Source organism: Halomonas sp. 5021, from assembly GCF_036663435.1.
In the GTDB taxonomy this organism is placed as follows: Bacteria; Pseudomonadota; Gammaproteobacteria; order Pseudomonadales; family Halomonadaceae; genus Vreelandella; species Vreelandella janggokensis.
In genome coordinates, this window is the sequence record NZ_JAXOVU010000003.1 from 287,096 (window position 1) to 344,766 (window position 57,671).

The 57,671-nt window shown below is 57.1% G+C and carries 49 protein-coding genes, 1 tRNA gene and 1 pseudogene (1 of these 51 cut by a window edge); 29 read left to right on the forward strand and 22 right to left on the reverse strand.

The window, feature by feature from the left end:
• Nucleotides 1-62 precede the first annotated feature (62 nt).
• The 5 genes from R3F64_RS08190 to R3F64_RS08210 all read right to left on the reverse strand — a co-directional run bounded on the left by R3F64_RS08190 (nt 63) and on the right by R3F64_RS08210 (nt 6,078).
• Nucleotides 63-1,469, reverse strand: coding sequence for a sigma-54-dependent transcriptional regulator (locus R3F64_RS08190; protein ID WP_268901983.1), 1,407 nt, complete (start codon nt 1,467-1,469; stop codon nt 63-65).
• 5 nt (nt 1,470-1,474) lie between these two features.
• Entirely contained in the window at nt 1,475-2,920 is a 1,446-nt protein-coding gene (locus R3F64_RS08195; protein WP_268901984.1) for a sensor histidine kinase, read from the reverse strand.
• A 41-nt stretch (nt 2,921-2,961) separates the two neighbouring features.
• A complete protein-coding gene (locus tag R3F64_RS08200) occupies nt 2,962-4,122 on the reverse strand; it encodes a PQQ-dependent sugar dehydrogenase (protein WP_332610800.1) in 1,161 nt (386 codons plus the stop codon).
• Nucleotides 4,123-4,209: 87 nt separating this feature from the next.
• Nucleotides 4,210-5,088, reverse strand: a complete 879-nt coding sequence (locus tag R3F64_RS08205) for an AEC family transporter (RefSeq protein ID WP_085917253.1) — start codon at nt 5,086-5,088, stop codon at nt 4,210-4,212.
• Between the two features lie 75 nt (nt 5,089-5,163).
• Nucleotides 5,164-6,078, reverse strand: coding sequence for a LysR family transcriptional regulator (locus R3F64_RS08210; RefSeq protein WP_264823567.1), 915 nt, complete (start codon nt 6,076-6,078; stop codon nt 5,164-5,166).
• Nucleotides 6,079-6,285: 207 nt separating this feature from the next.
• Here R3F64_RS08210 and R3F64_RS08215 point away from each other — a divergent pair, with 207 nt between their 5' ends.
• Entirely contained in the window at nt 6,286-8,274 is a 1,989-nt protein-coding gene (locus R3F64_RS08215; RefSeq protein ID WP_332610803.1) for a ligand-gated channel protein, read from the forward strand.
• Between the two features lie 93 nt (nt 8,275-8,367).
• On the opposite strand, the gene R3F64_RS08220 is transcribed toward R3F64_RS08215, so the two are convergent.
• Nucleotides 8,368-9,069, reverse strand: coding sequence for a sulfite exporter TauE/SafE family protein (locus R3F64_RS08220; RefSeq protein WP_332610805.1), 702 nt, complete (start codon nt 9,067-9,069; stop codon nt 8,368-8,370).
• A gap of 263 nt (nt 9,070-9,332) precedes the next feature.
• Here R3F64_RS08220 and R3F64_RS08225 point away from each other — a divergent pair, with 263 nt between their 5' ends.
• The 5 genes and pseudogenes from R3F64_RS08225 to R3F64_RS08245 all read left to right on the forward strand — a co-directional run bounded on the left by R3F64_RS08225 (nt 9,333) and on the right by R3F64_RS08245 (nt 15,141).
• The gene (locus tag R3F64_RS08225) at nt 9,333-10,259 is read left to right on the forward strand and encodes an iron-siderophore ABC transporter substrate-binding protein (RefSeq protein WP_332610807.1); all 927 of its coding nucleotides are present in this window, start codon (nt 9,333-9,335) and stop codon (nt 10,257-10,259) included.
• A 32-nt stretch (nt 10,260-10,291) separates the two neighbouring features.
• Nucleotides 10,292-11,260 (forward strand): annotated as a pseudogene (locus R3F64_RS08230) (FecCD family ABC transporter permease).
• A gap of 58 nt (nt 11,261-11,318) precedes the next feature.
• The gene (locus R3F64_RS08235; protein ID WP_332610902.1) at nt 11,319-12,395 is read left to right on the forward strand and encodes a FecCD family ABC transporter permease; all 1,077 of its coding nucleotides are present in this window, start codon (nt 11,319-11,321) and stop codon (nt 12,393-12,395) included.
• Complete coding sequence (locus R3F64_RS08240; protein ID WP_332610809.1) at nt 12,392-13,195, forward strand: ABC transporter ATP-binding protein; 804 nt, start codon at nt 12,392-12,394, stop codon at nt 13,193-13,195. The genes R3F64_RS08235 and R3F64_RS08240 overlap by 4 nt, the downstream gene beginning before the upstream one ends.
• Before the next feature lie 170 nt (nt 13,196-13,365).
• Nucleotides 13,366-15,141, forward strand: coding sequence for an ABC transporter ATP-binding protein (locus R3F64_RS08245; protein WP_332610811.1), 1,776 nt, complete (start codon nt 13,366-13,368; stop codon nt 15,139-15,141).
• Here R3F64_RS08245 and R3F64_RS08250 read toward each other — a convergent pair.
• Nucleotides 15,138-15,713, reverse strand: coding sequence for a hypothetical protein (locus R3F64_RS08250; protein WP_264823559.1), 576 nt, complete (start codon nt 15,711-15,713; stop codon nt 15,138-15,140). The genes R3F64_RS08245 and R3F64_RS08250 overlap by 4 nt on opposite strands.
• A gap of 144 nt (nt 15,714-15,857) precedes the next feature.
• On the opposite strand from R3F64_RS08250, the gene R3F64_RS08255 reads away from it, so the two are divergent.
• The 6 genes from R3F64_RS08255 (at nt 15,858) to R3F64_RS08275 (ending at nt 20,900) form a co-directional block, all read left to right on the forward strand.
• Nucleotides 15,858-15,934 (forward strand) — tRNA-Ile (locus R3F64_RS08255).
• Nucleotides 15,935-16,151: 217 nt separating this feature from the next.
• The gene (locus R3F64_RS08260) at nt 16,152-18,536 is read left to right on the forward strand and encodes a DNA/RNA helicase domain-containing protein (protein ID WP_332610813.1); all 2,385 of its coding nucleotides are present in this window, start codon (nt 16,152-16,154) and stop codon (nt 18,534-18,536) included.
• Between the two features lie 103 nt (nt 18,537-18,639).
• Nucleotides 18,640-18,996, forward strand: coding sequence for a nucleotide pyrophosphohydrolase (locus R3F64_RS08265; protein WP_332610815.1), 357 nt, complete (start codon nt 18,640-18,642; stop codon nt 18,994-18,996).
• Nucleotides 18,997-19,214: 218 nt separating this feature from the next.
• The gene (locus R3F64_RS08270; RefSeq protein ID WP_332610817.1) at nt 19,215-19,991 is read left to right on the forward strand and encodes a type IV toxin-antitoxin system AbiEi family antitoxin domain-containing protein; all 777 of its coding nucleotides are present in this window, start codon (nt 19,215-19,217) and stop codon (nt 19,989-19,991) included.
• Nucleotides 19,981-20,133: a nucleotidyl transferase AbiEii/AbiGii toxin family protein gene (locus R3F64_RS19400; protein WP_442908820.1), complete on the forward strand. Its 153-nt coding sequence runs from the start codon at nt 19,981-19,983 to the stop codon at nt 20,131-20,133. The genes R3F64_RS08270 and R3F64_RS19400 overlap by 11 nt, the downstream gene beginning before the upstream one ends.
• A 32-nt stretch (nt 20,134-20,165) precedes the next feature.
• Nucleotides 20,166-20,900, forward strand: a complete 735-nt coding sequence (locus R3F64_RS08275) for a nucleotidyl transferase AbiEii/AbiGii toxin family protein (protein ID WP_442908822.1) — start codon at nt 20,166-20,168, stop codon at nt 20,898-20,900.
• Nucleotides 20,901-21,159: 259 nt separating this feature from the next.
• On the opposite strand, the gene R3F64_RS08280 is transcribed toward R3F64_RS08275, so the two are convergent.
• Nucleotides 21,160-21,870 (reverse strand): Crp/Fnr family transcriptional regulator, encoded by a 711-nt coding sequence (locus R3F64_RS08280; protein WP_332610819.1) that lies wholly within the window; start codon nt 21,868-21,870, stop codon nt 21,160-21,162.
• Nucleotides 21,871-22,072: 202 nt separating this feature from the next.
• A complete protein-coding gene (locus tag R3F64_RS08285; RefSeq protein WP_332610821.1) occupies nt 22,073-22,792 on the reverse strand; it encodes a Crp/Fnr family transcriptional regulator in 720 nt (239 codons plus the stop codon).
• Nucleotides 22,793-23,464: 672 nt separating this feature from the next.
• Between R3F64_RS08285 and R3F64_RS08290 the strand changes: the two genes are divergently transcribed.
• From R3F64_RS08290 to R3F64_RS08320, 7 genes are all read left to right on the forward strand, one after another.
• Nucleotides 23,465-25,297, forward strand: a complete 1,833-nt coding sequence (locus tag R3F64_RS08290; protein ID WP_309780635.1) for a putative bifunctional diguanylate cyclase/phosphodiesterase — start codon at nt 23,465-23,467, stop codon at nt 25,295-25,297.
• Between the two features lie 90 nt (nt 25,298-25,387).
• Nucleotides 25,388-27,565, forward strand: coding sequence for a TonB-dependent siderophore receptor (locus R3F64_RS08295; RefSeq protein ID WP_332610825.1), 2,178 nt, complete (start codon nt 25,388-25,390; stop codon nt 27,563-27,565).
• 556 nt (nt 27,566-28,121) lie between these two features.
• Nucleotides 28,122-28,745, forward strand: coding sequence for a TetR/AcrR family transcriptional regulator (locus tag R3F64_RS08300; protein WP_085917273.1), 624 nt, complete (start codon nt 28,122-28,124; stop codon nt 28,743-28,745).
• A gap of 81 nt (nt 28,746-28,826) precedes the next feature.
• Nucleotides 28,827-30,038: an MFS transporter gene (locus tag R3F64_RS08305; RefSeq protein ID WP_159177190.1), complete on the forward strand. Its 1,212-nt coding sequence runs from the start codon at nt 28,827-28,829 to the stop codon at nt 30,036-30,038.
• 16 nt (nt 30,039-30,054) lie between these two features.
• Entirely contained in the window at nt 30,055-30,933 is an 879-nt protein-coding gene (locus tag R3F64_RS08310) for a DMT family transporter (RefSeq protein WP_176243739.1), read from the forward strand.
• A gap of 25 nt (nt 30,934-30,958) precedes the next feature.
• Nucleotides 30,959-31,096 carry a hypothetical protein gene (locus R3F64_RS08315; RefSeq protein ID WP_332610833.1) on the forward strand — a complete coding sequence of 46 codons (138 nt, stop codon included), beginning with the start codon at nt 30,959-30,961 and terminating at the stop codon, nt 31,094-31,096.
• Nucleotides 31,097-31,861 (forward strand): 2OG-Fe dioxygenase family protein, encoded by a 765-nt coding sequence (locus R3F64_RS08320; RefSeq protein ID WP_332610904.1) that lies wholly within the window; start codon nt 31,097-31,099, stop codon nt 31,859-31,861.
• A gap of 212 nt (nt 31,862-32,073) precedes the next feature.
• On the opposite strand, the gene R3F64_RS08325 is transcribed toward R3F64_RS08320, so the two are convergent.
• A complete protein-coding gene (locus R3F64_RS08325; RefSeq protein ID WP_332610835.1) occupies nt 32,074-32,916 on the reverse strand; it encodes an ABC transporter ATP-binding protein in 843 nt (280 codons plus the stop codon).
• A gap of 268 nt (nt 32,917-33,184) precedes the next feature.
• Here R3F64_RS08325 and R3F64_RS08330 point away from each other — a divergent pair, with 268 nt between their 5' ends.
• Nucleotides 33,185-35,323, forward strand: a complete 2,139-nt coding sequence (locus tag R3F64_RS08330) for a TonB-dependent receptor (RefSeq protein WP_264823546.1) — start codon at nt 33,185-33,187, stop codon at nt 35,321-35,323.
• Between the two features lie 77 nt (nt 35,324-35,400).
• On the opposite strand, the gene R3F64_RS08335 is transcribed toward R3F64_RS08330, so the two are convergent.
• From R3F64_RS08335 to R3F64_RS08345, 3 genes are read right to left on the reverse strand one after another with little or no spacing between them, the layout of a single operon-like run.
• The gene (locus R3F64_RS08335) at nt 35,401-36,447 is read right to left on the reverse strand and encodes a FecCD family ABC transporter permease (protein ID WP_332610906.1); all 1,047 of its coding nucleotides are present in this window, start codon (nt 36,445-36,447) and stop codon (nt 35,401-35,403) included.
• Nucleotides 36,447-37,448 (reverse strand): FecCD family ABC transporter permease, encoded by a 1,002-nt coding sequence (locus R3F64_RS08340; protein WP_332610838.1) that lies wholly within the window; start codon nt 37,446-37,448, stop codon nt 36,447-36,449. The genes R3F64_RS08335 and R3F64_RS08340 overlap by 1 nt, the downstream gene beginning before the upstream one ends.
• Nucleotides 37,442-38,437: an ABC transporter substrate-binding protein gene (locus R3F64_RS08345; protein ID WP_332610840.1), complete on the reverse strand. Its 996-nt coding sequence runs from the start codon at nt 38,435-38,437 to the stop codon at nt 37,442-37,444. Before R3F64_RS08345 ends, R3F64_RS08340 begins: the two co-directional genes overlap by 7 nt.
• 192 nt (nt 38,438-38,629) lie before the next feature.
• Here R3F64_RS08345 and R3F64_RS08350 point away from each other — a divergent pair, with 192 nt between their 5' ends.
• Nucleotides 38,630-39,496, forward strand: coding sequence for a putative RNA methyltransferase (locus tag R3F64_RS08350; RefSeq protein WP_332610908.1), 867 nt, complete (start codon nt 38,630-38,632; stop codon nt 39,494-39,496).
• A 94-nt stretch (nt 39,497-39,590) separates the two neighbouring features.
• Here R3F64_RS08350 and R3F64_RS08355 read toward each other — a convergent pair whose 3' ends face one another.
• Together R3F64_RS08355 and R3F64_RS08360 are read right to left on the reverse strand one after the other, a co-directional pair.
• Entirely contained in the window at nt 39,591-39,797 is a 207-nt protein-coding gene (locus R3F64_RS08355) for a cold-shock protein (protein ID WP_027336479.1), read from the reverse strand.
• 221 nt (nt 39,798-40,018) lie between these two features.
• The gene (locus tag R3F64_RS08360) at nt 40,019-40,234 is read right to left on the reverse strand and encodes a TIGR02450 family Trp-rich protein (protein WP_092826803.1); all 216 of its coding nucleotides are present in this window, start codon (nt 40,232-40,234) and stop codon (nt 40,019-40,021) included.
• 118 nt (nt 40,235-40,352) lie between these two features.
• Between R3F64_RS08360 and R3F64_RS08365 the strand changes: the two genes are divergently transcribed.
• Nucleotides 40,353-41,618 carry a dicarboxylate/amino acid:cation symporter gene (locus tag R3F64_RS08365; RefSeq protein WP_332610845.1) on the forward strand — a complete coding sequence of 422 codons (1,266 nt, stop codon included), beginning with the start codon at nt 40,353-40,355 and terminating at the stop codon, nt 41,616-41,618.
• A 31-nt stretch (nt 41,619-41,649) separates the two neighbouring features.
• Nucleotides 41,650-42,132, forward strand: coding sequence for a nucleoside deaminase (locus R3F64_RS08370; RefSeq protein ID WP_085918249.1), 483 nt, complete (start codon nt 41,650-41,652; stop codon nt 42,130-42,132).
• Between the two features lie 56 nt (nt 42,133-42,188).
• Here the strand turns inward: R3F64_RS08370 and R3F64_RS08375 are convergent, their stop codons facing one another.
• A complete protein-coding gene (locus tag R3F64_RS08375) occupies nt 42,189-42,362 on the reverse strand; it encodes a YqaE/Pmp3 family membrane protein (protein ID WP_009722289.1) in 174 nt (57 codons plus the stop codon).
• 296 nt (nt 42,363-42,658) lie between these two features.
• On the opposite strand from R3F64_RS08375, the gene R3F64_RS08380 reads away from it, so the two are divergent.
• Nucleotides 42,659-44,617, forward strand: a complete 1,959-nt coding sequence (locus R3F64_RS08380; protein ID WP_332610848.1) for a TonB-dependent receptor family protein — start codon at nt 42,659-42,661, stop codon at nt 44,615-44,617.
• 77 nt (nt 44,618-44,694) lie between these two features.
• On the opposite strand, the gene R3F64_RS08385 is transcribed toward R3F64_RS08380, so the two are convergent.
• The 3 genes from R3F64_RS08385 to R3F64_RS08395 form a co-directional block, all read right to left on the reverse strand.
• Nucleotides 44,695-47,217, reverse strand: a complete 2,523-nt coding sequence (locus R3F64_RS08385) for a membrane-bound PQQ-dependent dehydrogenase, glucose/quinate/shikimate family (protein ID WP_332610850.1) — start codon at nt 47,215-47,217, stop codon at nt 44,695-44,697.
• A 221-nt stretch (nt 47,218-47,438) separates the two neighbouring features.
• Nucleotides 47,439-48,440, reverse strand: coding sequence for an NADP-dependent oxidoreductase (locus R3F64_RS08390; RefSeq protein ID WP_085918246.1), 1,002 nt, complete (start codon nt 48,438-48,440; stop codon nt 47,439-47,441).
• A 205-nt stretch (nt 48,441-48,645) separates the two neighbouring features.
• Nucleotides 48,646-49,032 (reverse strand): septal ring lytic transglycosylase RlpA family protein, encoded by a 387-nt coding sequence (locus R3F64_RS08395; protein ID WP_085918245.1) that lies wholly within the window; start codon nt 49,030-49,032, stop codon nt 48,646-48,648.
• 316 nt (nt 49,033-49,348) lie between these two features.
• Here R3F64_RS08395 and R3F64_RS08400 point away from each other — a divergent pair, with 316 nt between their 5' ends.
• Nucleotides 49,349-50,464: a hypothetical protein gene (locus R3F64_RS08400; RefSeq protein WP_332610853.1), complete on the forward strand. Its 1,116-nt coding sequence runs from the start codon at nt 49,349-49,351 to the stop codon at nt 50,462-50,464.
• 100 nt (nt 50,465-50,564) lie between these two features.
• Here R3F64_RS08400 and R3F64_RS08405 read toward each other — a convergent pair whose 3' ends face one another.
• The gene (locus tag R3F64_RS08405; protein WP_264823538.1) at nt 50,565-51,443 is read right to left on the reverse strand and encodes a DMT family transporter; all 879 of its coding nucleotides are present in this window, start codon (nt 51,441-51,443) and stop codon (nt 50,565-50,567) included.
• Nucleotides 51,444-51,547: 104 nt separating this feature from the next.
• Between R3F64_RS08405 and R3F64_RS08410 the strand changes: the two genes are divergently transcribed.
• Nucleotides 51,548-52,426: a LysR substrate-binding domain-containing protein gene (locus tag R3F64_RS08410; protein WP_085918242.1), complete on the forward strand. Its 879-nt coding sequence runs from the start codon at nt 51,548-51,550 to the stop codon at nt 52,424-52,426.
• 105 nt (nt 52,427-52,531) lie between these two features.
• A complete protein-coding gene (locus tag R3F64_RS08415; RefSeq protein ID WP_085918241.1) occupies nt 52,532-53,089 on the forward strand; it encodes a cytochrome b in 558 nt (185 codons plus the stop codon).
• 10 nt (nt 53,090-53,099) lie between these two features.
• Here the strand turns inward: R3F64_RS08415 and R3F64_RS08420 are convergent, their stop codons facing one another.
• Both R3F64_RS08420 and R3F64_RS08425 read right to left on the reverse strand, forming a co-directional pair.
• Entirely contained in the window at nt 53,100-54,896 is a 1,797-nt protein-coding gene (locus R3F64_RS08420; RefSeq protein WP_332610859.1) for a sensor domain-containing diguanylate cyclase, read from the reverse strand.
• 287 nt (nt 54,897-55,183) lie between these two features.
• Complete coding sequence (locus R3F64_RS08425; RefSeq protein ID WP_268902026.1) at nt 55,184-56,053, reverse strand: LysR family transcriptional regulator ArgP; 870 nt, start codon at nt 56,051-56,053, stop codon at nt 55,184-55,186.
• 195 nt (nt 56,054-56,248) lie between these two features.
• On the opposite strand from R3F64_RS08425, the gene R3F64_RS08430 reads away from it, so the two are divergent.
• Together R3F64_RS08430 and R3F64_RS08435 are read left to right on the forward strand one after the other, a co-directional pair.
• Entirely contained in the window at nt 56,249-57,544 is a 1,296-nt protein-coding gene (locus tag R3F64_RS08430; protein WP_332610862.1) for an imelysin family protein, read from the forward strand.
• Nucleotides 57,545-57,637: 93 nt separating this feature from the next.
• On the forward strand, nt 57,638-57,671 hold the beginning of the coding sequence (locus R3F64_RS08435; protein ID WP_442908821.1) for a di-heme oxidoreductase family protein. 1,400 nt of this gene lie beyond the right edge of the window; the window shows 34 of its 1,434 coding nt (coding positions 1-34); it begins with the start codon at nt 57,638-57,640; its stop codon lies beyond the right edge, outside the window.

The following is a 57,671-nucleotide window of genomic DNA, read 5'->3' on the forward strand; positions in this document are numbered from 1 at the left end:
ACGGTTTATCATCCTTTCAGCCCCCGCGCCCGCGGGGGTTTTTTTTAGCTGTCTGTTGTTATTCATGACTCTTCGCTATCTTCCAGGCGACGGTAAAGGGTGCGGCGGGCGATGCCCAGCACTTCTGCGGTGCGCCGTTTGTTGCCGCCTGTCGCTTCCAATACCTTGCGGATATAACGCTTCTCCACTTCTTCCAGGCTGGGCCAGGGAGCCGCTGTTGCCGTTGGCATTCTGGGTGTGGGTAGCACTTCACCGGTAACCGTCGCGGTCGTCTGGGCTGCATCCTGAGAGATGTGTTCGCGCAGTCGTTCAGGCAGATGCTGATGGTGTAGCGTGCCATCTTCACTGAGCGTAACGGCGCGCATAATCGCATTTTCAAGCTCGCGCACGTTACCTGGGTAAGGGTAGTGGAGCAGGCAATGGAGCGCATTGGGTTCGATTTGCTCAATCTGTTTTTGCTGCGCATCGGCATGCTTGTCGATCAGCGTGAATACCAGATGTTCAATGTCGGGACCACGTTCCCGCAGAGGGGGAATGCGTAACGAGAAGGTTTCCAACCGGTAGAATAGATCGCTTCGAAAGTTGGCCTGCTCGATTTCCTTTTCCAGATGCCGGTGTGTGGCGGCAATGATCCGTACATCGACCGGTTCTTCGCGCTCGCCGCCAACGGGGCGGACGGTTTTTTCCTGCAGCGCGCGGAGCAGTTTTGCCTGGAGATTGATCGGCATTTCACCGATTTCATCCAGGAAGAGACTGCCTCCCTGAGCACTGTGAAACAGGCCCTGTCGCGCCTCGTTGGCACCGGTAAAGGCCCCTTTAACGTGACCAAAAAACTCACTTTCCATCAGTTCAGCGGGAATGCTGGCGCAATTGACCGCCACAAAAGGCGCATCGTGACGCCAGCTTTCCTGGTGAATCGCCTGGGCCAAAAGTTCCTTGCCGGTGCCGCTTTCTCCCAGCAGTAGGATGGGGGCATCGCTTTTTGCCAAGCGTGAGGCATCATTAAAAAGCGCCCGCATCGCGTCGCTTTGGCCCACAATGCCGTGAAAATGGCTAGTATCAGTGGCGTGGGACACCGCCAGGCGCTGGCGTTCCAGCACGCGAAATACCGATTCACGTACGGCGTCAAGATCCAGCGGCTTGGTCAGGAAATCGTCGGCCCCGAGCTTGAGCGCTTCAACGGCCTGATCGATAGTTCCAAAGGCCGTAATCACAATAATGCCCAGCTCACTGCCCTGGTGACGTAGCTGTTGAAGCAATTGAATGCCGCTCATACCGGGCAGGCGGACATCGGTAATAATCAGAGATACGGCCGTATGGCTTAGCTGGGCGATGGCGTCCTCGGCGCTGGAAACACCATGGGTAGTGTAACCCGCGTCCTGTAGCTCTTCTTCCAGCAGCTCGCGTATAGCGCTGTCATCTTCCACTACCAACAAAGGTAAAAAATGTTCCGGATGCTTCACAGACATGGCCCTCATGCAGGTGTGGTGTCGTAAAGAGGCAGCGTGATTTCAAAACCGGCGCCGCCTAAGGGGCTGTTGAATACGCCGATTGTGCCGCCATGGTCATTAATAATTCGGTGTACCATCGAAAGGCCTAACCCGCTGCCCTGGCCAACGGGTTTAGTGGTAAAGAAAGGATCAAATACCTGCTGATGGTGTGAGGTGGGGATACCAGGGCCGTCATCCTCAACCCATAAATGAAGTTCGTGTTGCTGCTGCTCGGCACGGACACGGATGTGGCGAACGCCTTTGGCCTGGGCCGCATTGCGCAACAGGTTGGTAATTACCTGAATAATTTGCTGCCCGTTGGCCAGCAATGTTGGCGTTGGGCGGGGCAGGTGGGTTTCCAGATGCACCCCACGCGGCTCCAGTTCGTCTTCCACGAGGGCGCTGGCATTGTGCACCAATTCGTCGAGGGGCTGTTGGTCTTTTTCAACGTTATGCTGGCGGCCCAGTTCCATCAACTGACGGACAATCTCAACGATCCGCTCCACCTCGCCACGAATACGGCTCAACCGGGCACGCTCGTCGTCGCCGATGACGTCACGCCGAGCCAGCCGCTGGGCCTGACCGTTGATCACGGTCAGTGGTGCGCCGATTTCATGAGCAACGCCTGCCGCCAGGACGCCCAACTCGGCAAGTTTCTTCGATTTACGCAGTCGTTTTTCGAGCTCGATTTCGCGCTGTTGTCGATCTTCGATGTCGTGATCTTTCTCGGCCATGGCATCCAGCATGCCGTTAAGCCCTGACGCCAGCCGACGGTACTCCGCTGGCCCTTCAATGTTGGCGCGCTGACTACGATCACCTTCCTCGACGCGCTGCATGACCATCAGCAAACGATTCAAGGGCCGTTCGATATACTGACGAAAACCCCACCAGATACTCAGCACAATGCCCGCGGCACCGAACACAAAGACCAGACCGGCCACGATGCTGAGAAACCCGGTATAGTTTTCGATGCCGGTATTTAAACGGTTGACCTGCAGTACGCCACTTATCTCACCATCGGGTGTGCGCAGGGGCTTGAGGGCCGAGTAGTAGGTCCAGCCTTCAAACTGTCGGTAGTCACCGTAAAGTTCGTCGTCCGCGATCACCTGCTGGATCTCCTCGCGGCTAAACAACTCGCGGCCGAGCCCCAGGCCGTAGACTTCCCGTCCATCGGTATCGAACACATAGGCCCCGTAGATGCGATGAAAAGAGAAAGCGGCCTCCAGGGCTTCCTCAAGCGACGCATCACTTTCCCGGGCAACGGCGTAGCCAAGCGTTGTACTTAGCGCATGGGTGATCATGTCGACTTCATTCTGCAGCTTTGAGCGAACGTTATCTTCCATGGATTTGATCGCCACCAGGCTGAATACCACTAAGACAATGAATAGCGGGACGATGACGGTCAGAATGATCAGATTTCGTAAACGCATGCGTTAACCGGGGTTATGAAACGTCAATAGGTGATTGGCCGTTAGTCGGCGGGGCGTAAGCGATAAAGCCCACCATTGGCGGCATCTGTCAGCAGGTAAATAGCCTCGTCAGGCCCCTGATGCACGTCGCGGATGCGACCAATCTCGCCATCAAGAATAATTTCGTGGCTAGCGACTTGATTATCTTCGATATGCAGCCTGACCAGCTGTTCACTGCTCAGACCGCCCGCCAATAGCTGGCCTTGCCAATCGCCAAAGGCACGACTGGTGACTTCTGCCAGCCCCGACGGCGCAAACCGGCCTTCAAATACGTACACCGGGTCAACCATACCGGGTTTGGATGTTTCGCCGATCGGTTCGTTGGTTGCATAGTCATTGCCCCGGCTGACCTCGGGCCAGCCGTAGTTTTCACCCGCCATCAGACGATTCAGCTCATCGCCGGTTCTGGGACCATGTTCCGTGGCCCAGGCCTCGCCATCCTGTCGGACCACCATGCCTTGAATGTTGCGGTTGCCCTGGGTATAGATTTCATCAAGCGTGGACGCATCGCCCACAAAGGGATTGTCGTCGGGTGCGTCGCCGGTGTCGGCCAGGCGCAGTGTAGAGCCTGCGTGATCGTCATCGGCCTGGGCACGGGTCGGCTCTTGACCGCGATCGCCAATGCTCATCAGCAGGGTGCCGTCCGGCAGCCAGGCAATGCGTGAGCCGTAATGGCGCCCTGGTGAGGAAGCGCGATCTTGAGCAAACAGATGTTCGACATCACCGAGCTGATCACCTTGCCACTTGACACGGGAAAGCGCGCTGCGACTGCCGCCCTCTGCGGGTTCGCTCCAGGTGAAGTAGATCCAATCGTGATCGTCATCGCCAAATTGTGGATGCAGAGCAATATCCAGCAGGCCACCCTGGCCGCGCTGGCTTACCTCGGGTAATCCATCGAGGGCACGTGGTTCGCCACCGTCGGCATCAATGACATTAAGTTGTCCCGACCGCTCGCTGACCAGAAAACGACCGTCCGGGAGTACGGCTACCGACCACGGGTTTTCTAGACCACCGGCGACCTTTTCGATCGAAAAAGCCAATTGGTCAGTCTCAACGCGTTCCTCAATCATTTCGGCGGCGCTGACAGGGGCACTGGCGAATAACCCAAAAAGAACAGCGGTCAACCAGCGCTGACGGAATACATAGGCAGATAAGCGGCGCATTGGGGCTCTCCCAAAAGGTGGCAGATATTAGGCGCGTTTAGCAGAGACGCTTTTGGGGCCGAGAGGTTCCCTGTTGACGTCCTCAGCTCACGGCATCAGCCAGATGAGTAACAGCGGGAGATAAATCAATGCCAGCAGGGTGGAACAAAACACCAGGCTTGCCACATAGGCGGGTTCACGCTGAGAACGTTGGGCAAACAGGTAGTTAAATACCGCGACCGGCATGCTCATTTGCAGCACCAAAATCCCCTGGGCCAATGGGGGAAGCCCCATCAGGTCGGCAATCAGCCAGGCTGCCGTTGCGGCGAGCGGAATGCGGACCAGACTGAAACCGAGGCCCGAACGTAGGTTTTTGACCTTAATGCTGGCCAGTGACACGCCAAGGGTGATCAGCATCAGCGGCACGGTAAAGCCCGACATCAAATCCACGCTGTTCGCCAACCAGAGCGGCAGTTCGGAGTCCGTCAGCAATAGCGCCATGGCAATGGCGATCGCGTAGACCGTTGGCGTCTTGGCGAGTGATTTAAGCGGATTCCCCCGGCTGGCCAGCATGGTACCCACGGTAAATTGAAACAGGGACACCGTGACCATCACGGTAATACCGTACACAAAACCGGCACTGCCAAAGGCGTAAAGCACTACCGGTAGCCCCATGTTGCCGGTATTGGGGTACATCATGGGGGACAACAATACACGCCAGTCGCGGCGCAATAATTTGGCGACAAAAAACGTTGCCCCGGCCATGCAGATGATGACCAGCGCGGTTGAGAGCATGGTGCGGCCAAAGGTACTGGCATCTATTTCCGCCCCGGCGAGCGATGCAAGCACCAGCGAGGGGGTCCCAATATTGAAAACCAGTCGGGTCACAAAATCGACCGGATAGGGGTGGCCCAGTCGTACCCAGGTAAACCCCAGGCCAGCGCCCGCCAGCACAGGGGCCATTACCGCAAATAGTTCCGCCAGCATGGCGCGTCCTTGGCAATGAATGGCCGACTATTGTGAATAGGTAGCGGACTAACTGGCAAGTCGTTAAAGCAAAACCTAAGCCGCGGCCTCGTTGTGCTGCCATTGGCGGGGCAGTGTCTGGCGCAAAAATGCCAGCAGCGCCTTTACGCGCCTGGGCTGGTAGCCATAGGCGTAGAGCAGCGTGATAGGCAGCGGCGCTGGCTGCCAATTGGGCAGGCAGGGCGTCAGTTCACCGGGATGGTGGGCCTCGCGTTTGTCGGCCAGCCAGTGAGGCAGCAGGCCGATCCCCTTGCCGTGGGCGATGGCATCCAGGTGAAGTGCTGTCATATCCACCCGCAAACGTGAGCGGGGCGGATAAAAGTGGTAATTGCCGAGGCTTTCATGATGCAACAGCAAGCCATCCGGAGTCGTGCTCAGCAGGTCGATCCAGGGGTGGTCGGCGAGATCGCGAGGGTGTTCAAGCAATGGTTGCTGGCTGAGGTACGAAGGACTGGCATAGAGGCCTCGTGTCAGACGACCCAGGGGCTCCTGGTGGAGGCCATTTTCCGGCACCGGCCCGAGGCAGACGTGGACACAGTGGCTATTGAGCGAACTGGGCGGTGCTTCCCGGGTACGCATCGTTAGCTCGATTTTAGGGTAGCGGGCCATGAAGGTTTCCAGGGCCTGACCCATCCAGCCTCTTGCCAGCGCGCTGTGAACCTCCAGGGTGACCGTCCCGCTGATATCTTCACGCAGCTCTGCCAGTGCTTCATGGCTGCTTGCCGCCAGTTTCAGCATGTCCTGGCAATAGCGATGGAAGACAAGCCCGGCCTCGGTAGGCAGCAGCCGATTGGCCTGGCGACGCAGCAGCGGTTGTTCCAGACGCGCTTCCAGATGGCTGATACGCCGGCTCAGGGTGGATTTGGCCAACCCCAACTTGCGAGCGCTGCGCGTTAGGCTGCCGGATTCCATTACCTCTGCAAAGGCTTTTAGTTCGTCGAAATCATGCATGGGGTACACCGCAGGAACGGGGGGAAACGGACGTATTGTGCCAGCATTCACAGAGAATAAAAATTATTGTGATTTGTGTTGCGGTTATTTGAACATGCTGTTCCAACCCGAGAGGGGCTAAATTGTGCAAGAATTCAGATGCTAATGGTTCTTATTAGTTTTTGTTTTTTGTTAATTGATTACATAGCACGCCACTGGGGACCCCGCATGTCGAAACATTTATACAAAACCTATCTGACCACCGCCATTGCCGGTTTGGTAACACCACCACTACTCGCCCAGGAAGCCGAGTCGTTGGAGAATATGGTCGTTACGGCGTCAGGTTTTGAACAGCAGGTCGTTAATGCGCCAGCTTCTATCAGTGTGTTAAGCCGTGAACAGCTGGAGGACGGCCACTATCAAGACGTCACCGATGCCCTACGCGATGTACCTGGGGTGATCGTGACCGGCGGCGGGGCAGGCGATAACGGAAAAGATATCACCATGCGGGGCATGCCAGCGCAATACACATTGATCCTGGTGGATGGCCGTCCACAGAACTCACGCGAGTCTCGCCCCAACGGCAGCGCCGGGTTCGAGCAGGACTGGCTGCCGCCACTGCAAGCGATCGAGCGCATTGAAGTGGTTCGTGGGCCGATGTCGACGCTGTATGGTTCCGATGCCATTGGCGGGGTCATCAATGTGATTACCCGCAAGGTGGCTGATGCCTGGCACGGCAATGTGCAGCTCGACACGGTGCTACAGGAAGATAACGATTCTGGCGATAGCCGCCAGGCTAACGTCTACCTGAGCGGGCCGCTGATCGAAGACCGTTTGGGCCTGCAACTGTTTGGGCGCACCTCGCAACGCGACGAGGACAATATCGTTAACGGCTACGAGGAGAAAAACCTGCAAAGCGTCACCGCGCGTTTGAGTCTGGCCGCGAGTGACAACCATGACGTCACTGCCGAGGCGGGCATCACCGAGCAGGATCGCACCTCACTGATGGGCAACTCAGCTCCGTCGGATGGCTGCCGCGGTGGCTGTGAAGACAGCTTCAACGATTACACCAATGAGCACGTAGCGTTGACCCATGATGGGCGTTTTGAGTGGGGCACCAGTGAAACCTTTGTGCAGCGTGAACGTAGTGAAAATACGTCGCGAGATATCGAAATCACCAACACCACAGCGAAAACCAGTGCGGTGGTGCCGCTGGGCATGCATATGCTAACGGTGGGGGCGAGCTATGAAGAAGAGTCGCTTGACGATGGCACCACCAATCAGATTTCCGACCGTACGACGATTGAGCAACGTCAGTGGGCGCTGTTTGTCGAAGACGAGTGGATGCTGACCGACGATGTCGCGCTGACCGGCGGTTTGCGCATGGACGACGATGAAAACTACGGCAGTCACCTGAGTCCACGGCTCTACAGTGTGTGGAACATGACCCCGGAGTGGACCCTGAAAGGCGGTGTCTCTACCGGCTTTCGCTCGCCCAACCTGCGTGAAATAACCTCCGATTGGGGGGCGATTAGTCGTGGGGGCACGACCTATGGGAACCCCGATCTTGAGCCGGAAACCTCACTCAACAAAGAGATCGGTCTGCTGTACGCGAGTGAGAATGGCCTTAGCGGCAGCTTCACGGTGTTCCATAATGATTTTGAAGACAAGATTACACGGTTGCCGTGCACATCCGTAGGCTTATCGGCCACAGAGTGCCCGGTAGCGACGCAGTATGATAGAGACGAAAATGGCAACCTAAATACAAATACACGCGTCAATGTCGATGAAGCGGTGACTCAGGGCGTAGAGGCGACTGTGGCGGCGCCGTTAACTGATACCGTTGAGCTAACAGCCAGTTACACTTTTACCGATAGCGAGCAAAAAAGCGGTGAATATGCAGGCGAGCCGTTAACTCAGCTACCGCGTCACCAAGTGTCGGCCACGCTGAATTGGCAAGCCTCGGCTAAGCTCAGCCAGTGGACGAAGGTGACTTATCGCGGTGAGGAGACCCAGCCCAACACCGGGCCGTCACAGGATGCAACGGTGGCCCCGTCCTATACCTTTGTGGACACGGGTATCGGCTACCAGCTGACCGACAATACCAAGGTGAACGCCGGGATCTACAACCTGTTCGACGAAGACATCGACTACGATGAGTACGGCTACGTCGAAGACGGCCGCCGGGTTTGGTTGGGGTTGAACGTGGCCTTCTAACCTTTGGTGAGATAATCACAGTGCTAACGCCATAAGCAAAGCGGGGAGCCACGATATAAAGTGGCTCCCCGCTTTTGTGTATGGAGTCGAGGGTTAACCGGTCATCGCCTGCCAAGCCAGGCGAACGGCCAGCAGTGTCAGAACCCAATTGAAGATATGGGCAAAATGGCGCTCCGGCATGTACTTCAAAATGCGCAGGCCCGTCCAGGTGCCGATGGCACCGCTTGCGATCATGGCGGCCGCTAGCGGCAGCCAGGGGACAAGGGAAAAGCCCGCCTGCTGAAAGACCGCGATTTTAATGACGTGCTGCAAGCTCATGACCGCCGCCAGCGTCGCGACGATCGTGAAGCGTTGATGATAGAGCTGCTTGAGATAGGCACCGATCAACGGGCCAGTCGCCCCGACAAAGAGCGTCAAAAACGTTGTGAGGGTAGCCATCAAGAGGGTTCCTCTCCGGCCCATGACGATTCTGGGGAGTGACGGGCCCCAGCATAAATACACAATAAAGCTGGCAATGCTCAAATAGAGGAGATCAGGGGGCAGGGAAATCAGCACCAGGCTACCAAGCAACGCACCCACCGCGGCACCGGGTAAAAAAGTGACAACCATCTGACGGTCAATATCACGCCAAAGCATCGCCGCCCGGTTGGCGTTGGAGCCTAGTTGCACCATGCCATGCAGCGGGATAATGGCCTGGGGTGGAACGACCTGGGCCATGATGCCCAGCAGCAAGACACCGCCGCCGGCGCCCAGGCAGGCGGTGAGCAGTGAGGTCAGGAAGGATGTCCCTATCAACAGGCTCAATACGAAGGGCGATAAGCCATTAAGTAAATGTTCCAGTGAACTAACTCCTTGATCAGTACCCGCATGCTCCCGTTACCAAGGCCCCATAACCTAGCAGATATTGCCTTATGGCTGCCATGGCGGTTATCTCCAGGCTGAAAATAGTAGCGGCGGGGCGTTGCGTGGAAAGGAACACGCCATTCGCCTGAATCTTGATGAAAGTGCTTTTGATAATCGTTATTATCCATGCCTTTCTAACCAGCGAGGCATAACGTATGCGAGCTAACGTACTGCGCGTCGGCATTGTGGGACTACTGTTGAGTGGCTTATGGGGAGGCGCCGCCCAGGCACGCACCCTGGATACCGCTTTTGGCGATGTGGAAGTCACCGGCACCCCCGAGCGTGTGGTGACCCTGTACGAAGGCGCGCTGGATGCCTCGCTGGCGGCGGGGGTAACCCCACTGGGCGCGGTGACCACCCGGGGTGGCGATAACGTCGCCGAGTATGTGGAAGCGCATTTGGGTGATGAGCGACCCGCCATCATGGGGGTGGTGCGCGAAATCAACATTGAGGCCGTGCTTGAGCAGCGCCCGGATTTGATCCTGGCGCCCGCTCGGCTCACTGAAGAGCAGTATCAGCTGCTTTCGCGCATTGCCCCCACCGTGGTGCCGCCCACTCAGCCGATTGCTCCGGATAACTGGAAAGCCGAAGCGCGCCTGTACGGCAACGCCCTGAATCGCCAGGACGCTATCGAAGACGCCATTAGCGCCGTTGACCAGCGCGCCGCGGAATTAGCGAGCGCTCTGGACGCGGCCGGTGTAGGCGGCACGGCCTTTGTGGTGCGCTGGATGCCGGGCGGGCCGATGGTCATGTCGAAGAACCTGTTCGCCGCCGGGCTGCTTGGTCAAGTGGGCCTGACGGTGGAAGACGCCGGGCTGGTGGGCGAGCTGGGCGTGCACAGCGATGTGCTGAGCCTTGAAAACCTCTCCCGGGTAGATGGCGACTGGCTGTTTTTGGCCACGCTGAATAAAGACGGACGGGAAGCGTTGGAAGCTGCCAAGCAAAGCAGCGCCTTTACGCGGCTCGATGTGGTACAGCGCGACCAGGTCGTGCCGGTGAATGGCCAGCTATGGTCGAGCGCCAACGGCCCACTGGCGGCCCAGGCGATCCTTGACGACATTGAAGCTGCCCTGTTGCCGTGATGCCGCTTCGCGTCGCCCGTCAACGAACGCAGATGACGTTACTCCTCACCGCCCTTTTGGCGGTGAGTCTCGTGAGCCTTCTGATTGGCGCCGGTGAAATTGGGCCGCTGCGTGCGCTGGCGGTGCTGGCCGGTAGCCAGGATAGCGACGCGAGCTTTGTGGTGTGGCAACTGCGGGCGCCGCGCACCTTGATTGGCATTGTCGTGGGCATGGCGCTGGGTGTCGCGGGGGCGCTGTTGCAGGCGGTGTCGCGTAATCCGCTGGCCGAACCCGGCCTGCTAGGCGTCAGCGCCGGGGCGGCGTTTGCCGTTGCGCTGACGTTGGTGATGGGGGCCAGCGCTGCAACGCTGCGTATTTCGGTTGCCCAGTTGGGGGCTTTGGTGGGCTGTCTGTGTGTGCTCAGCGTGACGCGGGTGCGCGGGGTTGGCAGTGATCCTGTACGGCTGGTGCTGGCGGGGGCGGCGTTTTCGGGGCTGTTGAGCTCGCTGACCTCGCTGATGCTGCTGTATGACCAGCGCGCGGCGGATTAAATCCGCTTTTGGGTCATCGGCAGCCTCTCCGGGCGACGCCTGGACGACCTCGCCGCAATGCTGCCCAGCATGCTGGTCGCCGCCGTCGCGGTGGTGTTAATGGCACGCCCGCTGGCGGCGTTGGCGCTGGGCGAGCGGGCGGCCTCAGGGCTGGGCCATCACCCCGGGCTGATTCGTTGGTGCGTCGTGGCCTGTGTGGCCTTGCTGGTAGGGGGCGCCACGGCAATGGCTGGGCCCATTGCCTTTATCGGCTTGGTGGTGCCGTTTGCCGCCCGGGCGATGGCCGGTCCGGACATTCGCCGTACGCTATGGTTTTGCTTGCCGATTGGGCCGTTGATGGTGCTGGCGGCAGATATGATTGCCCGCGTGGCGGTGGCGCCGTCGGAACTACCGATTGGTGTGCTCACCGCGCTGTGCGGCGCGCCGGTGCTGGTCGCGGTGGTCCGCGCCAGGCGGCTACCGTCTTTATAACCTCTGGCGTTGGCTTGTCATGAACTCGAAAACAAGTGACTTTTCCACATCGACCTTTATGCCTCAGCGCCGTCCACAGGCGGTGACCGCGCCGTCGGGCTACTGGCGTGTTGCATGGCGTTCCCCATGGGGGAGCGTCTGCAGCGTGCTGATTGAGCAACGTGCGCTGGTCGTCAGCACGGGGTTGTGCGTCGCCCTGCTGTGCGCCGGTGTGCTTTATTTGAGCCTGGGGAGCATGGCGCTGCCGGTTAGCGCCGTACTGCCAGCGCTATTCGGCCGGGGCGAAATGATCAGCGTGTTTACCGTCCAGGAACTGCGTCTTCCCCGGTTGGTGGCGGCCTGTTTGACCGGGGCGGCTTTCGCGCTCGCCGGTGTGTTGATGCAAACCCTGGCGCGCAACCGGCTCGCCACGCCGGGGATTATCGGTATCGATAACGGTGCGACCGCTTTTGCTGTGGCCTCGGTGGTGGGCATGGGTGTCTCGCTGGCGCCACCTGCCATGGCGCTGGCGGGGGCCGCCACGGCCGCCGCGTTGACCTTTGGTCTGGTGGCGGGCGGCGGCACCCAGGGCTATCGGTTTATCGTCGCGGGGATTGGCGTGGGCGCGGTGTTTGGTGCGGTGACACAACTGATGCTGGCGCGGGTGGCGATCGATACCGCCAACGCCGCTTACCCCTGGACCGTCGGGTCGCTGAATGCCCGCCCCGGTGACGCGGTTGGCTTGCTTGCCGTTGGGTTGGGAGCGGGCGTGATCGCCGCTTGCGTCGTCGCGCGTCCGCTATCGCTGATGCGCTTTAAGGATGCCACCGCCTATGGGCTGGGCATCAACGTCAAAGCCCGCCGCTTCCAGGTGCTGATGCTCTCGGTCGTATTGACCGCTCTGGCGGTGGCGGTGGCAGGCCCTGTCGGCATGGTCGGGTTGATTGGCCCGGAAATCGCCCGTTCGCTCTCCAGCTCACGCCAGGTGCCCCTACTGGCATCGACGCTTGCGGGGGCGTTGGTGATGGTCCTTGCGGATCTCGCCGGGCGAACCCTGCTTGTCCCGATTGAAATTCCCGTCGGCATTGTCACCGCGGTGATCGGCGGCCCTTGGCTGTTATGGATATTAATGCGCCCGCAACGGAGCCACGCATGACTTCTGCTGAACTATCCCCCACGCTTGCCACCGAGTCGCTCGCCCTGAGCTATGGCGCCCGGCGCGTCATCGAATCGCTCGGCGTCAGCCTGCCCAGCGGCCAGGTCACCGCGATTGTGGGCCCCAATGGGTGCGGCAAGTCCACGCTGCTGTCGGGCCTTGCCCGTTTACATAAACCCGACAATGGCACGGTGTTGTTGAGCGGCGAGGACATTCAGCGCCTGCCCGGCCGCGAACTGGCCAGAAAGCTCGCCTTGCTGCCGCAGGAGGCCGTCGCGCCGGAAGGGCTTACGGTCAGTGAACTGATTCGTTTCGGTCGCCAACCGCACCAGGGCTGGCTGCGCCAGTGGTCGGCGGAAGACCAGCGCGTGGTGGAACACGCCTTGAACGCCGCGGGGCTTGAAGCATTGGCCGAGCGGCCACTGGAAGCGCTTTCCGGCGGGCAGCGCCAACGGGCATGGATCGCCATGACCATCGCCCAGCAAACACCGCTGTTGCTTCTCGATGAGCCAACCTCAGCACTGGACCTGGGCCATCAGATCGAGGTGTTCGAACTGGTACGCCATCTCGCCAGCCAAGGACGTACGGTGGTCATGGTACTTCACGATCTGGCAAGCGCCTGCCGCTACGCTGATCATCTCATCGCCCTGAATGACGGGCAGATTGTCGCCCAGGGAGCTCCGGCAGAGGTCGTTACACCAGAACTGGTACGTGCGCTTTACCAGGTGGACTGCACGCTGATTATCGACCCCGATACCGGTAGCCCCTTGCTTGCCAATGTGCGCCGCGCCTGTTCCTGAGCCCGATTTCCAAGCGTTGTCTACAAGCCCCAGCCCCATGACAATGATTGGAAAATGCTACGATAGGTCGCATACCTCGACCCCTAACCGCTCAGTAAGGAATACTTGTGGCTTCTTCCACGCCTCGATCTCAAGCTAATGGTTCGCCGAATCAGAGCTTTCAGGCGCTAATGCGCCTTTTGCGCTACGCCAAGGGCTACCGGCGGCGGATTATCGCCGCCACCGTTTGCTCCATCATCAACAAGCTGTTCGACATCGCCCCCGAGATCCTCATCGGCGTGGCGATCGACGTGGTGGTCAACCAGGAACAGAGCTTTGTGGCGCGGTTAGGCTTTGAGACGCCCCAAGAGCAGATCACCATTCTCGCCGTGCTGACGTTCTTTATCTGGGCGGGTGAGTCGCTGTTCGAGTACCTGTTCCAGATTCTGTGGCGCAACCTGGCCCAACGGCTGCAGGCGGATATGCGCCAGGATACCTACGAGCACGCCCAGCGGCTGGATATGGCGTTTTTTGAGTCGAAAAGCTCCGGCCAGCTCGTCGCCACCATGAACGATGACGTCAACCAGCTCGAACGGTTTCTCGACGGCGGTGCCAACGCGCTGATTCAGGTGGGCGTCACGGTGGTCGCTGTGGGGGCTGTCTTTTTCGTGCTCTCGCCGTTGATTGCATTGCTGGCGTTTACGCCCATCCCGCTGATTATCTGGGGCGCGTTCTATTTCCAGCGCAAGGCAGGACCGCTGTACAGCGACGTGCGTGAAAAGGTCGGCGATCTGGCCAGCCGTCTCTCCAATAATCTGAGCGGTATTGCCACCATCAAGAGCTTTACCAGTGAAGCGCGGGAGGCCGAGCGCCTGCGCGATGCCAGCGAGGCCTACGTGAATGCCAACCGCCGGGCGATTCAGGTCAGTTCGGCGTTTATTCCGGTCATCCGCATGGCGATTCTGGCGGGCTTTTTGGCCACCTTTACCGTCGGCGGGATGATGGCGCTCAACGGTGATTTGAACGTGGGTGCTTACGGCGTGCTGGTGTTCTTGACCCAGCGACTGCTGTGGCCACTGACCGGCCTGGCTCAGGTGATTGACCTGTTCGAGCGCGCCATGGCCAGCACCAAGCGCATCCTCGACCTGCTGGAAGAGCCCATCACGGTGAAAGACGACATCGCCACGCCGCTGGCCCAACCCGTCCAGGGCGAAGTGCGCTTCGAATCGGTGAGCTTTCATTACTCGGCAAGCGAAGTCGGTGTTGACGGCATTGACCTTCACGCGCCTGCCGGGCATACCCTGGCGCTGGTCGGCGCCACCGGTTCCGGCAAGTCGACGCTGGTGAAGCTGTTACTCCGCTTTTACGACCCCGAAAGCGGGCGGGTGCTTATTGATGGCCAGCCGGTCATGGACGTGAGTATGCACTCACTGCGCCAGGCGATTGGCCTGGTCAGCCAGGACGTTTACCTGTTTGAAGGCAGTATTCGCGACAATATCGCTTACGGCAAGCCGGACGCTGATGAAGAGGCGATTATCGATGCGGCCAAAACCGCCGAGGCGTGGAGTTTTATCGAAACGCTTCCCCAGGGGCTGGACACGCCGGTAGGCGAGCGGGGCGTGCGGCTTTCCGGCGGCCAGCGTCAGCGGCTTTCGCTGGCCCGGGCGCTGCTCAAGGATCCGCCGATTCTGGTGCTGGACGAGGCCACCAGCGCCGTCGATAACGAGACTGAGGCGGCCATTCAGCGCTCGCTGAAACGCATTGCCCACGGGCGCACGGTGATCATGATCGCCCACCGGCTATCCACCATCGTGCACGCCGATGAAATCGTGGTGATCGAAAAGGGTCGGGTGGCCGAACGCGGCACCCATCAAAGCCTGCTGGCGGCCAACGGCCACTACGCCGCCCAGTGGCGGGTGCAAACCGGCGAGGCCGAGATGGGAGACGCCGACACTATAAGCGCTTAACGGTTAACTAGCCGCGCATCGAGCGTGACCGGCACGTGCTCGTCGATCTCCTGGTAGCCCAGCAGCGAGAGCACGCTGCGCAGCGTCGCGTTGGCCATCAGTGCGCGGCCATCCAAGACCATGGGTTCGGCGTGGGTGACGCGTACTTCATTCAAGCCCTCGCGGGTGAAGCGCAGCGGGACGGCTTCTTCCTGGTTGACCATGTCGCTTTGCAACCGGAATGTCAGCGTTTCAACCAGCGACTCGCCAATGTCCAGCGCGTCCAAGCGTTCCGGTGGCATCTGCGCCACCAGCGTGACCAGGGTGGTATTGGCCAGCATCTCGGCCCAGGTGGGCAGCTCGCCAAACCGCGTCAGCATATCCGTTTGACTGAGCTTGAGCGGCAGGCGCAGCGTGCCATCCTCGGAAATATCGCCCTGCAGGTCGCGTACCTGATGGTGATGGGTTTGCGGTTCATCGCCATTCAGTTGGGTAATGGAGGCCTGCACGTTCGAGCGGTCAGGGTCCAACTGCCAGTCCGCCTGCGCTGGCACCGCCAGCAGCAGCGAAAAAAGCGCCATCAATGCTTTCAAAGCGTATCTCCTAATCAAGGGCCTTTATTGAAAGGGCTTCCCTCAAGACCCGCTAAGCGTCAAAAAGTGCCGCCTAAATGACAAGATAGCTCCAACGGGGGCTGGCCTCGCTCCACCACATTCGCTATGATATGCACGCCTTTCGGGCCCATAGCTCAGTTGGTTAGAGCAGGGGACTCATAATCCCTTGGTCGTCCGTTCAAGTCGGACTGGGCCCACCATTCTCCCTCTTTTTGTCAGTAAGATATTAGGCTGTTGCCGCCTTTTATTTTCGCTGCCGCGGTCAATCCCCAGCGCTATTCTCCCCTTTTATTTTTTACTCTCCTGTCTATTAGTGTCGCTACCATCGCGTTATCTTGTTGAAAATTCGTGTGCGTTAATGGATTTCACAAAGCTTTCGTGCATGCTCCTGTTGAACACATTAGGAATGTCTGGCCGATGCTGGTTTATAGCTCCACCAAACAGCAATTCATCGATGCAGTACGTGCAAACGCCATTAGCGACATCATAGAAAATGAAGTTTCACGCAAGCTGAGCCGCAACTCGCCCCGCAGTGAGGTGACGTCCTGGGAGAACTCCCTTCGCTTCATGATGAGCGTTCTGCTTGATGAGGGCATTCCCGCATCGGCGGGGGTGGCTATCGAATACAATATTCCGCTGACCAATCGCCGTGTGGATTTCATCCTAACCGGCAAGAATCATCAGCGAGACGATGCTGCGATAATTGTGGAACTGAAACAGTGGCAGTCCGTCGAGGTGACCAAAAAGGATGCCATCGTGCGTACCCAGCTGGGTGGTGGAGTGCGCGAGACTAACCATCCGTCGTATCAGGCTTGGTCCTATGGAGCGTTGATCGAAGATTATAATGAGACGGTACGCTCCGAGTCGATCCGTTTGGTGCCTTGCGCCTACCTGCACAACATGAAGCACGCAGACGCCATCAATGACCCCTTCTACGAACACCACACCAGCCGTGCACCGGTCTTTATTTCTCGCGATGCAATGCGGCTTTCAGAGTTCCTCAGCAAGCACATCAAGTACGGTGATAGTAACGGCATCATGTATCGCATCGAACACGGTGTGATCAAACCAAGCAAAAACCTGGCAGATGCGCTGGCGTCGATGATGAATGGTAACGCCGAGTTCCTGATGATTGACGAGCAGAAACTGGTCTACGAAACCGCGCTTGATTTAGCCCACCGGGCAGATAGTGGCAACAAGCAGTGCTTGATCGTCAAAGGTGGGCCGGGCACCGGCAAGTCGGTGGTGGCTATTAACCTGCTGGTGGAGCTGACTAACCGCGAGATGATGACGCAGTACGTGTCGCGCAACTCGGCCCCTCGAGAGGTCTTCAAGAAAAAACTGACTGGGACACGCAAGAAGACCCACATCGATAACCTGTTCAAGGGCTCGGGTAGCTACGTCAACGCTGAGCCAGACATCTTCCATGCCTTGATTGTGGACGAAGCGCATCGCTTGAACGAAAAGTCCGGCATGTATCAGAACTTGGGCGAGAGTCAGATCAGGGAGGTAATCGCCGCGTCACGGTTCTCCATCTTCTTCATTGATGAGGCTCAGCGCGTGACGCTGAAGGATGTGGGGACGGTTGAAGAGATTAGGCGGCGAGCAGCGGAGTGCGGAGCCGACGTCCACGAGCTAGAATTGGCGTCGCAATTTCGCTGCAACGGTTCGGATGGCTACCTAGCCTGGCTTGATCATGCGCTTCAGATTCGCACTACGGCCAACACCGATCTGGATGACATCGACTACGAGTTCCAAGTGTTCGATGACCCGAGCGAGATGCGTCAGGCTATTCTTGAGAAGAACCACAAGGCTAACAAAGCGCGCATGGTGGCGGGGTATTGTTGGCCTTGGGCGAGCAAGAAGGACAAACAGGCCATGGACATTGTCTTGCCTGAGTATGACTTTGCCGCCCAGTGGAACCTGGATGACGACGGTATGCTGTGGGCTATCGCCGATGATTCTGTCGATCAAGTAGGCTGTATACATACCTGCCAGGGACTCGAGTTCGACTACGTCGGAGTCATCATCGGCGACGACTTCGTAATTCGTGATGGCCGTGTGGTGACGGATGCGAAGGAACGGGCAGGGCAGGATCGCTCAGTGCATGGATACAAGAAAATGCTTAAGGAACAGCCCGAGCATGCACGCGCACTGGCTGACCAGATCGTCAAGAACACCTATCGCACGCTAATGACGCGGGGTCAGAAGGGTTGTTACGTCTTTGCCACCGACCCTGAGACTCGTGAGTACTTCGCGGCCTTTGCTCAAGCAGCGACCGAGCGACTGAACGTGTCTGAGGATGACGAGATGCTGGACGGCTTGCATCTTCCCATCGTGACGCGTGACGAGGCCGCTCCGTTCGAGCGCCATGTGCCCGTCTACGACTTGAGCATTGCCGCCGGAGAGTTCAGCGATATGCAGATCGCAGAAGCTGAGCACTGGGTCGAGCTGCCTGACTTCATGCGAGCAAGCCCTGATCTGTTCGTCAGTCGAGTGATGGGTGAGTCGATGAACCGGCGTATCCCCAATGGCGCTTGGTGTCTTTTCCGGGCCAACCCCGGCGGCACGCGGCATGGGAAGGTTGTCGTAGTACAGCATAGATCTATCGAAGACCCGGACCATGGTGGCAGTTTTACGGTCAAGCTGTATCAGAGCGAAAAAATCGAAGAATACGGTGAATTCGTGAACCAGCGTATCGTACTGAAACCCCAGACCAACGCCTTTGGCTATAAAGACATTGTGCTCGAAGACGAGCTTGAAGACCTGAAGGTTATTGGTGAATTTCTTTCTGTGTTGTGAGGGGATAGGCTGCATTATGGTCGCCCATATCGATGCTTGGTAGCGAGCCTGGTTCTAGGCATGCACACATCAATCCAATACCCAAGAATTAGGTGAAACGCACATGTCCGACCCGTTCAAGCAGCTCCACGATGCCATGGAACAGTTCGCCACAGAGCGCGACTGGGACCAGTTCCACTCGCCCAAGAACCTGGCAATGGCGCTAACAGTGGAGGCGGCAGAGCTGCAGGAGTGCTTCCAGTGGCTCACCGAAGCGCAGTCTAAGGAACTGGACGAGCAGCAATTAGGTGCAGTACGTGACGAAATTGCCGATGTTCAGCTCTATCTGATTCGGCTGTCGGGCAAGCTTGGCGTGGATATCGAAGCGGCATGCTGGGCGAAGATGGAGAAGAATGCGGAGAAATATCCCGCCGACCAAGTGACGGGAAGTGCGAAAAAGTACACGCACTATCAGGATTGACGTTATGTGTGGCCGCTTTGGCCCTGCAGCGGCCTTCTTGGCCTAGCTTCGTCCCTCAAGCTACCTCCTGCTGAATTCGGGCTCAAACAGGGTCGGAGACTTGGCTTTCGGTTTAAAATATCCGCCAAAACGGCCGTGAATGGCGATTTTGTGCTTGAAGATAAACCAATGTGGTTTATTCTTCACTCTGAAGACGGAATTTAAGGCCGCTTTTTAACGTGAAAATAAACCAGCTGCTGCACAAGATCCCGTATGGCGCTGTCGTGACGACCGCCTGGCTGGCGTCGCACGGCGTCACATCTGATCAGGCGCGTAAGCTGGCCAGCAGTGGCTGGCTGCAACGCGTGGGGCACGGCGCCTACTGCCAAGCGGGAGATCCTCTTACTTGGGAGAGCGCTGTTTTCGCTCTGCAGGCGAGTGACAACACGGATTCACCAACGATTTGGCCTGGTGGCCAGACGGCCCTGGCGCTGCATGGTTTTGTTCATTATCTGCCCATGGGGGAGCGCACAACGCACCTGTATGGCAAGGAGGCCGCTCGGCTGCCCCGTTGGTTGAGTGACGCCGAGTGGGCAGGGCGGATGGTGCTCCACTCTGAAAAGGGTCTGCCAGTGCAGCTTCCCGGTAGCTTCACGGGCTACGCGCCGGCCGGCAGGGCCTTCAGCTTGCAGGTATCGACCCCCGAGCGGGCGGTCCTGGAGTGGATCGCCGTGACGCCGAATGAGCTGCTGTTCAGCAGTGAGCTGGTGGACACCTTCGGCGGGCTCAATACGCTGCGCCCGCGCCGACTTCAGGTATTGCTGGAGGGGTGCCGCTCGGTGAGAATCAAACGTGCCTTCCTTGTGTTGGCCCGCCACGCCGGGCATACCTGGTACGGTCGACTGGAACCGGGTCGACTGGACCTCGGCAAAGGTAAGCGGCAACTCTGCCAGGGGGGCAGGTTGGACAGGGAATATCACGTGACGGTGCCGGAGGCGTTCCTGCATGCCGATTGAAGCTCGCTACCACGAACAGGTCAGGCTGCTGGTCTCGCTGCTGCCGTTTCTCAATGACGAGCCTTGCTTCGCCCTGAAGGGCGGCACGGCCATTAACCTTTTTGTGCAGCCATTACCCCGCGATCGGTCGATATCGACCTAGCTTACCTACCGCTGGAACCCCGCGACGAGGCACTGCGAAGCTGTCGCGAGGCGTTGCAGCGTCTGGCACAGGCCTTCAGTACCCGACTGCCAGGCGTGCGGGCCGAGCTTCAAGATAACCGACGAGATGAACTAAGGATCCTGGTGCACAAAGGGCGTAGACAAGTGAAGGTGGAGGTATCGCCGGTACTGCGCGGCACCCTGCACCCGCCTCAGGAGCTCGATGTCGTAGAAGCCGTAGAGGATGAGTACGGCTTTGCTGCGGTGCAGGTGGTGTCACTGCCGGATCTTTATGGCGGCAAGATTTGTGCAGCGCTGGATCGCCAGCACCCCAGAGATCTCTTCGATGTGAAGCTGCTTCTGGACCAGTGCGGCCTGGATCGAAGTGTATTTGAAGGCTTCCTGGTCTATCTGCTGGGGCATCCCAGACCCATGAACGAGGTGGTCAACCCGCGATTGAAACCGTTGGACGATGTCTATAGACAGGAGTTTATCGGGATGGCCAGGGTGGACCTGCCATTGCAGGATCTGGAGGAGACCCGTATTGAACTGTTGTCGCGCTTAGGTCAGCTGATGAAGGATGAGGACGTTCGCTTTCTTTTGTCTTTCAAGCAAGGGAGCCCCGACTGGGCGCTGTTTGCTCATTCTTGCGTTGCGCAACTGCCTGCAGTGCGCTGGAAGCTCGCCAACATTCGGAAGATGCACCCAGTCAAGCATCGTCAGTCACTGGAGCTGTTGGAGCAGGCATTGGGCAAGCTTCGCAAATAACTGCTGGTGCCCTAGTGGTATAACGGCCTAAGTAGACTTCTTCTTCTAAGCTACTGAGAGTCGCATACTTTAACCTTTACTAGGTTACAGTGGATTTTGAAAGGGTTTAATTATCTTATTGATTTAAAGGCGAAATAATTCTCCCTTGGTCGTCCGATCAAGTCAGCCTGGTCCCACCACTAAGTCAGTGACTTAAATATCAAAAGCCTCCCTGTCTTAAATACACAATGCAGAAAACCTCCACCGCTATCTCCCCTTATCAGGGTGTCAGCATTGTGGCATACAGCGCTCGGTCGCCGGTATAGCACTCGCAGGCGGCGGCGATCAGGCCTGGCCGGTCAAGCACCTTGATTTCGCCGCGGTGATACCCTATCAGTCCGCGCTTCTGCAGGGCGATCGCTGCCGTGGTGATACCCGCGCGTCTAACGCCGAGCATCATGGCGAGAAACTCATGGGTCAGTCTCAGTTGATCGGAGCCCGCGCGATCCTGCGTCATCAGCAGCCAGCGTGCGAGGCGGGCCTCTATCTGATGAAAATGAATGCAGGCGGTGGATTGGGCCAGCTGCTTCATGACGACGTAAAGGTAATGCTTCAGCCGCTGATGCAAGACCGGGCTGTCGAATAGCTGGCGTTGGAAGTTGGCGGCGCTCATGCGGAGCGCCGAGCCCGCGCCTTGTACCAGGGCGAGCAACGGTGCCTCGGGGATGCCCAGCACCAGGGAGCTTCCTAACATGCCTTCGCAGCCCGCCATGGCCACTTCCAGTCGGCTGTCGCTATCGAGCACCACAATCAATGAAATGAAGCTGTCGATCGGGAAATAGACGTGGGTAATGGCCTCGGTGGGCTGCAGCAGCACGTCGCCAAAGGTGAGCTTGACGGTCTCGCAGTCGGCCATAAAGGCCTTTCGCTCGACGTCCGGGAGCCCCGCAAGCAGTTGATTGAAAGCTGGAGTTTGCAAAACAGACGTCATGTGCCTCTCCGGTTACAAAACCTGGCAAACGGCACAATGAGGAACCTATCATTTCGATGTCGGCTGCAGATCGAGACGCCGTCATCAGATTATCTGACGGTACGCCTGAATATTAACATCCGGTAAATCACGCGTCGGCACGCTACCGTACATAACGCCGTCCTAATAGCGTTGGTTAAGACGGCGGTGGCGGGGAGGTTATTCACACCACCTCGGGGTGCTTGAGCAGGCGGTCGTACTCGCGCTTGACGACCGCGTAGCATTCGCAGACGCGGGCTTCGAGCCCGGGCCGGTCGGTCACGGTGATATGCCCACGGTTGTAGGAGATCAAGCCAGCTTTTTGCAGTTTACCCGCCGACTCGGTGACCCCTTCCCGGCGCACGCCCAACATGTTGGCAATCAATTCCTGGGTCATGATCAGTTTGTCGCCCGGGAGGCGGTCGAGGCTGAGCAGCAGCCAGCGACATAGCTGCTGGTCGACGCTGTGGTGGCGGTTGCATACCGCTGTCTGTGCCATTTGCGTCAGCAAGGCTTGGGTATAGCGCAACAGCAATCGTTGCATGGAGCCGGCGCGGTAGAATTCGTTCTTGAGCAGTTGACCCTTGAGGCGATAGGCCGTGCCTGCACTCTGGACGATCGCGCGGCTGGGGGTGGTTTCGCCGCCCATGAACAGCGATACGCCGACGACACCTTCGTTTCCCACCACGGCAATCTCCGTCGAGGCGCCATCCTCCATCACGCACAGCAGCGAGACGATGGCATCAATGGGAAAGTAGACATGGCTCATCTGCTGGCCGGATTCGCTCAGCGACTGGCCCAGGGTCAGCGTCACCTTTTCGAAAGAGGGTAACAGCCTTTCAAGCTCTTCTTCCGGTAGCAGGCCAAGCAGCGCGTTTTGCTGTAAAACTGTCGGTTCTAGCATTGAAAATCGATCCTTGTCCCTGTGTGACGCACAATGTCTGAGCGCAATGCTCACAGTTGACTTATGTTGTCAGGCGCTTGTATCGGGTATTCCAAGGCGTGGCGGTAGACGTTTCTAGTATAGAACGCCGCAAGGCAAGCTCTGTACGCTAGCGCACATAGGCGTGGTCGACCTGATTAAAAAAGCCATCCGTACAGTCATCGGCCTTATGGATAATACGAAAAATAGTCGCCTTGCATGTGTGCTAACGCACAGTCGGCGGCGGGCTTACCGTCTAGTGTTCGTATGAGTGTGGCAACGGAGTTGCCTGGACAGGATGTCACACTTTGCGCTGCAGGGAACGCAGCGCCACCCCTCAACGTTTCATTATCACAACGGCCTGGCAGTCGTTACCTCCCCCTGGTTTTGCTCCCATTCTTAGTCCGTCCTGATTGCCACATTGAAAATAGCGTTTGTTTTGTTCGGTAGCGCACAGAAGCGTATCGCTTGACTGCTTTATGGTCGAAATAAAACGCTGATATTGCCCAAGCCAACGTACCGGTTTTGGGGTCGAGGCGTAAGGGGATGGGGAAAAAGGAGCGTGTCTCATGGATGTTTATGTCATCTTTGAAACGGTCACGAAAGGCGCTGTTGCCTTAACTGCGTTCGGTTATGCAGGAAAAAGGCACGACGATGCAGCGCGTTAAACGTCGTCTCGCCCGAAAGCGGGGGGGAGAGCGTGTCGCGGAAAAGAAGCAGCACATGGACGCACGCTTGCGCGAGGCTGAAACCGCTTTGCAGGCGGCAAGGGAATGGGCCCAGGTAACCTTGAATTCGATCGGCGATGCGGTGATCACCACGGATCTGGCATCGCAGGTTACCTATCTGAATCGCGTCGCGGAAGCGCTGACGGGCTGGTCAAGCGAAGATGCTTCCGGCAAGCCTCTGGATCAGGTACTGATGCTCATCGACGGTCAGACCCTGGAGCCTGCCGCTAACCCGGCGAGGCGGGCCATGGAAGAGAATCGCACCGTCGGTCTGGCCATAAATTGTGTGTTGGTCCGCAAGGATGGCAGCCAGTTGCTGATTGAAGATTCAGCGGCACCGATCCATGACCATGCGGGCCTACTTCAAGGCGCGGTCATCGTCTTTCACGATGCCTGTCATTCGCCTGCTCATTCGTCCAGGCTGGCTTATCAGGCTCAGCATGATGCCCTCACGGAATTACCCAATCGTGCGCTCTTTAATGAACGCCTGACGCGCGCTATCGGCCTGGCAAAACGCCACCAGCATCAGGCCGCGCTGTTGTTTATGGATCTTGATGCGTTCAAGGCCATCAATGACTCACTTGGGCACGCAATCGGTGACTGTCTGTTGCAGTCGGTGGCGGGGCGTCTTACACATTGTGTTCGAAGCACGGACACGATATGCCGTCAGGGCGGCGATGAATTCGTGGTGCTCTTGAGCGAGATCGACAAGCCCCAGGATGCGGTGAGGATTGCGGAGAAAATCCTCGCAACGCTCGCTGAGGCGCACGCGATAAACCAGCATGAACTGCACGTGACCGCCAGTATCGGTGTCAGTATCTACCCTGACCACGGCAGTGATGAGTTCACTCTGCTCAATAATGCCGATACGGCCATGTATCACGCCAAGAAAAGTGGGCGCAACAAGTACCAGTTGTTCAATGCCGATATGAACGCTGTGAAGATACAAAACAATAACCTGGAGTCTCAACTGCATCTGGCGCTCGAAGCGGATGCGCTGTTTCTCGATTTTCAGCCCCGGATTGATCTTGCCACCGGCTATATGGTGAGTGCTGAAGCGTTGGTACGGTGGCGCAACCCGACGCTGGGCCTCATGCAGCCTTCAGCGTTTCTGCCCGTGGCGGAAGCCCGTGGTTTAATGGTGCCCATCGGTTACTGGGTGCTGGGAGAGGCTTGCCGCCGGTTGCAGGCGTGGCGGCGTGAAGGGGGCGATATCGTGCCCATCGCGGTGAACATGTCGGCGATGCAGCTGCGCGACACATCACTGCCTGCAAGGGTGGCGGAGATATTGGCCAGAACGGGGCTGGAGGCTCATTTTCTGGAGCTGGAGATAAGTGAGGAAGACCTGATACAGCTTCACACTGACGCCTCAATTTCGACGCTGCGCGAGCTGAGCCGTATGGGAATACGCATCGCTATCGATGACTTCGGAAACGGGCGGGCCAGCTTGAATCAGCTGCAGCATTTTCCCATCGACACCGTCAACCTCGCGCCCTGTTTTGCCAGCGGCATGTGCTACAACCCGCAAAGTAACGTTTTCACCAAGGCGCTGATCGGGTTTCTGAAGGATCTATCTCTGCGCGTCAACGCCAAGGGTGTCGAGACCCTGGCGCAGCGCAACTACCTCGCCTTGCAGGGGTGCAATGGTGCCCAGGGGTTCTGGCTCAGCAGGCCGTTATCGGCTACCCACTTCCGCTTGTTGCTCGACCCTGAGCAGGCTAATCCAAGGTTATGCCCCTTGTCGCCTCGGCGTAGCTAGCCGCTGCCGTTAAAACTTAAACTTTTCCGTTCTAAACACGATTCAATGAAACGTTGAAAACATGAACAGCGGTGTGGGCTGATCGACATTGTGAAGCGTAATAAAAATTCGTATCATTCGCTTTACTATAATTATACGCTTCCTCCACATCCCAAGGCCCTCTTCATGTTCCAGAACACTACCCCTTTCACGCGACGTCCGCTTGCTGTTGCTATGCGACGTTCTCTTACCCTATCGCTCGGCAGCGTGCTGAGTTTTGCGCCGCTTGCTGCCCTGGCTCAGGAAGAGTCAGTGGATACTGGCACCACGGTGGTTACCGCCACGGCACTGAAGGTGGATACGCCCGAAGTCGAGACGCCGCGAGCGATGTCGACGGTTGGTGCCGAAGAACTGGAAACCCGCGCGGTTAACAAATACGACGAAACCTTTCAGTACCGCTCCGGCGTGGTGTCACAACCTTACGGCGACGACAACAACACTGATTGGTTCTTCCTGCGGGGTTTTAGCGCTGAAAACTCAACCTACCAGGATGGCCTTCGTCTGTTTCGCACCGGCGGTTATTTTTGGTGGATGACAGAACCCTTCGGGGTCGAGCGCGTTGACCTACTTAAAGGTCCAGCCTCAATTCTTTACGGCGAGGCGCCTCCCGGTGGCGTTATCAATGCCATCAGCAAACGTCCTACTGATGAAGCACGGGGCACGCTTGAAATTGAAGCGGGCAATCAGGATCACCGACAGGTGGGGATTGATGTCTCCGGCCCCGTAGGCGAGCGTGATGACATGCGCTACCGCATGGTCGGGCTTTACCGCGATGGCGAAGGCGAGCTGGAGGGTAGCGAGAAAGAGCGTTACTACTTCGCACCTAGTTTGGCGGTAGATTTCTCTGAAGATACAACTGTGACGTTCCTTGCCAGTGTTCAGAAAGACGAAGGCGTTCCGACGACGGGCTTTTTCCCAGCCTATGGCACTTTAAACGATACGGCCTTTGGAAAAATTGACCGCGATACCAACCTGGGCCAGCCGGATTACGACAGACTGGATCAGCAGCAGACCTCGTTGGGTTATGAGCTGGAACACCAGATCAACGATACGTGGGAGTTCCAGCAGAACGCCCGCTATAGTCACCTGGATCTGGAGTTGCGTACTGTTTATCCCTTTCCAGCCAGTACACGCACGGCCTCGCGTGGCGTGATCGATCGTGATGGTGATTATGACGCCTTTAACATCGATAATCGTTTCATTGCGCGTACCTATACAGACAGCACCGAAAATACACTATTGCTAGGCGCTGGTTATCAGGAGCTAAACCTGAACTATGCTGATAAAGATCTTTTCGGCATAGACACCGTTGATATCTTTGAGCCAGATTACAGTTCGTTTTCTGCACCTGCTCAAACGGAGGCTACTGACCACGATCTGAAGAGTCAGCAGTTCGGTGTGTATGTTCAGGATCAGCTACGCGTGGCGGATAAATGGATATTCCTGGCGGGCGCGCGTTACGACAGCATTGATGGCAGTGATGATGCCAGTAATAGCAGCGGTCGTTCGAGCGAAGGGTATGATGAAGGACAACTCTCGCTTACTGCTGGAGCAATGTACTTGGGTGACAATGGCGTTTCACCTTATCTGAGCTACAGCGAATCGTTCACGCCTGTAGCAGGCGTTGGGCCAAACGGGGCTTATGAGCCACAGGAAGGGCGTCAAATGGAGGCGGGGATAAAATTTACCCCTCTAAACTTTGATGGTTACTTGACTGTTGCGGCGTTTGATTTGGAAGAAGACAAGACACTGATCTCCACCGGTAGTGGAGCCCAGGAACAAGTAGGCGAGCGTCGTTCGCAGGGCGTGGAAGTTGAAGGCGTTGGTTATCTGACGGATACCCTGAAGCTGACAGCGTCGTACACTTATACTGATGCACGCTACGATGCGAGCGAGTCGCAGCAGGATGAGCGTGCGCCGTTTGCGCCTTATCACATGGCGTCAGCGTGGCTGGATTACGACTTTGACGGTGATCTATCCGGATTGTCGGTTGGCAGCGGCGTGCGCTATATGGGGGAGACCTCGCCTAGCCCCGGAAGTGGCATTGATCGCGACGTGCCGTCGGCTACTTTGGTCGATGCCATGGCCAGCTACGACATTAACGATAGCTGGACAGCGCAACTGAACGTCAACAACCTCACCGATGAAAAGTACGTTAGCGGTTGTGATTTCTACTGTTACTACGGGGCCTCGCGCAGCGTCGTGGGCAGCTTGAAGTACAATTGGTAATCTCATACGTGCTACTAGAAACCCGGCTTAACCGCTGGGTTTTTTTATGGTGCGCGAGCGGAAACGGACCGGTAAGTATCATCTCAGCCCGATCCTGATCGTTGAGATCCCCAAGCCCAAGGATGGGGCCGACGGGTGGCCATCCGAAGATCGCTATCCCCAGTCACTGACCGGCTGATCCAGCAGGCGCTGTCACTAGTGCTTATCCAGTTATTCGACCTGATCTTCTCCGAGTCGAGTTACGTCTACCCCCCGCGCGTAGCGCTAATCCAAGCAGGCCGTATCGGCCATGAAGACCCATGTCACCGTAGGAGGACGCCTTCCCGAAGTTGAGACACCTGGAATAAATTTTTCCTTGAATTTGGAAATGTTTTAATCCAAAATTTGGATGCCTGCATACAGATTGGACAGGGAGCTTGGTCTAACATATAAGCAGCAGCTTACGATACGCTGAGAAAGGGACTGATGAGTATTCCCAGTCGCGCTTGATGCAGGCTCATGTGGCGCAAGAACGGGGTTGCTTGATTTGGATTGATCCATATCCTAATGTGAAAAAATGACTACATCCAATAAGACGCCACATAACGTTTCCAGGGAGAGGGGGCGCCCGCGGGAGTTCGATATCGATACAGCCTTGGATCGCGCCATCCTGTACTTTCGGGAGCACGGTTACAACGGCGTATCCATCTCAGATCTCTCGCAGGCGCTTAAGTTGTCGGCTGGAAGCATTTACAAGGCCTTTCACAGTAAGCATGGCCTGTTTACTGCGGCCTTGGACAGATATATGGCCCTGCGCGGCCAACAGCTTGTTGAAATGACAGCAAGCGCTGAATCGGGACGCGAGAAACTGCACCGACTGCTGATCTTCTACGCAGAGTCGTCGCATGCGACTGAGGGAATGTTCGGCTGTCTAGTCGTTGTGGGAGCCGTCGAGCTGTCGAGTACGGACGAGGCAGTTGCCGCCAAAGTTTCTTTTGCTATGAGTGCGAACGAACGGCGTCTCAAGGGCATTATCGAGCAGGGCCAGCAAGATGGTTCGATTTCCAAAGACGTCGATCCTGGTACAACGGCGAAACTGATGCTGGCCCTGCTTCAGGGAATGCGTGTCATTGGCAAGGTTGGACAAAACCGAGAGGACATGATGGCCGTTGTGGAGAACGCGATGAAACTGCTTGATTGACTAGCTTCTCAAGAACTGTCCGAAACACCGCCGCATACGTGCGGCTTTAATTTGCACATATAGGAAACGGTTTAATCCAAAATGGCGAGTTCATCTACAACTGGCACAGCGGCCAGCTCACAGAATCCAACCATATCCCGATGGCTGACAGTGCTGCTCGCATTTGCGTGTGGCCTGATTGCGGCCAACATTTACTATGCTCAGCCCCTGGTTGGCCCAATAAGCACCCAGTTGAATCTATCAGAGCAGGCATCTGGTCTGATCGTTACAATGACGCAGCTTGGTTACGGGCTGGGGCTGCTACTGGTCGTTCCGCTTGGTGACCTGTTCGAGAACCGCCGGTTGGCTGTCTCCATTCTGGCGGTCGGTGCCTTTGGTCTCTTGATCTCGGGATTTGCAGGCTCAGTGGAGCCATTTCTAGCGGCGTCCTTTTTGGTTGGCCTGGGTTCTGTCACCGTTCAGATCCTTGTGCCTTATGCCGCTCATCTGGCTCCAGATGCTATACGTGGGCGGGTTGTCGGCAATGTCATGAGCGGTTTGATGCTCGGGATCATGCTCGCGCGGCCAGTCGCCAGCATGATTACATATTTCGCGAGCTGGCGAGCTGTGTTCTACCTCTCGTTCATTGGCATGGTGCTGCTGTCCGCTATTTTACGTTTCACATTGCCGCCGAGACCGGTGGTAGCTCGGCTGAAATATCACCAGATGCTGGCCTCAATGGTGCATTTGGTAAAAACCACTCCGGCGCTACGCCGAAGGGCGCTTTACCACGCCAGCATGTTTGGCGCCTTTAGTCTATTCTGGACAACAACACCACTTCTGCTGGCCGGCCCCCGGTTTGGATTAAGCCAGAAAGGCATCGCTTTGTTTGCCCTAGCCGGTGTTGCTGGAGCAATTGCAGCGCCTATCGCAGGGCGGATCGCCGATCGGGGATGGATCAGGTCGGCGACCGCGGCAGCAATGTTGCTGGCTATAGGCGCTTTCGCTATCACCTACATCGGTGATATCGGATCGCGTCTATCTTTAGCGATGTTTGTAATTGCAGGTATTGCGCTCGACTTTGCGGTATCGGCCAACCTAGTTCTCGGACAGCGAGTGATCTTCGCGCTGGCACCGGAAATCCGTGGACGTCTAAATGGCTTATACATGACAACTTTCTTCTGCGGAGGCGCTATAGGGTCTGCGTTCGGAGGATGGCTGTTTGCTCACTATGGATGGCGCGGTGCCTCTGTTGGCGGAATAGCCTTTGTTCTCGTCTCTGTCTTGTACTTTATGACTGAGCGCGCACGTTGATGCTCTGGGAATGCATATGACACAAAAGAGCGCCGACAACGCCACTCTATTGATTTCCTGCCTCTTTGTGCTGCTTTGGTCCACAGGGTTCATTGTTGGAAGGTTGATTGTAGGTTCTGCATCGCCAAACATTTTTCTGGCAATCAGGTTTTTTCTTTCATCTCTGCTTTTCGCGGCTATCGCGATAGCACTCAAAAAGAATTTCCCCCCTGTCATCGAATGGCACAGACATGCCCTGGCGGGGCTGTTCATCAATGGCATTTATCTCGGTGGAAGCTATTGGGCTATATCACAAGGGTTTCCTGCTGCACTTATGGCATTGCTAGGGGCTTTGCACCCTGTATTCACTATGGTGATAGGCCTGACATTCATGCGAGAGAGCGTCAGGCCTGCCCAAGCAACGGGCATTTTTGTCGGTCTGTTCGGTGTTGCGATGGTGCTTTTCCCTACTATCGCCCTGCAAGCAAAGCAGAGCTACACCATCGTAGTTCCGCTCATCGCATTGACCTCTGTGTTATCCATAACGTGGGGAACCATCCTGCAGAAAATGTCTATTGCGAAATCCGAATTGTTGCCATCTCTGGCCATTCAGAATGCGTCTGCCACTATTACTGCCATTACGTTGGCATTCGTGCTGGGCGAGTCCCAGCTGTCGTTTAATGGGGAGCTCTTATTTGCGCTCTCGTGGGCAGTTCTCATTTTGTCGGGGTTAGGAACTTATCTTCTGATCTTTCTGGTTCGCAGCGGAAGCGCGACGAAAGCGACATCGTTGATGTTACTCGCTCCACCTCTGGCTGCACTAGAGGCTTGGTTGTTGTTTGGCGACAAGCTCATGCCACTTCAAATGCTCGGCTTCGCGTTTGCACTCTTGGGCGTGGGGCTTTGTAGGAAATAATGATTTAAAAATGGAGAGGTTTTATATGCCAAAATTCAATATCCATGATGCATTGTTTGAAATCAAAGAAAAATATATTAACGAAAAGTTTATATTCATCACTGGCGAGTTGATGGAAAAGATTCTACGAGAGATGGGGGCAACAGATGCGGATTTTGACTGACTGAAGGGTGTCAGCAGCAACTTAGGCTCTGATCCGACGCTTCCCTTCAGAGAATCGAAAAATGGGCGTTTTGAGTTCAACTTTCTTAACTCCACAATCAACAGGATCGAGTTCCAGCCTTTCGTTCTGTCAGCCCAAGAGGATTTTGTACGCCATGACTCTGGCAAAGTCAGAGAGTTCAGGGGGATAGGAGACGATCTCCAGTTGAACCGAGCATTTCAAGCCCTATTGATTTTCAAGGCGTTTATCGTATGGGGCATCAATGTTAGGCATCGGTTCGGGCTTGACTACGATTCCCAAAAATGTGTGTCTACGGTTTTCAATCTTAGAACCATCACTACGCCGGATTTGGTAGGGGAGCCCGCGCTGGAAGGAGTGCATGCTGATGGAGTCGACCATACTATGACGACTTTGCTTGGGATAGAGAACACGACAGATGATAGCGCCATCACATTCATTCATGACAACAGGGAGGCAAACGGCACTCGATGGGATGCGTTTGACCAGGATCTGCGACTAGGGCAAGCACAGCATAAACGATTCCTCGATACCATGCTCATCGTGGATCACGAAAGGAAGCACAGCCTCTCCCCTGTACGCGCTGCCAAGAAAGAGTTCCGCGCCACCCGAGATATGCTGATTTTCTTTACCAGGCATCCAGCTTTACCAGAGCATGTGTCACACTCCTATGACTCTTTCGAACCACACAGAGAGATTCCACTTTATATAGAGTTCCCTGAATCACTTCGGGAATCTAATGTTTGATTGGAAGTTTTCAAATAAATGGCAAGTATACTTATCGTTGCTTGTACCCCGCTGATGTAGGGCTTTTTTGGTAGTAAGGATAAATCGCTCGTGTTTTGATAACGCTTGAAAGCTTTGGCCTAGAAATTCCACTGCCAACATTTAAGTACCTCCAAATAACGGGTCTTTCTGCTGTTAGCTTAAGTCTGCACAAATAAATGATTCATGGCACGCTATGTTCTTGAGCAAAGAGGCAAGGCTCGGTGGGGGGAGTGGTGCCGTTTACGCGGTACGCAAACCGGGCGCCCAGTTTCCGGGTCCTGGATCACCTGGGCGTCCAGATCAAAAACACGCTTGAGGTTAGCGGCGGTAAAGACCTCGTCAGGCGCGCCGCTGGTGACGATCTGGCCGTCTCGCATCATCACCAGGTGGTCGGCGTAGGCCGCTGCCAGGTTCAGGTCGTGGAGGACCAGTAGCAGGGTGCGGCCTTTTTCATGGGCCAGACGTGACAGTAGCTCCAACAGGTCAACCTGTACTTTCAGGTCAAGAAAGGTGGTGGGCTCATCAAGTAGCAAGAGGTCGGTCTGTTGCGCCAGTACCATGGCGATCCAGCAACGCTGGCGTTGGCCGCCGGAAAGCGCATCAACGTTACGCTCGGCAAATTCCGTTACGTGGGTATACGCCATGGCTTCGTTAACCGCGCGGGCATCCTGCTGGGCGTCTTTTTGCCATAGGCCTTGATGCGGAAAACGCCCCATGGCAACCAGTTGCCTCACGCTCAGCCCTTCCGGGGCAATGGGGCCTTGAGGAAGGATGCCCAGTTGCCTTGCTACGTCGCGGGTCTTGCGGCGATGAATGTCTTTTCCATCCAGATAAACTTGCCCGGCACTGGGTGTCAGCGTTCGGGCGAGTGTCTTCAGCAGGGTTGATTTACCGCTTCCGTTGGGTCCTAGCAGGGCGGTCAGTTTTCCTTCTGCCACGGCGATGTCCACGCCATTGAGTACGCGTTTGGTGTCATAGCCAGCGTAAAGGGTTTCGCCTGTTAATCGAGCATGCGGGGCTGATGCGATTGGCATGGGCATTCACGGGTTATCAAAACAGCCTGCACCGTAAGGCAAAACATTCTCATTTTCAACATTGTAAGTTAGCGATTACTCCTTTTTGGCTGCCCTCTTGACCGGGTTGATAGTCAAAAGCGCTGGCTAACACCGTTGCAAGCAGCCTAACTGCTTATGGCTGTTTGGTAGACCTCATGCTTTCTTATATGCATAATATAACTATTCTCATTTAATTATGAGTTGTATTAGCAAGGGTTCTTCAAGGCAAAAAGGGGATAAAAAGAAGATGTACGTCAACAAGCATCACGTGCTTTGGCCTACCGTTTCGTTGATCGGTTTACTGGCTGCCAGCAATGTTTACGCGCAGCAGGATTCCTCCAACGGCGAAACGAGCAGTGCTACCGGTGAAAGCCAAACCATGGTTGTCACCGCAACCCGGAGCAAGAGCGAGGCGGGCCAAACGCCGCAAAAAGTCACGGTGATTAGCCGGGAACAGATTGAGCAGCAGATGGCCATCAGCAGTGACCCTGGCCAGGTGCTTAGCAACCTGATTCCGTCTTACTCCCCCAGCCGCCAGAAACTATCAAATGCGGGTGAGACATTTCGTGGCCGGGATGCGGCTTTTCTGGTCGACGGTGTGCCGCAGTCCAACCCGTTGCGCGACAGCTCGCGTGATAGTTACACCATTGACTTGTCGATGGTCGAGCGCATTGAGGTGATTCACGGTGCCAGCGCGGAACACGGCCTGGGTGCCACTGGCGGGCTGATTAACTTTGTCACCCGGCGCGCCGAAGGTGGAGGAATAAATCAGCATGCGGGCGTTAGCCTCACCACTGATGACGACTTCGAGTCTGACGGCTTTGGTCATAAGCTGGACTACCGCATAAGCGGCCAACAGGGTGACTGGGATTTCGTCGCTGCTGCCACCCGCCAGGAGCGTGGTGTCTTTTACGATGGCAACGACGATGTTGTCGGTATCGCCTATCCCGGTGAGCTGCAGAACTCTGAAAGCTACGATCTATTCGGCAAACTGGGGTACTGGATAGACGACAACCAGAACCTTGAGCTGTCGCTCAACCATTTTGATCTGGAAGAAAGCAACGATTACGTGCCGGTACCGGGTGATCGCGATGCGGGCATTCCCACCACGGCGCGCAAGGGCACGCGTGATGGTGAGCCTGGCTTCAATGAGGTCACCACGGCGCGGCTTTCCTACGCCCACGCGGACTGGTTTGGCAACGAGGTCGATGCACAGATTTATCATCAGCGCTTCCGCGCCCGCTTTGCCACCACCCCTTACTTCCCTTACCTGGATAGCGCCGGTGATACCCAGTATGACCAAACGCGCAATGAATCCGACAAGGTAGGTGCCAAGTTCACCGTCAACCGCGATGGCTTGCTGGGGGATCGGCTTGGACTGACCGCGGGGTTGGATATTCTTCGCGATGAGACGCGTCAGATGCTGGTGGAAACCGGGCGTACCTACGTGCCGGAAAGTCAATTCGATAATATTGCGCCTTTCCTCCAGGGCGAGTTTGAGCTGGCCAAGCCGCTCACCCTGCACGCGGGGGTTCGCCACGAGCATGCCGATCTTGAGGTGGATACCTATCAAAGTATCGACCGCGACAATGTCACCCAGGATAACGTGACCGTTGAGGGCGGTAAGCCCAGCTTTGACGAAACGCTGTTTAACGCCGGCCTGGTTTATCAGGCCACCGACTGGGCGCAGCTTTACGCCAACTACTCCGAAGGGTTTGGTATGCCCGATGTGGGCAGGGTGCTTCGCGGCATCAGCACGCCGGGGCAGAACGTCGATGATCTGATCCAGCTTCAGCCTATCGTGACCGATAACCGCGAGGTGGGCGCACGATTCGACTGGGATCGCTACGGTTTGGAGGTCAGTTACTACCAGTCGAACGCGGACTTTGGCCAGCGTCTTACGGAGGAAAACGGCACCTGGGTAGGCAACCGCGAGAAGACCGAGATCCAGGGTGTCGAGATTACTGGCGATATGCAGGTAACGGACAATCATGACCTGTCGCTTTCCTACACCCACGCCGAAGGTGAGTCGGATCAGGACGGTGATGGCCGTGTGGAGACCGAACTGACCGGTATCAATATCGCACCGGATACGCTCAAGCTGGGCTGGAGCGCTACCTGGAACGATAAGGTGTCGACCCGCTTGCAGAGCCGTTATTACTTCGATCGAAGCGTCGATGACCCGAAACTTGATTTTGACGGCTATGGGTTGGTGGATGCCTCACTGACGTATCGACTGCCTGCGGGACGTATGTCCGTCGGCGTTGAAAATGTTACCGACGAAGACTACCTCACCTATTACTCCCAGTCGGCACGTGTCAGCGACGAGTATTACTTCACCGGCCGTGGGCGCACCTTCACCTTGGGCTACCAGTTGGATTTCTGAACTGAAATGTGTTCTTAACTAGCAAGCTGATTGGCGGCACCCCATGGGTGCCGTTTTTTTATTCACGAATGGTTTTCTTAATAACGGCGTTGGCGAGTTCTATACAGCAAGTAAACGAAAAAGGGCGCACCAATACCGGAAACGAAAATGCCTGCTGGCAGGTCACGGGGTAAAAAGGCCACCCGTCCTAGCAGGTCGGCGTTGAGCACGATCAATGCCCCGATCAAGCCGGATGCCGGTACCAACCTGACAAAGTGACGGCCCACCAACTTGGCGGCTATATGTGGGGCCATCAAGCCAACAAAGCTCAAGCCACCCGCAAAGGCAACGGCAGCCCCTGCCAGCGCCACGCTGCAGGCCATCAGTACCAGGCGGCTTCTGAGCAGGTTTATCCCGAGTCCTTGGGCGACTAAATCACCCAGCGCCATGGTATCGAGCTGCCGTGCGTAGCCAAGGCATAGCGGAACCGCAACCAGCAACCAGGGCAGCATGCCCGCTACATCCGGCCACTGGGTGGCATAAAGGCTACCGGTGAGCCATACGTAGGCCACCATGGCGGCCGCGTCATCGCTGATCACGATCAACAGCGTCGTTGCCGCGCCCATGGCGGCGGAAAGCCCGATGCCCACCAGCACCATCCGCGAAGGGCTGACGCCGCCTTTCCAGGCCAGAAAAAATACCAGCAACGCGGCAAAAAACGCGCCGCTCAAGGCAGCGAGCGGGAGCCATTGGCTGCCTAGATAGGTGCTTAACAGGCTCAGAAACACGACCGCTGCCAGCGAGGCACCACTCGTTATGCTGATAACATCAGGCGAGGCGAGCGGGTTGCGCACAATGCCCTGAAGAATCGCGCCAGCAATCGCCAGGGCAGCACCCACCAAAACGGCGAGCACGATACGTGGCAAACGCAGCTCCCAGATAATAAACGTAATATCGCTTTTTTGTGGTGAAACGAGTGCATGCAGTACGTTTGCAAACGGTGTGGGAAAACTGCCCAGGCTTAGCGATACCCCCATATTGGCGATCAGAAGCAGCGAAAGCAGCCCGATGGTGGCCCAAAAACGCGTCGGCAACACGTCACTTGTCAGATTGTGTTGCTGTTTCAAAAGGGGAGAAGAGGTCATCATTGGGCCTGCTGTCGCCGCGCCAGATAGATAAAGAAGGGCGTGCCAATCAGCGCGGTCATCACGCCGACGGGAACCTCCTGAGGTGGCATCAAAACCCGCGATGCGATATCGGCCAACAGCAGCAGACTCGCCCCCAGTAGTGCGCAGGCTGGCAGTAGCCAACGGTGGTCGACGCCAAACAGGCCGCGCGCCATGTGCGGCACGATCAACCCCACGAAGCCGATCATGCCTGCTAGCGCAACTGAACTCCCCGCCAGCAGAATCACTACCAGGCCAAGTAACAGCTTGATGGTACCTGCGCGCATCCCGAGCCCCGCGACCATGTCGTCTCCCAGCATGAGGGCGTTGGCGTGCCTTACCAGAAAACCACACAACAGCAGGGCAAGACCGAATAGCGGGAGCAGGGGCGCTACCAGTGAAAGCTCCCGACCCGCAACGGAACCGGCCAACCAATACAAGACACTTTCGAAGCTTTGCTGGTCGAGTATCAATAGCCCTTGGCTGAACGACACAAACATGGCGGTGACGGCTACACCGGCAAGCAATACGCGTAGCGGGGGAAGTTCCCCCTGACGGCCGCGGCTGAGGGTGACCACCAATCCGGCAGCGACCAGCGCGCCTAATAATGCTGCCCAAACATAGCTCGCAGGCGTATGCAGCGGCAGTAACGAGACGGCGATGACGACAAAAAACATCGCCCCGGCGTTAATCCCCAGAATGCCGGGGGAGGCCAGTGGATTGCGTGTCAGGGTCTGCATCAGTGCCCCGGCAATGGCCAAGCTAGCCCCCACCAGGGCGGCAATCACCGCCCGGGGCAAGCGTTCGGTGCGTAGAACGATGTGGGCCACCTGGGTTGGGTCGTAGTCACTCAGAGAGGTCAACAAGGCGGCTGGCGGTATATCGGTAGGGCCCGACATGAGGCTGGCGATAAAGGCGGTCAGCATGAGTATGCCGCCCGTGCATAGCCCCGCGCCTTTGGCAGCTTGCCCGCTCAGCATTGAGCGGGCTCCATGTCGCCCGTTGGACGTTCCTGGCATGGGAGCGGCGATTGAGATGATGAAGGCGTGAGGTCGTAATGGGTATAGAGGTCATCCAGCATCGCATTGGCGGCCAGAATGCCGCCGCCCATGATCCAGTTCACCGTATCGACTTCAAAAACACGGTCGTTTTGTACCGCGTCCAGTCGCTGCCATAAGGGATGTGACCTCCAGTGGCGGTAGTTCTCCATGATGGCCGGGTCGTCGGGCTCCAGTATCACAAAAATGACGTCGGCGTTGATGACGGGAATGTTTTCCTCGCTGGTTAGCTTCATTCCCCAACCCTGGGCCGTGAGTGAGTCAGGCTGTTGAAACCCCAGCTCGCTTAAAATCGAGCCAGCAAAGCCCGACGAATAAAGGCGCAGGTGGTCACTCTTGAAACGTGCCACGGCGGCTTTTTGAGGCCAGGCTAAGCCCGAAAGACGCATTTCTTGGCGAAAATCCGCCACACGCTGATCCCATTCGTCGAGTAAGCGGCGGGCACGGTTTTCCCGGCCGGTCGCCTCAGCGATCAGTGAAAGGCTTGCTTTGAAATCGAACACCGGGCCAGCCACGGCCGTGGGTGCCGTTTTCTCGAGTATTGGAAGCACCCGCTCATGACGAAAACGGGTGGCGACGATAAGGTCCGGATCAAGCCAGGCAATCTTCTCCAGATTAGGCTGGGTTTCCAGGCCCACGTATTCGACATCGGAAAGAGCGTCGCGCAGGTAGCGGTACATGGGTTTTTCCAGCCAGGATTCAACAACGCCGACCGGTGTGACGCCGAGCGCCACGGCGCTGTCAGTGGCGCCTTGGTAAAGCGTGACAATGCGTTGTGGCGCAGAAGGGCCAGTATCATCAACGGTTAGTTGGACGTCTTGAATACCCTGTGCGGCGCAGATATTAACGCTGAGCAATAGCATGCCTAGCAGCCATAGTGGCATGCAGTGGTTTGATCGATGGCGCGTCATTCCAGCTTCCTGATGGCCGCGGTTTTCAAGGAGTCCGAACGGAGAGAGCAAGCCATGGATGATGGCATGATGCAGAGTTTAATACAAATCGTTATCACTTGAGGGTTTCTGGTTCACGGTCCGCTATCTTTCTTTTAACGATGCGGTACCATGCTGCGCCTGGTTCGCTTTCTTTCTATAGGCATTATTGGCATGAACACTTCTCCTTTTCAGGCGCTGGCCTGCCCGTTAGACGGTAAGCCACTAACGCCATCGGATAGCGCATGGCGCTGCTCGGCGGGGCATAGCTTCGACATTGCCAAGCAAGGTCATGTGAACCTGCTGCCGGTTCAGCAAAAGCGCTCCAGCGATCCTGGCGATAGCAAGGCGATGGTGGCGGCGCGGCGTCGGTTTCTGGAGGCCGGTCACTATCAGCCGATTGCCGAGACGGTGAGTCGGGCAGTATCCGACCACGCAAAACAGAGGGTATCCCGCGATACGTTGTTCAGTTGCCTGGATGCCGGCTGCGGTGAGGGCTACTACCTTCGGGAGCTTGCCAAGGCGGCGACGAACCAGGCGTCGTTGGCGTTAATGGGGCTGGATATTTCCAAATGGGCCGTGCAGGCGGCGGCCAAGCAGGATAATAGACAGCAACCGCAAAGCCGCTGGGTGGTGGGCAGCAATGCCAACCTGCCGGTTCAGAGTGGGGCGCTCGATGGTGTGCTTTGCATGTTTGGTTTTCCGGTCGTTGACGAGTTCGCGCGGGTACTCAAACCAGGCGGCCTGCTGATACAGGTGGAGGCGGGGCCGGATCATCTGCGTGAATTACGCGATATTATCTACCCGACGTTAAAACCGGAACGGGCAAGTGATGATGAGCCGCCAGCGGGGTTTGCGTCACTGGGTTCAGAGACGGTGCGCTACACTCTTGCGCTTGACGATGCAGGAGCCATTTCCGATTTGCTGGTGATGACGCCGCATTTTTACCGTGCGACTACTGAAGGTCGTGAGAAAGCGGCGGCCCTAGGGGAGATAACCTTGACGGTTGACGTGCGCCTGGTGCGGTGGGAGCGTATTTAAAGGCAATTTTCATCGATGCCAAACGCAACAAGGCCCGCTTAAGCGGGCCTTGTGGTTCGAACCTTGGAAGGTTCGAGCAAACTGCTAACGGATGTTAGGAAGTTTGCTTGATGTTTGAAGCTTGTAGGCCTTTCTTGCCTTGGGTAACGTCAAAAGAGACGCTAGCGCCTTCTTGCAAAGATTTGAAGCCGTCGGCTTGAATCTCAGAGAAGTGAGCAAAAAGGTCGTCGCCGCCGTCAGAAGGAGCGATGAAACCGAAGCCTTTAGTGTCGTTAAACCATTTAACTGTGCCAGTTGCCATGATGTAGATCCTTTCGCGCAATTGCGCCTTAATTAAGTTCCTGGTATTACCCAGATTTAAGTAGCGGGTGAAACAAGGAATACAATGTCAGGCTGCCGAAATAGATCGTACACTTCTGAAACCATGCTGCTTGCTAACCACTGACTACACAGTGCCATGGATCGTTTGGGGTGTCAAAACCTTTCAGGTTTTATTTTTCTAAACCCCATGGCGCTCATCGGTTATTGCCAGCCCATTTTCCACACGCTGTCATCTTTCAAGTGCTGCCACGGCATGAGCGTTTCCCGGTGGGAATAGATAGCCTCGACGACAACGTCCACCACGTTCTCATCCTCATCCCGGATCAGTTGGGTAACCATGAAGTGCTTTTCTTTGTTGCGCGGGTGAACCGCCGTCCATTTGCTATGGTGCAGCTTGCTCGGATTGATCGTGTTCATTGGTGCTCCTTGTTACCGACGTATTCAGGGCAAATATCGCTATGCCACACTGATATAATAATGAGCGTGCTTATAATGTTAGCATTGCGAGCATATTCAATCCTGTAAAGGACACCCAATGAAACGCATGTGGAAAGCCTATTTTCAGGCGTCGTTGATTTTACGCGTCACCATCGCGCTGGTGCTGGGCGTTGTAGTCGGGCTTGTCGGTGGTGAAACAGTGGCTTCCTGGTTGGCGCCACTGGGCGATCTGCTCCTGCGGCTACTGACATTTCTGATTGTGCCCATTGTGCTGTTTACCCTGATGGTGGGCGTTAACCAATCCCGGGAGGGCAGCGCGGGCCGCATCGGTGGCAAGGTGCTCGGCTATTATCTGGCGTCTTCGGCACTGGCGATTATGGTGGGGTTAACCGTCGCGACGCTGTTCAGCCCAGGCAGCGGCATGACGCTGGATGACGATGCCAGTTTCTCGGTGCCGGACAATCCGGGCGTTGTCGATACGCTGCTCAATATCGTGCCGAACAATATTATTGGTGCCTTTTCCGAGCTCAATATGCTGGGGATTATTTTTACTGCCCTGGTATTCGGCATTGCACTGCTGAAAATGCGCCAGTCAGCGCGCCAGCAAGCCATGGGCGAGCGGCTTTATGGAGTCATTGAATCGCTGAACGAGGTCACGCTGAAAGTGATGGCGGGCGTATTGCATTACGTCCCCATCGGTGTATTTGCGATTGTCGCCGAAACGGTGAGCCGCCAAGGCCTGGAGACGCTGCTGTCATTGGGCGATATGGTCGTTGTGCTGTACATCGCGCTGGCGGCGCATCTGTTGATTTACTGCGGCATCATGCGGCTGTTCGGGGTAAAGCTGCGTAGTTTCTTCCGCGAAGCGCGCACACCGATGCTCACAGCGTTTGCCACCCAAAGTAGTTCCGGTACCTTGCCCATCACGGTCAATGCCGCCAGTCGCTTGGGAATCCCCAAAAGTATTTATGGTTTCAGCCTGCCATTGGGGGCTACCTTGAATATGGATGGCGCGGCGATTCGTATCGCCATCTCGGCGGTCTTTGCCGCCAATGTGATCGGCGCGCCGCTGGACTTTGTCAGCATGGTGCAGATTGTGCTGATAGGCACTTTGGTGTCGATTGGCACGGCCGGGGTGCCGGGGGCTGGCATCATCATGATTGCCACCGTCTTCGCTCAGGTTGGCCTGCCGATTGAAACCGTTGCGCTTTTGACCGCTATCGATGCGTTGGTCGGCATGGGGTGTACGGCGCTCAACGTCACGGGCGATCTGGTGGGCACCTCTGTTATTGCGCGTAGCGAGGGCGAGTCGTTAAGTGAAGAACCCGCCGACGAAGCGACCGTAGCGGCGGCAAAGGGATAGATTGGAAAACCACGCTATATGAGGAGAGCCCATGTTGGACGAGCGAGAGCAGCGCTACCTGGCACGCGCCGTGGCGCTTGCCGAAGAGGCCCTGAAAGCGGGGGATGAGCCCTTTGGCAGTGTGCTGGTCGGAGGCGATGGCGAGGTGCTGGCTGAAGATCGCAACCGGATTGCCGGCGGCGATGCTACCCAGCACCCTGAGTTTGCGCTGGCACGTTGGGCGGCCCAGCACATGACGCCAGAAGCGCGAGCACAGGCCACGGTGTTTACCTCCGGCGAGCATTGCCCGATGTGCGCGGCCGCTCACGGCTGGGTTGGACTCGGGCGTATCGTCTACGCCAGCTCTTCGGCGCAGTTGGGTGCTTGGTTAGCCGAGCTAGGCGTGGCACCGCCACCGGTGGCAACCCTGCCTATTCAACAGGTGGTGCCAGGCCTTCCAGTGGAAGGGCCGGTCGATGGGTGGGATGAAAAAGTACACGCCTTGCATCTGCGGCGACATGACACTGTTCGCTAGGCATAAAAAAACCGCCTGAGCGCATGCTCAGGCGGTTTTGAGTTACCTGGGAAAAGCTAGTGCTTCAATATCACATAAAACGCATGGATGATGCCGGGCACGAAACCAAACAGCGTTAAAATGATGTTAAGCCAGAAATGTCCTTTAAATCCCACCTCAAAGAATACGCCGAGGGGCGGTAAAATGACGGCAAATATCATCTTGATCGGGTCAGTCGCGGTAAACGCCATGAAGCCTCCTTTGCTTTCAAGGTAATAGCTCTATCAAGCACTTTTACACAAGTGCGGTTACGGAAATGTAACGAGAGCTTTTTCAACTGTAGACATCACCAGCATTTCTAGCGAGTCCAACGGCCGGTTATGACGCGTGCCATCAGAAATCGTTCCATCCAGTCATGCAGCATTGTTATACACACTCTTTTGATGTCCCGGGAGGGATCCCTGTGAAAAGACTCACCACCACCTCGGTTTGCTTGGCCAGCTGCTTGCTAACCCCTTCAGTCTGGGCACAGCCCAATGACACAGAAATGGCAACGATTGAGGTCACTGCGCCACGGTTGGCCCGCGAGCTTTATGCAACCCCCGCGGCCGTCTCAACGCTTGAATCGGACGCCATTGCCCGAGGCCAGCAACGCGTTCGGCTGGATGAGTCGCTGGTGCGGGTGCCCGGTGTATTCCTGCAAAACCGCGATAATTTCGCCCAGGGTCAACGTATCTCGATTCGTGGCTTTGGCGCCCGCGCGCCGTTTGGCGTGCGCGGCATCACGGTCATGGTCGATGGTATCCCTTATACGCTGCCGGACGGCCAGGCCCAGCTCGATGCGATTGACCTGGACAGCGCCGAGCGCATCGAAGTGATTCGCGGCCCGTCGTCGGTGCTCTATGGCAACGCGGCAGGTGGGGTAATCGATGTGACCACCGCCGACGGCCGCTATAACCCCGGTACGAGTGTGCGCGCCGAGGCAGGCAGCGATGGCTACCGTAAAACGTCCCTGCAAACCGGGGGGAGCCAAGGCGATTGGTCGCACCACGTTAGCGTCTCGGCGCTCAATGTTGATGGCTATCGCGAGCAAAGCTCGACGGAAAAGTACCTGTTGAATGCCAAGCTTCGTCGGGAGCTGGGCAGTGAGCGGGCGTTAACCGCCATCGTCAATTTATTGGATAACCCGCGTTCAGAGGATCCCGGTGCGTTGAACGCAGACGAAGTGGCGCAAGGTCGTGATCAGGCCGCGCCGAATTCGCTGGCCTTGGATGCAGGGCAAAACGTGGATCAGCAACTGCTGGGACTACAGTACGAGGACCTGGCCGCTGGCCCTGGCGAGTTATACCTTAAAGGGTTTATCTCCCAGCGGGATTTTGAGCAGCAGCTGCCGTACGTCGGCGATAGCCGCATCGGCTATCAGCGGGATTACCTGGGGGCGAGCGCCGAGTACCACCACGAGGTGACCTTGGGGAATCTGCCGCTGAGTTATATCGCAGGCGTCGAGGTAGCCCGGCAGGATGACGAGCGCTTCCGCAACGACGTGAATCCCCAGGGCGTCGTCGGTGAGCAGTTGGCCGAAGAAACCCAGACGGCCACCTCGACCGGCGTTTTCGCTCAGGGCGACCTGGCGCTGACCGAGCAACTGACCCTTTCCCTCGGCGCGCGCTTTGACCGCGTTGAATTAGAGGTAGACGATCGTTATCAGGACGACGGTGACCAGAGCGGCGACCGCCGCTTTGATGAGTGGAGTGGCTCGGCGGGGCTAAGCTATCGCTACCGCCCCCAGCATCAGGTTTACGTGAATACCGGCACCGCCTTTGAAACACCAACGTTTTCGGAGTTTGCCAACCCGGCGGGCGGCGGCTTTAATCCATCGGTGTCGCCACAAAAAGCCTGGAATCGGGAAGTAGGCGCTCGTGGCTATGTGGGGCCGTTGGCGCTGGATTATGACCTGACGCTGTTTTCGGTGCGCGTACGCGATGAGATATTGCCTAAAGAAGAGGAAGGCGGCCGAACTTTCTACCAAAACGCCGGTGACACAGACCGTGAGGGCATCGAACTGGCGCTGGGCTGGCAGTTTGCCGACCAATGGCGACTGGATAGCGCCTTGACGCTGGCGCGCTACGAGTTTGATCGCTTCTCTACCCCCACAGAGCGCTTTGGGGGCAATCGTATCCCCGGTTTGCCGGAGCAGACCTGGGTCAACCAGCTAACCTGGGAAAGTCGTGATGATCGCTTTGCCACGCTGGAAACCCAGTACATAGGCGACATGGTGGCCGATAACGCCAACGAGGTAGAGGTGGATGACTACTGGCTGTTGAACCTGCGCGCGGGCAACGGCTGGCGCCTGGGGGACGATACCCGGCTCAACGCTTATGTTGGCGTACGCAACCTGCTTGACGAAGACCACTACGCCAACGTGCGTTTAAACGCGGGGTTCGGCCGCTATTACGAGCCCGCGCCGGGGCGCAGTGTTTACGGCGGGGTAGAAGTCAGCTTTTAAAGCGTCAGCCATTGAGGCAAAAAACGGGCGGTCCTCGGTCATCGAGGCCGCCCGTTTTCGTTGGTGGATGCGCGATATTACTCTGGTAGCGCGTAGCCAATCACGTAGTCACCCATTTGGGTACCAAAGGTGCCGTGGCCACCGGCCGTTACCACCACGTACTGGCGGCCGTCTTCCCCGGTGTAGGTCATGGGGGTTGCCTGGCCACCTGCCGGTAGACGAGCCTTGAACAGCTCTTCACCCGTGGTGATATCGTAACCGCGCAGGTACTGATCCAGCGTGCCGCTCAGGAACGACACCCCGCCACCGGTGGTCAGCGGGCCGCCAAGGGCTGGCACGCCTACCTCAAAGCCAATCGGCAGGTCGAAGGGCATGCTGTCTCGAGTAGTGCCATTACGATGCTTCCAGGCTACCTCGGCTTCCTGCAGGTTGATACCCGCCACATCACCCCAGGAGGGCGCTTGGCAGGGCAGGCCGAGGACTGACAGTAGCGGCCCCAGCTTGACGGCGTAGGGCGCGCCGGCATTGACTTGCAGCCCCTGTTCGCTGGCCGAGCCCTGGCCGTCTTCGACCTCTTCACGGGGAACCAGCGTCGAGACAAAGGCCAGGTACTTGGCGCCGGTGAACAGCGCCTGGCGTTCGGGATCGACCGCGACACCACCCCAGTTCATCACACCGACGTTGCCCGGATAGACAATGCTGCCTTCAAGCGACGGCGGCGTGTACTGGCCTTCGTAGCGCAAGGCGTTGAACTGAATGCGACACATCATCTGGTCAAACGGTGTGGCACCCCACATGTCGCTTTCAGTGAGCGGCGGTGGCAGCAGGTTAAGGTCAGAACGCGGCTGCGTCTCGGCGGTCCAGTCACCTTCAACGGCGCCCAGTGGGGCCGGGACTTCCTCAATGGGCACAATCGGCTCGCCGGTTTCGCGGTTCAACACGTAAAGGCTGCCCTGCTTGGTCGGCTGAATGACGGCTGGCTGGGTGCCATCATCGGTGGCGAGATCAATCAGCACCGGCTGGGCGGGGGTGTCCATATCCCAGAGGTCGTGGTGGACAAACTGGTAGACCCATTCGACCTGACCTGATGCAAGGTCGAGGGCTACCAGCCCTGCGCTGTAGGTCTCGTCGTTGACGCTGCGATTGGCACCGTACTGGTCGGGCGTGGCATTGCCCATGGGCAGATAGACCATGCCCAGGTCTTCATCGACGCTGATCGGTGCCCAGACATTGGGCGAGTTGCGGGTGTAGGTTTCACCATCGCCCAGCGGCTCGGTATCGTGAGGGCTGCCGCTGTCCCAGTTCCAGACAAGCTCGCCGGTGTGCACATCAAAGGCGCGAATGACGCCGGAGGGCTGATCGGTGGAGCTGTTATCGGTGACGTGGCCGCCAAGGATAATCAGGTTCTCGGTTACCGTGGGGGGCGAAGTGGAATAGTAGCCGCCGGGATCAAAGTCGCCGATATTACGTGTCAGGTCGATTTCGCCGTCATCGCCAAACGCTGCGCAGCGCTCGCCGGTATCCGCATTTAGCGCAATCAGGCGGGCATCAGCGGTAGGCAGGTAGAGCCTGCGCGGGCACATCACGTCAGCGGCACTTGGCATACGGGGCGTGACGTCATCCCCGGCGTCGCTGCCTGGGTTCATGAAGAGTAGAAACGCCAGGTCAATATCAAAGGTATCGCGATCGAAGAGTTCAGGCGACTGGCGGGTGCCATCCGTCTTATTGGTGTTAGCCTCGCGGGTGTCGTCGCTATCGGCATAGCGACCGGCATCGTAATAGGCGAGGCCGCGGCAGGTCATATGCGCCCAGCCGGAGAAGTTCTCTGCGCCCATGGTGCTGATCTCCGGATCGAAGGACCAGTTGGTCTCGCCGGTTTCCGGGTCCAGCGACATCGCGCGGCTGTGCGAGGTGCAGATATACAGGCTGTCGTTGACCTTGAGCGGTGTGTTTTGGTTGGTGATTTCCGGCGGCGCGTTGGGGCCTGCCTCGTCGCCGGTCTGAATGCGCCAGACTTCTTCCAGTTCGCCGATGTTGTCCGGCGTGATCTGATCAAGGCTGGAGTAGTGCGTGCCCGCGTTGGTGCCGCCATAGGCGGGCCAGTCGTCACCGGCCACCTGAGCCGTGTTGACGGTCTCCTGGTGGTCGCTTCGCTGGGTATCGAGGGTGCCTTCAACGGTGGCCGGGTCGTCAAGCTGACTGGCCAGGGCGACACCAATCGAAGCGATGACGGCCAGGCCAAGCGCCACGCTGCCGCCCCGCGAGTCGAGGGATTTTCGCCACCACGGCAGCAGCAATACAATGCCGATCAAACAGGGGATGGCCACCCGGGGAACAAGCTGCCACCAGTCCAGGCCGACTTCCCACAGCGCCCATCCCAGGGTGGCGAATAAAACCAGCGCGTAGAGCCACAAAGCAGCTCCCTTGCGTAGGGCGAGCAATACCCCGCTGGTGATAATGGCAACGCCCGCTACCAGATAATACGCGCTGCCCCCCAGGCTAAGTAACTTCCCTCCGCCAATCGCCAGGGCGAGGCCCGCGATGATAAGCAGTAGGCCAAGTAAAACAGCGGGCCATTTTGCCCGCTTGCGGTCTTCCATGAAGTTCCCCTTTTATGAACTCTGGATCGCTTGGCGATCCTCTCGAACCATCATCAGGCGTCATATGCTTAACGCGCTAACTATTTTAAGAGTCAATACATCAATGGTCTAACGATTTTATGTGTTTCTCAATGATATGAAGGGTCACGTAAAAGAAAAAGCCGCGCTGGAAGACCAGGCGCGGCTTAAATACACAACAGTGAGTGGCGTTCAGTGCGGCATCAATTCAACTTGACCAGCATCTTGCCGGTATTGCCGCCATCAAACAGCGCCAGAAAAGCATCGGGGGTGTTTTCCAGCCCTTCTTTGACGGTTTCTTTATAGTCGAGCTTACCGGCGACGACCTGAGGAGCGACTTCCTTGAGGAAGTCCGGGTAATGTTGCCAATGATCCGCCACGATGAAGCCCTGCATTCTCGCTTTGCGTACCACAAGCTGGGCGAGATTGCTGGGGCCAGGGACCGGTGTTTTGGCGTTGTAGCTGTCAATCATGCCGCATACCGCAATCCGTGCGCCCTCGTTTAACTGGCTTAGAGCCGCTTCCAGGCAGGTGCCACCGACGTTTTCAAACACCACATCAATACCTTTGGGGCTTGCCAACTGGATGGCATCGCCAAGCTCTTGGGCGTTTCGGTCGCGGTAGCTTACGGGTTCGATATGCAGTGATTCCAGCCAGGCCAGTTTGTTGGCCGCGCCCGCGATACCTACCACATGGCAGCCTTTTGCTTTCGCCAACTGGACCGCCAGTGAACCGACGGCCCCGCTGGCGGCACTAACCAGGACGTTATCGCCAGGCTGGCAGTTGGCTATCCGGTTGAGTCCAGTCCAGGCGGTCATGCCCGGCATTCCCAGCACGCCCAGGTAGGCCTGTTCGGCCACCCCAAAATCCGGCAGCACTTGAACACCCTCAGAGGAAATCTGTGCAATATCGCGCCAGCCGCCCATATGGCCGACCAGGTCGCCTTCTTTAAGGCGCTCGTCGCGCGAGGCAATGACTTCGCCAACAGCGCCGCCTTCCATGGGCTTGCCCAGCTCAAACGGGGGGACATAGGTGTGCAGGCCGGTCATGCGGCCACGCATATAGGGATCTACTGAAAGCCAATGGTTGCGGATGCGGACGTCGCCGGGAGCGAGATCCGGGAGCGTTTGGGTTTCCAGTTGAAAAAGTTCGCGTTCGGGGCGGCCTTCCGGATAACGGCTTAGCGTAAAAAAGCGAGACTGCATGTTGCCTCCAGCGACGATGTTCTTCAAAGCGATGTTCTTAAAAGTGGTGTTCTTGAAACGATGTTTTGAATAACGTTCCGTGTTATCCAGAGACCGTTAGCGTGCTTGATAGTTTCGTCGCGAATCCTGGCAAAGGACGCACAAAAAAACAACGGGCGCTTGAGCGCCCGTTGATGCGAATGCAGTAGGTCGTGGTTAGGTGTTGCTAGTTCAGCAGCGTTACCATAACCGGCGCAACGCCGCGCTTCAGCATGCCCAGTTCACGCGCTGCGCTTTTGGACAGATCAATGATACGCCCTTGCACGTAAGGACCGCGGTCATTGATCAGGACTTCGACTTCTTGTCCGGTATCCGGGCGTTTTACCAGCACCTTGCTTCCAAAGGGAAGGCTTGGGTGCGCGGCGGTCAGTGCCTGTTGATCAAAGGCATCACCACTGGCAGTGGTTGCTCCTTGAAAGCGGTCGCTGTAGAAGGACGCAACGCCGCGCTGAGTATCGGCGGGTGTACCGTGTGCCAGAGCGCTATTCACTGCCGTGGTGAATACGGCTATGGCAAAGCAAAAATTCAATAACGTATGTTTGATAGCTCCCATGGGAGTACCTCAGTGTGTCATGTCGCGGGTTTCGCATCCATCGATGAGGTGCCAATTTGGCTACTCGATAGTAACGCTGGACCGTACCCTGGGCAAGCTTTTAGACGATCGGCGCTTATGGCCTCATATTGGTCTCTCTTGTCTGTGATATTTGGCGCCTTTTAATTCAGCGGCTTATCCAAGGCTGTTGTAAACATCGAGGCTGTAAAAAAAAGCGAAACCAGATGAGGCTGTCAACCCAATGGCGGCCATTATGCGTTTATAATGCCGTTTTCAACTCGACTATATCTATCTGCCACAAGATCAAGGATTGCTCATGGCTAAATCTTCTCCGCTTGGTTATCTGCTTGTCGCCGTTGGCGGCGGTGTTATCGGCTTTTTGGCGGCACAGGCCATTACGCTCAATATACCGTCCGAGCTAACACCTGATTCCCAAAACGGCCAGGACACTGCTGAATCGAGTCGTTTGGCAGGTCTTGAGCGCGCTACCCTGGGGGAGCGCATGAGAGGGGAGGTGACCTCTGAAAGTGAGCTCAACGGCAATGATGGCAGCCGTTTCGAGCGCTATGTCATCGCGCTGGATGAAGACGACTTGGTAGAGGTATCGCTTGCGGGAGCACTCCAAGGCGTGGTGGCGCTCTATGATGACCAGCTACAACTGTTGGATAGCGCCGAGGTATTGCGCCAGCGCATCGATCAAAGCGGTGACTACATGCTGGTGGTCAGTGGGGCTGACGCTCAAAGCTATGGACCTTTTACCCTTGAAAGCCGTCGTCTTGAACTCAGCGACACGGATACCCTGGCGTTGGATACGCCTCTAGATAGCTGGCTTCAGAGCGATGAGCGTGACTATACGTTCACGGTCGAAGAGGCGGGCATGTACGACATTGACATGCGCTCCGATGAATTCGACACCTATCTGGTGCTGGAAGGGCCCAATGGCTACTACCGCGAAGACGACGACAGCGCAGGTAACCTGAATGCGCGTATCGCCGATTTTCTTGCGCCCGGCGAATACCAGGTGACAGCGCGTTCAGCCTACGGTGACGGCGAAGGTGTCTTTACGCTGGCGCTGACGCCCCGTGAGTTGCCCAGCGACACCCAACTGCGTAATGCAGGTGAGTTGACGCCGGGTGAGTCACTCAATGGCTGGTACAGCGGTGAGTCGTTGACCTATGAGCTGACACTCGACGAGACATCCAGCGTCACGCTCGACATGCGTTCAAGTGATTTCGATACGTACCTTGAGCTTGAGGGCAACGGCGTTTCGTTAAGCGATGATGACGGCGCAGGCGGCACGGATTCGCGAATCACCGAACAACTGCTACCGGGTACCTACACGGTCACCGCCCGGGGCTATAGCCATACCGCCAGTGGTTTATTTGAGCTTGCTACTCGCGCCGAGCCAAGCGAGGGAGAGCCTCAGCTGTAAGCGGGATGTCGACAGTATTAATAGCTTAAAAGCCGCCCCTCCAGGCGGCTTTTAAGTTCAAGGCGTTAACCATGGCGCCTGGCAATCCAGATGCCTGACATTAACGGCCAGCTTTCAGACAGCCCACGACCACCAGGGCGCCTGCGACCGGCAGGCGCCAGTCCAGCGTGCTCATTCCCGCTAATACCAACAGCAGCGCCGCTAAAATGGGCACGCCATAGGCGAGGCTGCCGACCAGGCTGGTATGCCCCCAGCGCAACGCTTTATCCCATGCCACCATGGCGATGCCGTAAGGCCCAAGGCCCAGCGCCATGCCGGTCAGCACCGCTTCGCTGCTGGGTAATGCGATCTGCCCTTCTAGAATCGCACTCGCGCCCGCCGCTATAACACAGGCAATCAGCAATAAACGCGGCAGCAGCGGTGTTAGCGGTACCGGTGCCACCTGGCTAAGCCAGGAATAAAGTGCCCAGCAGCAGGCCGCTAAAAGCGCCAGCGCGTAACCGGTGAGTGCATTGTCGCCACCGCCGCCGGATGCCTGAGGGATCAGCAGCAGGGCGGCACCGGAAAAGGCGATCAGCGCACCGACCAGTCCGCCCATCCGCAGACGGCCAAACCGGCTCCACTGGCTGAGCAGCACGAACAGTACCGGCCAGGTATAGGTGATCAATGCCGCCTCAGCTGCGGGGGCCAGCCGCATGCCGATAAAATACGTGCTGACGGCGCCAATGATCAGCAACGGAATGCCCAGCCAAATGCTTAGCTGCCAAGCGTGGCCGCAGGTGGCGACGTTAACCCGTCGACTGAGCGGTAGCGTTGCTAATGCGCCTGCTAACAGCGTCAGTGCCGTGAGCTGGAGAGGCGGCGTGGCCCGGGCATAATCGGCCAGAAGGGGGGCGGCACTCCAAAGCATCACGGCCACCAGCGCCGCCCCAACACTGTAGCTACGTGGAAACACAACGAGTGGATTGACATGATGCATAGCGATCTCCTGACCTTGCCTTGAGGTGACCTGCACAGCATACTCATCGGCAACACATCACAATATCGATCTTTTTTGATCGTTTTTATCAAGGAATATGATGTATGAGGGCGCCAACGCTGGACCTGACGTTACTACGCACGCTCGTGGCAATCGCCGACACCGGCAGCGTGACGGCGGCTGCAAAACGCCTAGCCTATACCCAGTCGACCGTCAGCATGCAGCTTCAGCGTCTGGAAACCCAACTGGCGCTGACCCTTCACGAGCGCGAAGGGCGCAAACTCCGCTTTACCCCGGATGGGGAGCGGTTGCTTAACCACGCCCGCCGCCTGTTGATACTCAATGACGAGGCCTGGAGTGACATGCAGGCGCGTCAGGTGGGCGGCGAACTGACCCTGGGCATCCCGGAAGATTACGCCTCCCTATTGCCTTCCGTGTTCGCCTACTTTCACCAGTTATACCCAGGCGTGGGGCTTCAGGTCAGGTGTGGTACCAGTGGTGACCTGGTGGAACGCGTAAAACGTGCCGAGCTGGATCTGGCGCTGGTGACCCGGCAGCGTAACTCACCAGGCGGCGAGATCATTCGGCGCGAGCCTTTAATATGGGCGGTAGGCGTTAACCAGCAGCCATCGTTAACCGACCCGCTGCCGTTAGCGTTGTATTCACCCGGCGCGGATGTGTTTCGTGAGATAGCCGAACAGGCGCTGAAAAACGCCGGGCGTGACTGGCGCGTCGCCTATACCAGCCAATCCATGGCAGGGCTGGCACCGATCGTGACGGCCGGGTTGGCTGTGGTAGTGGTAACGCGGAGCATGCTGACGCCGCTTTTAAGGCCACTTGACGAAGCCAGTGGCCTGCCATCGCTACCGATGATCGAACTGGCACTCCACCGCGCACCGCATCGCCCGTCAGAACCCGCCCGCCGACTGGGCGAGCTGATCCGCGAGCAGTTGGCCGCACCGGTTGATGCCTGGGCACCATGACAGCAAGCGTTGACGGTGACCGTTGGCTTTAGCAGCGAAGTTGCCAAGAACTCGCTAAACTAAGCACACATAAGCGAATTCTGGGCGGTTGCAGAGGAGCACAGCATGCATGAGTTAGACCACTATATTTACCCTCACCGGGTGCTCCACTGGCTGGTGGCGGGGGCGGCACTACTCTCGCTGGCGAGCGGTTTGACGCTGGGTTTTTTGGGCTTTGAGCGGACGGTAGAGTTGATCGGCACGGGGGTTACCAACCTGCTGTATACCAGCCATAAAACGCTGGGCGTGACCATACTGCTGCTGATGACGCTACGCATCATCACCCGGATCGCGTTCGTGGTACCCGACCACGACCCACCCTTGAATGGCTTCGAGCGTGTCGTCAGTACCAGCGTGCATCATTTGCTCTATGCGGCCTTGGTCGTGATGCCGCTATTGGGTTGGGCGGCCACCGCCAGCGGGGGGTTCCCAGTCGAGTTCTTTCATTGGCACCTGCCAGGACTCATTGGCGAGCATCCGGCGCTTTCCGAGCGGCTCTTTACCTGGCATGGTTGGCTCGGCTGGGCCATTGTGGTGCTGGTAACCCTGCATGTATTGGGCGCGCTTTATCACTGGCGTATCAAGCGTGACAACGTTATGAAGCGTATGAGCCTGTTTGACTAAGCTATTCGTCTTACGGCTTTGCTGAGTAGTAACGTATATCGCTGTCGGCTCGGCTGGCTTTAACGTCGTACATTTTTCCATCGGCTTCGTAGATAAGTTTCTTCAGGCAATAGTGATCACCTTGGCTGACGCTCATGCCGATGCTGACGTCAATGCTGACCAGCTCACCACAAGGGAGCTTGATGGGCTTGCGTATGGCGGCATTGAGGCGTTGGCGAATATCGTTGAGGACGGTGGCATCGTCAATGCCCTCAATCAATAAAATGAATTCGTCTCCCCCGAAGCGTGCACAGTGGTCGTGCGTGCGGGCCAGGTGTTCGATACGCTTGGCGACTTGCTGAAGTACAAAATCGCCGGCTTCATGCCCATATTGATCGTTAACGGGCTTGAAACGGTCCAGGTCGAGCATGAATAGCGCCACTGGTTGCCCGATATGCTGACTGCGCTGGAGGGCCTTTTCGGCGCAGTCAGTGAGGCCTTTACGGTTCAGTAGCCCGGTCAGCATGTCGCGGGTGGCTAGGTACTCAAGCGCTTTTGTGCGATCGGCAACCTTTTGTTCCAGAACCGCTTCCTGGCGTTTCAGCGTCGTCAGCATGTCGTTCTGAGCGCGTTCTTTTTGTCGCTTCAGCTTGTTGAAGCGCGCGGCCAGCGCAAACGATAACAAGAGCATTTCCATCGCGGAGCCAATCTGAATGCCGTGCAAGGTAATAAAATTGGCCGGCAAAATGCCTAAATTGCGCAGTGCAAACACACAGGCGCCAACCAGAAACAATGACCAGGCCAAGACAAATATCCGCGCGCTGGGCACGCGTTGCGTGACGCAGTAAATACCGCATATCAGGATCGTCAGTGCGGCCATGAACCCGGTCACGTCCATCAGTCGCAGGGCTGGCTGAATAGGTAGCAGCATAGTTGCCACGAGGGCGAGCAAGCAGTAGACGCGGAAATAGCTCAACAGGCGATGCCAGCGGGGCGTGAATTTTTTCGTTTCAAGAAAGCTTTGGGCAAAAAACGTACCCATGGTAGAGGCAAAGATGAAGCCGATCGCGACCAACCGTGACGTGTTTTCGCCCAGGAAGCTCCAGAACATCAGGGTGCCGATGCCGTTGAAGGTTAAAATCGCGACGGTAAACCCCAGCGTAAATAGCGAGTAATATAAAAAGACGCGCTCTTTGAGACCAAAAAATAACAATAGGTTATAAAGGCCAAGGCCCAAAAGTATGCCGAAATAGGTCGCGAGCCAGAAATTGTGCCGATCATTCTGCTGGTAGAACGCCTGCTCAGAAAGAAGGTTGTAGTTCAGCATCTTGCTGCCCGCCGCGTTGACCCTGGCATATAGAGTGACCGTTTCGCCTGGCGCCAGATTGAGCGGAAATACAGCCTGGCGATGGGCAAGTTCTCGTTGCTCTATGGGAACGGCGCTGCCGCTTATTTTTTGTTCATTATAACGCTCATGCATTACATGCAGCATGACGCGATCCAGAAAGGGATATTCAAACTCAACGATCCAACGCTGGGAATGTTCCGTGGGGTTCTCGACCTGGGTGCGCAGCCACACCTCGTCGGGTGTATAGCCAAAATTCAAGTCGCTTTTGTGCTGAGCCTGGGTGAATGATGGGTTGCGTTCAAGCAGCTCCTTAAGCGTAAGAGACTCATTGCTCTGCCAGAACTGGGTGTGGTCGGTAAGTGAATAGCGAGACTGATCAGGAGAGGTGACCAGCGAAGCGACAGCTGGTTGCCAGCAGGTTATCCAGATCAGCAGCAGCAAGCCCACGCAAACCTTGCGGTGCAAAAAACATGAATACATAAGAGGTCGCTTTGGTTATGTTCTTCTGCTCCCCGCGCTGATGTCCCTTTAAGCTGTTACCGATGCCGGGGTATTGTCTTCGTTATCGCCAAACCTCTATGTATGGCGTCAGTACGATGCTGTACATACAAGTACAAAGGAAGCTTAAGATACTCTGGCCGTTACGTCGTTTTGATGACATGGATTGCGTCAACGATAATTCAGCCTTTCACCGTGGGACTGCCGAACTCGAATGGGCTAACGCCATTGTAGAACGGTTTTGTGGTGGCATAGGAAAAATGGATGATCTAGGTCAACGCAACTTGCGAAAGTCGGTCGGTGAGACGCTGCACCAGGTTGCCGCTATGCCGCCAGTAGTGCCAATGGAGTGGGACGCTAAGTGTTTGACCTGGCGCAATGCTGACCAGCTGGCCGCTTTCGATCAATGTATGGGTTTGTAGCTCGGGCATCATGCCGTAGCCAATGCCTGCCGCTGCCAAACGAATAAACCCCTCCGACGAAGGGCATAGGTGGTAGGGAAAGCGGCCATGGTAGCCGCACTGGGCGAGAAATTGGTGCTGCAACTGATCATGTGGGCCGAAGACGATGGCCGGGGCCTCTTGAAAAGCCTCATCGCTGGGTCCATCAGGGAAGTGCCGCGCCGCATAGGCGGGGGAGGCAAGCGGGTGGTAATGCATCTCGCCCAGCGCCAGGCTGCGTGCCCCGGCAATCGGCTGCGGTGTTGCGCAAAGGCAGGCCGCGACATCGCCATCGCGCAAGCGCTTCAGGCCGACGTCCTGGTCTTCGATAACAAGATCCAGCAAAAGCCCTTCGGTCTGACAGATGTCGGCAATCGCCTCGGCCCACCAGGTCACGACGCTATCCGCGTTAATCGCAATACGAAGGCGAGGAGCGGGATCATCCAGCGTGGGCAATGAGCCACGCAGGTCGCGTTCTAACAGCTGGACCTGTTGGTAATGCGTTAACAGCCGCTGGCCGGCGGGGGTCGGCGCCAGGTGGGGGTGGCGGATCAACACGGGCTGTCCTAAACGCACTTCCAAGGCTTTCAATCGTTGTGACACGGCCGACTGCGAGAGCCCCAGTACGTCCCCTGCGCGTTCAAAACCGCCACATTCCACCACGGTCGCCAGGGCATGGAGCAGTTTGTAATCGAGCATAGTGGTGTTCCCAGGGCTGAAGAAAATGACGTAAGGCAAACAAGCGGGATTATATTCAGCAATACGCGTTATAGGCCTGCAAATGGGATTGAATCCCATGAGCCAATGGATTACATTTCACATTGAGGCTCAATAACAACCCTAGCATTTTACTTTAGCCGTTTCTGTAGTGCCTTAACCTAAAAGGATACCGTCATGCCCGCCACCATGCTCCGTCGCCCTCTTGCAGGCATCGTTGCGCTTAGCGCGCTACTGCCTTTTGCCTCAGTTTTTGCCGACACCACCGCTGGCGATACCGTCAGCGCCGATGCGGTGGTGACTCACTATGCCGACCTGGCGCATGCCAATTACGCCGATGCGCTCAACGCCGCCGAGGTGTTGAACGAGCGTATCGACGAATTGCTGGCCAACCCTACCGACGAAAACCTGAAGGCCGCCAAGCAAGCCTGGCTGCAAGCGCGTATTCCCTATCAGCAGAGTGAAGTGTTTCGCTTCGGCAATGCCGTCGTGGACGACTGGGAAGGACAGTTGAATGCCTGGCCTCTCGATGAGGGCATGATCGATTACGTCGAAGGCGATGACTACCAGCACGAACTGGGTAACGAAGGTGCCACCGCCAATATCATTGCCAACGAGCAAATCAATGTGGGGGGCGAAAGCCTGGACGTTAGCGAGATCACCCCGGAATTACTCGCCGATCTGAATGAAATTGGCGGTTCGGAAGCCAACGTCGCCAGCGGCTACCACGCCATCGAGTTTCTGCTCTGGGGCCAGGATCTGCATGGCTTTGAGGCAGGCAACGGCGAGCGCCCGGTGAGCGATTATCAAACCGGCGACGACTGCACCCACGGTCACTGCGACCGCCGCCGGGACTATCTGGACGCGGTATCCGATCTGCTCGTCGACGATCTTGAGTGGATGGTCGCCCAGTGGGCGCCGGACAGCGAGGACAACTATCGCCAGGAACTGCTGGCGGAAAGCGATCAGGAAGGCCTGCGGCGCATGCTGTTCGGCATGGGCTCGCTGTCGCTGGGCGAGCTGGCCGGTGAGCGCTTGAAGGTGGCGCTGGAAGCCAACTCGTTCGAGGATGAGCACGACTGCTTCAGCGACAATACCCATAATTCCCACTACTACAACGGTCAGGGTATTCAGAATATCTACACCGGCACCTATCAGCGCCTTGACGGCAGCGTGGTCGAGGGGCCGTCCCTCGAAGACCTGCTGGCGCAGGAAGACAGCGAGTTGGCCGGTGAGCTTCGTCAGCAGCTCGACGCCACGATGGCGCGCCTTGATGCGATCAAACAGGCGGCGGAAGCGGAAAGCTCGCCAATGGCCTTCGATATGATGATCGCCCCCGGCAATGAGCAGGGCAGCGAATTGATCAACGACGCGATTCTCACCCTGGTGGCGCAAACGGGCTCCATCGAGCAGGCCGCCGGCGAACTGGGCGTGACGTCCCTGCAGCCGGATGACGCTGGCCATCAGTTTTAATTCAACCTGTTGATGCCCATGAGCCGCCGGTGGCTTCGTCACCGTGCGGCTTTTGCGCTTCGTGTCACGCGACATCCGCCTCAAGGTATTCCCATGTACCGCTTATTCCGTGTCTCGCCAAGCCGGT

Bases quoted from the DNA above. Each gene is read 5' to 3' on its own strand.
- R3F64_RS08350 (WP_332610908.1), top strand. From the start codon at position 38,630: ATGAACACTTCTCCTTTTCAGGCGCTGGCCTGCCCGTTAGACGGTAAG.
- R3F64_RS08225 (WP_332610807.1), top strand. From the start codon at position 9,333: ATGCGAGCTAACGTACTGCGCGTCGGCATTGTGGGACTACTGTTGAGT.
- R3F64_RS08195 (WP_268901984.1), bottom strand. From the start codon at position 2,920: ATGCGTTTACGAAATCTGATCATTCTGACCGTCATCGTCCCGCTATTC.
- R3F64_RS08405 (WP_264823538.1), bottom strand. From the start codon at position 51,443: ATGCATCATGTCAATCCACTCGTTGTGTTTCCACGTAGCTACAGTGTT.
- R3F64_RS19400 (WP_442908820.1), top strand. From the start codon at position 19,981: ATGCCGATTGAAGCTCGCTACCACGAACAGGTCAGGCTGCTGGTCTCG.
- R3F64_RS08370 (WP_085918249.1), top strand. From the start codon at position 41,650: ATGTTGGACGAGCGAGAGCAGCGCTACCTGGCACGCGCCGTGGCGCTT.
- R3F64_RS08415 (WP_085918241.1), top strand. From the start codon at position 52,532: ATGCATGAGTTAGACCACTATATTTACCCTCACCGGGTGCTCCACTGG.
- R3F64_RS08335 (WP_332610906.1), bottom strand. From the start codon at position 36,447: ATGACCTCTTCTCCCCTTTTGAAACAGCAACACAATCTGACAAGTGAC.
- R3F64_RS08300 (WP_085917273.1), top strand. From the start codon at position 28,122: ATGACTACATCCAATAAGACGCCACATAACGTTTCCAGGGAGAGGGGG.
- R3F64_RS08210 (WP_264823567.1), bottom strand. From the start codon at position 6,078: ATGCATGATTTCGACGAACTAAAAGCCTTTGCAGAGGTAATGGAATCC.
- R3F64_RS08430 (WP_332610862.1), top strand. From the start codon at position 56,249: ATGCCCGCCACCATGCTCCGTCGCCCTCTTGCAGGCATCGTTGCGCTT.
- R3F64_RS08400 (WP_332610853.1), top strand. From the start codon at position 49,349: ATGGCTAAATCTTCTCCGCTTGGTTATCTGCTTGTCGCCGTTGGCGGC.
- R3F64_RS08310 (WP_176243739.1), top strand. From the start codon at position 30,055: ATGACACAAAAGAGCGCCGACAACGCCACTCTATTGATTTCCTGCCTC.
- R3F64_RS08330 (WP_264823546.1), top strand. From the start codon at position 33,185: ATGTACGTCAACAAGCATCACGTGCTTTGGCCTACCGTTTCGTTGATC.
- R3F64_RS08375 (WP_009722289.1), bottom strand. From the start codon at position 42,362: ATGGCGTTTACCGCGACTGACCCGATCAAGATGATATTTGCCGTCATT.
- R3F64_RS08425 (WP_268902026.1), bottom strand. From the start codon at position 56,053: ATGCTCGATTACAAACTGCTCCATGCCCTGGCGACCGTGGTGGAATGT.
- R3F64_RS08355 (WP_027336479.1), bottom strand. From the start codon at position 39,797: ATGGCAACTGGCACAGTTAAATGGTTTAACGACACTAAAGGCTTCGGT.
- R3F64_RS08240 (WP_332610809.1), top strand. From the start codon at position 12,392: ATGACTTCTGCTGAACTATCCCCCACGCTTGCCACCGAGTCGCTCGCC.
- R3F64_RS08420 (WP_332610859.1), bottom strand. From the start codon at position 54,896: ATGTATTCATGTTTTTTGCACCGCAAGGTTTGCGTGGGCTTGCTGCTG.
- R3F64_RS08200 (WP_332610800.1), bottom strand. From the start codon at position 4,122: ATGCGCCGCTTATCTGCCTATGTATTCCGTCAGCGCTGGTTGACCGCT.
- R3F64_RS08345 (WP_332610840.1), bottom strand. From the start codon at position 38,437: ATGACGCGCCATCGATCAAACCACTGCATGCCACTATGGCTGCTAGGC.
- R3F64_RS08380 (WP_332610848.1), top strand. From the start codon at position 42,659: ATGGCAACGATTGAGGTCACTGCGCCACGGTTGGCCCGCGAGCTTTAT.
- R3F64_RS08280 (WP_332610819.1), bottom strand. From the start codon at position 21,870: ATGACGTCTGTTTTGCAAACTCCAGCTTTCAATCAACTGCTTGCGGGG.
- R3F64_RS08325 (WP_332610835.1), bottom strand. From the start codon at position 32,916: ATGCCAATCGCATCAGCCCCGCATGCTCGATTAACAGGCGAAACCCTT.
- R3F64_RS08215 (WP_332610803.1), top strand. From the start codon at position 6,286: ATGTCGAAACATTTATACAAAACCTATCTGACCACCGCCATTGCCGGT.
- R3F64_RS08365 (WP_332610845.1), top strand. From the start codon at position 40,353: ATGAAACGCATGTGGAAAGCCTATTTTCAGGCGTCGTTGATTTTACGC.
- R3F64_RS08245 (WP_332610811.1), top strand. From the start codon at position 13,366: ATGCGCCTTTTGCGCTACGCCAAGGGCTACCGGCGGCGGATTATCGCC.
- R3F64_RS08205 (WP_085917253.1), bottom strand. From the start codon at position 5,088: ATGCTGGCGGAACTATTTGCGGTAATGGCCCCTGTGCTGGCGGGCGCT.
- R3F64_RS08260 (WP_332610813.1), top strand. From the start codon at position 16,152: ATGCTGGTTTATAGCTCCACCAAACAGCAATTCATCGATGCAGTACGT.
- R3F64_RS08265 (WP_332610815.1), top strand. From the start codon at position 18,640: ATGTCCGACCCGTTCAAGCAGCTCCACGATGCCATGGAACAGTTCGCC.
- R3F64_RS08190 (WP_268901983.1), bottom strand. From the start codon at position 1,469: ATGTCTGTGAAGCATCCGGAACATTTTTTACCTTTGTTGGTAGTGGAA.
- R3F64_RS08385 (WP_332610850.1), bottom strand. From the start codon at position 47,217: ATGGAAGACCGCAAGCGGGCAAAATGGCCCGCTGTTTTACTTGGCCTA.
- R3F64_RS08395 (WP_085918245.1), bottom strand. From the start codon at position 49,032: ATGGGAGCTATCAAACATACGTTATTGAATTTTTGCTTTGCCATAGCC.
- R3F64_RS08340 (WP_332610838.1), bottom strand. From the start codon at position 37,448: ATGCTGAGCGGGCAAGCTGCCAAAGGCGCGGGGCTATGCACGGGCGGC.
- R3F64_RS08315 (WP_332610833.1), top strand. From the start codon at position 30,959: ATGCCAAAATTCAATATCCATGATGCATTGTTTGAAATCAAAGAAAAA.
- R3F64_RS08290 (WP_309780635.1), top strand. From the start codon at position 23,465: ATGCAGCGCGTTAAACGTCGTCTCGCCCGAAAGCGGGGGGGAGAGCGT.
- R3F64_RS08390 (WP_085918246.1), bottom strand. From the start codon at position 48,440: ATGCAGTCTCGCTTTTTTACGCTAAGCCGTTATCCGGAAGGCCGCCCC.
- R3F64_RS08410 (WP_085918242.1), top strand. From the start codon at position 51,548: ATGAGGGCGCCAACGCTGGACCTGACGTTACTACGCACGCTCGTGGCA.
- R3F64_RS08305 (WP_159177190.1), top strand. From the start codon at position 28,827: ATGGCGAGTTCATCTACAACTGGCACAGCGGCCAGCTCACAGAATCCA.
- R3F64_RS08235 (WP_332610902.1), top strand. From the start codon at position 11,319: ATGCCTCAGCGCCGTCCACAGGCGGTGACCGCGCCGTCGGGCTACTGG.
- R3F64_RS08285 (WP_332610821.1), bottom strand. From the start codon at position 22,792: ATGCTAGAACCGACAGTTTTACAGCAAAACGCGCTGCTTGGCCTGCTA.
- R3F64_RS08360 (WP_092826803.1), bottom strand. From the start codon at position 40,234: ATGAACACGATCAATCCGAGCAAGCTGCACCATAGCAAATGGACGGCG.